The following is a 46,434-nucleotide window of genomic DNA, read 5'->3' on the forward strand; positions in this document are numbered from 1 at the left end:
TTTTCATTATAAGTCATGTGGGACTTTTTTTCTACATTCAAAAAGCCCTACAATCTCCTTGGTGGATTTACCCACTACAGAAATTATAGAGCCGAACAAAATATAATCTCATAAATACCCCGAATTTTATAGTCTCACTTTATTTTATGAAAAAATGCAAACGCTGTCAATATACAATTATTCAATCAAGTCAGCAAAATTTGCATGAACAAAATCAGCTAATTCTTGACTATCAATTCGGATAGAGCGACCTAGTTCACCAGCTGAAACAATCATTCGTCCGTACTCCAAAGCCTTCTGATCAATGTAGATTGGGAAGTTGTGTTTTTGACGGATCCCCACTGGATTATTAGCACCGTGGACGTAGCCAGTCGTTTTTTGAAGATCCTTCTGAGGAATCATGCTGACTTTTTTATTACCTGAAACCTTGGCAAGTTTTTTCTCTGAAAGATGCTCAGTAATGGGTACGATTCCAATTAGTGGACCTGTCTTATCACCGGTTAGGGCAAGGGTTTTGAAGATATGGCTGCGCTCAATATCGTCTGGAAGTTGTCCTTCAAGACCATTAAAATTGAGACTATCGTGTTCAATTTTTGCCTTATCAAGAATTTGATCGACCAATGTTTTTTTGACTTTTGTTTTTTTAGCCATATAGGCCTCCTTTATTTTTATGTGAATAGTGCTCTTATTATAGCATAAAATGATTGGCCAAGCTCCGCCATTTTCCTAAAGAAAGGGAGTAGTAGTGCAAAGAAAAAGCCTGAGGCAAGCTCAGACTTCTTACTTAGATGATTTTTTATCGACACTACCAAAGAGTTTCTCGTAGGTTTCCTTGGTATCCTTTGTGACAGCAATCTGGTTGAGGTCAAGGGCGCCATCAAAACCGTTGATGTAGCCTTGTGAGGTGTACTGATGGAGGTCATAATCCATGGTTGTTTCAGGGGCAGACTCATAGTAACCCGAGTCACTACCGTAAGTTGGAATCCAAACTGCATCAAAATTGTCGGTTGAGATTCCATGCTCCTCCATGAAATAGGTCCCGATGTAGATTCCTACTTTTTCGGCACCCAGGCGTTTGAGTTCTTTCAAGAAAGCCTGAACACCAGCATCCATGTCATCCATTGTTTTTTCTTCAACGTCTATCCAATAGTAAGTTGGGTTATAAGGTGAGGCGTTTTTATAGAAAATCTGAGCCTCTTCTTTCATCTCCTCGACAGAAGTTCCCATGGTATAGGCGTAAACAGCGACAGGTACATCACGTTTTTGGAATTCTTTGATATGGGTCTTAAACGATTTATCAACTCCGTTATTGCTTGCTGCGTTATTGTCTTCAGTAATTCCAGAACCACCGAAGACACGGACAATAGCGCCAGAAATATTCTGGGACAGAGTATCGTAATCGATTTCAGAAGGTAACTGCCATCCTGATAAATCGATAATCGGATTAAGAACAAAAGTTTCAGTCTCTGTTGAGGAGGACTCTTCAGTACTTGTCGATGTGGATGTCGCAACTGGGATTTCTTTCTTAGCGCTAGCCAGCTGTGCACTTGTAACACTATTGCCATAAATGTTAGCAATAATCAACAATAATCCAATCAAACTGAAAAAGACCAAAACAACAGGGGGTTTAATTCTTTTTCTCATTATCCTCCATTTTATCTTAAAAATGCAAAAAAATCAAAGGCTCTTGCTTAAAAAAGATGATATATAGTTTAAAACTATAACTTTTAATAAAAAATATATATTTTACAGCTATATCTTGTGGTGGTAGAATGATAGGCATATTAATTGATTGTTAAGGGAGTATAACATTATGACTAAAGTACAAGAACATTTTGATCACGTTGGGTCTTATCTTCGTCCAGCAGCTTTGAAAGAAGCGCGAGAAAAATTTGCAAACGGTGAATTGACGCAGGAAGAACTTTTGAAAGTTCAAGATGAATTGGTTAAAGACCTGGTTCACCATGAAGTTGAAAATGGCTTGAAGGTTGTTTCTGATGGTGAATTTGGACGTTCATGGTGGCATCTTGATTTCCTTTGGAACTTGATTGGTTTTGAGACATACTTGCAGGAAGACTCTTATAAATTCCACGGTGCAAAAACACGTACAACAAATATCCGTCTTAATGGTCAAGTGGCTGAAAATCCAGAACATCCATTCTACCGTGATTTTGAGTACCTCAAATCAATCACTCCAGAAGGCGTGACTCCTAAGGTAACGATTCCAAGCCCATCATTGGTTATTGACCGTGACCACCGTAGTGACCTTTATGCTGACTACTATGAAGATTGGACTGCCTTTCTTGATGGTCTTGCTCAGGCTTACCATGATACGATCCAGCACTTTTATGATTTGGGTGCTCGCTATGTTCAATTGGACGACACAACTTGGGCTTTCCTTCTTCACCAATTGGAAACGTTCAAAGATGAGCCTGAAAAACGTGCTAAATTTGAAAAATTGGCTGAGGATGATGTTTACGTTATCAACAAGGCCTTGGCAGGACTTCCAGAAGATTTGACTTTGGCAACACACATCTGTCGTGGTAACTTCAAATCGACTTACCTCTTTGAAGGTGGCTACCACACTATCGCTAAATACCTTGGACAGCTTAACTACGATATCTTCTTCCTTGAGTATGACGATAGCCGTTCAGGTGACTTCTCACCATTGACTGATATTTGGAATGGTCGTGATAATGTTGAGCTCGTGCTTGGTGTTATTACTTCTAAAGACCCTGCTCTTGAAGATGTCGATGCCGTTGTGGCACGTATCCAAGAAGCAGCAGAGCTTGTTCCTCTTAAAAACTTGGGTATTTCAACACAATGTGGCTTCGCTTCAACTGAAGAAGGTAATATCTTGACAGAAGAAGACGAATGGAAAAAACTTCAACTTATCAAAACAATCACTGATAAAGTTTGGGGATAATAGATAAAAAATCCGAGATTTCTCTCGGATTTTTGATTTCTAGTTATAAGTAAAAACTATAACTAACCATAGAAAATATATATTTTACAGCTATAGTAGTCGGTGTTAAAATGGAATCAATAAAAATCCTTAAGGAGACATTGAGATGACTAAAAAATATTTTGAACACGTTGGTTCTTTCCTTCGTCCACAAGAACTTCAAGATGCGCGTGCTGGATTTGAAGCTGGTAGTGTAACTGCTGAAGAACTTGCAAAAGTAGAAGATGCAGCAATCAAAGACTTGGTTGACAAACAAATCGCAGCTGGTCTTGAAAAAGTTACCGATGGTGAATTCCGTCGTGCTTACTGGCACCTTGATTTCTTCTGGGGATTCAATGGAATTGACCACGTTCAGGCAGCTGAAGGTTACCGTTTCCACGATGAAACAACCAAAGCTGACTCAGCTCTTATCGCAGGAAAAATCACTGGTGACAATCACCCATTTGTTGAAGCTTACAAATTCTTGAAAGCTACTGTTGATGCGACAGGTGCTGATGTTGAAGCAAAATACACAATTCCAGCACCATCACAATTCTATTTTGAATTGATTCGTGATGCTGAACACGTTGAAAAATTGAATGACATCTATCCAGATTTTGAAGAACTTCGTGCAGATATCAAAGCTGCCTACTTGAAAGTCATTGATGACTTGATTGCAGCTGGTCTTAAAACACTTCAAGTAGACGATTGTACTTGGGGAACACTTGTTGACAATAACTTCCTAGCAGGTTGGGGAGCTGCGACAGGCCGTACAGCACAAGAAGTCTTCGATGACTTGTCATCTGTTTTCTTGACACTCAACAACGATGTCTATGAAAATGTTCCAGAAGGTCTCTTGGTTAATACCCACGTTTGTCGCGGTAACTACCACTCAACATGGGCTTCATCAGGAGGCTACGATCCAGTAGCGAAAGATCTCTTTGGAAAAGAAGATGTTAAAGAATATTTCCTTGAGTTTGATAACGACCGTTCAGGTGGTTTTGAGCCATTGAAAGAAGTAACAGATGGTAAGGTTGCTGTTCTTGGTTTGATTACTTCAAAAGAAGCAACCTTGGAAGACAAGGATGCTGTCATCGCTCGTATCAAGGAAGCTCAAGAATTCTTGCCACTTGACCAACTTTGGATTTCGACACAATGTGGCTTCGCTTCAACTGAAGAAGGTAATATTTTGACAGAAGAAGACCAATGGAAGAAATTGGCCTTGGTTAAAGAAATCATTGACCAAGTTTGGGCAGACTAAGTCATTCATAAGCCATCCAATAAAATAAGATAGATAAGACACTAGAGGGCTTGCGCTCTCTAGTTTTTTTGCTTATAAGAGCTTGCTTTTGCTAGGCGATTACAGTAGACTAGAAAGTGTGAAAAAATAGGAGGAGATATGTCGCTAAAGATTATGACGCGCTGCGCTATTCTTGCAGCTCTCTGTATTGTCCTTAGACAAGCATTTGCCTTTTTACCTAATATTCAACCCATTACATCTATCTTTCTACTGATCAGTATTTTCTGGAGTTTGGAAGAAGGTATCCTAGTTGTGTCCTTGACCATGTTGATTTCATCATTTCTCTTGGGATTTGGACCTTGGGTATTTTATCAAATTATTAGCTTCAGTTTAGTATTGATGCTATGGTCTCAGGTGCTCGTTCCCTTGGCTAAAAGTTTTAGACTGAAAGATATAGGATTGGAGATAGTTCTAGCTATACTCGCTGCCAGTATGGGTATTATTTATGGCATACTTATTGATAGCATCTCTGCCTGGTTTTATCAGATGCCTTGGTGGACCTATGTTTTAGCGGGAATGCCTTATAATCTTGCACACGCCTTTTCGACTGCTATTTTTTTCCCAATCATAAAGACTATATTTAGGAGACTATATCATGAAAAAGATTTTTAGTTTAGCCCTTCTTTTTGTAACATCACTTGTTTTGGTCGCCTGCGGCAATGGCACAGCTACTGAGACAAGTAGTTCATCATCAAGCTCATCTAGTCAAGTTGCCAAAGAGAGCTTTACCTTAACCATCGAAGTAGACGGTAAGCAGACTGCTGAGGAAACGCTGGAATTTACAGAAGGACAAACCTTGATGGAAGTTCTTAAAGCAAACCATGAAGTTGAAGAAAAAGATGGTTTCATTACATCAATTGATGGTCAGGCACAGGATATAGCTGCAGGTAAATATTGGATGTTTGAAATCAATGGACAGATGGCTGACAAAGGAGCTAATGACATTGAAGTTCAAAAAGGCGACAAAGTCCGTTTCTATCTTGAAGCTTATCAACAATAAACCAAAAAACGCTTGGAATCCAAGCGTTTTTTGGTTGAAGAAAAAGTCTTTTTTCGATACTTTCCTTAAGTGATGTCGGACGTCAGCGACTTCCTACGGAATTCCATGACTAATATTTGAGCCTAGTGTCTCAAATATTCCGAGTGTCAGAAATGCTTTAAAATAGGCATTTCTGACACTTTCATCACGGCGGAAGCATCGGGTAAATGCCTAAGACAGTCTCCCAGACTGTCTTGATGAAAGCTGTGCTTTCTCTATCCCATACCTAAAACAGTCTCCCAGACTGTTTTAGCACTCCCGCTCACATGAAATCGGTTATTTATTTCAAATAAGCAGAGCTTTTGTATCCAATTCTGTTGAAAGTTATGTTTGTCTACATTCTGAACGCTTGGATTCCAAGCGTTTTTCTTATGCCATTTCTTCTGTGTAGGCGATGATTTGATCGACTGTGTCACTGAGGAAGGTGATGGTATCAAGGAGTGGTTTTTCTGTTGAAATATCTGCACCGATAATTTTAGCAGTTTCAAGTGGTGTTTTGCTGCCACCTGATTTGAGGAAGGTCAACCATTCTTCTGCACCATTTGGATTGTTTTTGAGGTTAAGGTAGCCCGCAGTTGAGATAACCAAACCTGCAGAGTAGGTATATGAATAAAGCCCCATATAGTAGTGTGCTTGACGCATCCAAGTGAGGGCGGCATCGTCATCAATTTCGACAGCGTCGCCCCAGAATTCTGTCAGGACTTCTTTCATAAAGCTGTTGAGCTGTTCAGCACCGAATGTTCCACCATTTTCAATAAGGTCATATACTTTGCGTTGGAAGGCAGCTTCCAGCAGGTGAGTGATGAAGTTGTGGAAGTAGGTGTCCGTTAGGCGGTGGGCTAGGGCAAAGCGTTTTTGACGAGGATCGTCAAACTGATTTTCCAAGTAATCGCTGAGCAGAAGCTCGTTAAAGGTAGATGGAGCTTCTACATAATAGGTTGACATGCCACGGTTGTAGATAGACTGATTGTTGTCTGAGAAGATAAACTGACCAGAGTGTCCGATCTCATGAATGAGGGTATAGACATCTGACATACGCCCAGTCCAACTCATGAGGACATAAGGGTGCACCTTGTAAGGGTCAGCAGCGTAGCCACCTGAATCCTTATTTTCATTGGCAGCAAAGTCAACCCAACGTTCAGTCTGATAGCGAGAAACTTCTTGACTGTATTCTTGACCAAGTGGTGCTACTGATTTCATAACCAAGTCATAGGCATCATCGATACTGACCTGTGGATTGAGTTCCTTGTCAATATCTAATTTCCAGTCTGCGAAGGTCATTTTTTCAAGGCCATTAACTTTGGCTACGTGTTTAAGATAGCATTGAGCAACTGGTCCAAATTCCTTCATAATCAAGTCAATTTGACGGTCAAACATGGAACGGTCAACTTCTTGTCCAGCAAGAAGATAGTCGTAAACACTATCAAAACCACGCATATCTGCGATCAGTTTTTCTTGTTTCACTTGAGCTAGATAGGCAGCGGCAGCGGCATTTTGATGCTTACGAAGCCCAGCTGAGAAAGAACGGAAAGATTTTTCACGAACTGCAGCGTCATCGTGATTTTGGTAGAAGTTTTCATAGCTGACAAAACTGTTTTTGTAGGCCTTGCCCTCTACCTCAAAATCATCCATGGCAAAGTCGCCAGCACGCATCTTTGTGTAGATATCATAAGGTGTCCCCATGACTTCACGAAGATTGGTTAGTGCCTTTTCAACATCAGCTGAGAGGAAGTATTTCTTTTGGATTTTAGCCTGACGAATGGCAGAGCTAAAGTCAGGGTTGCTTTCTAAAGCATCTAAAATCTCTTGAGGAGCATTTGTCAGAGCTGTGTCGAAAAAGCTGAGTGCAACAGCAGCCTTGGTAGCGAAGTCATCGCCAGCATTGGCAAGCTCTGCGAATTCTTCATTTGAGAAATCAGTTGTTTGGGGCATGAAAGCATAAGAATCAATATGGCTCTCTTGAATATAAATCTGCTCCAATTCATAAAGCGCAGCGGTGAAATCCTCTACTGTTTCTAAATGACCTTCATAAGTTTTTTGAAAGGCATAGACATCAGCCAGAGCTTTTTCAATGGCTAAGAGAAAGTCTTCGCGATCTTTATAAAGTGCGGTCAAATCCCAAAGTTCATTTTCAGGGAAGGAAGCACGTGGTTTTAGTTCCATAATAATCTCCTTTTTTGTCTTAGTTAGGTCTATTATATCAAATGGGGCTTGAAAAAATCAGAAAATTACTAAAATACTAGACAATTTCTTGGATAAAGGTTTATTTTTAAGGGAAAAAGAGTATAATGGAGGGTATAACATACAAAGACAGGAGTGGCTTTTGTGACTATCAAAAAACTAGAGAGTAACAGTAATAAAGATGTCATCGAAGAAGAAGTGTCAATTCTGACGACTCTTCTCGAAGAGACAACCCGCAACATGATCGGTGATGAGGCATTTAGTATTATCACTGACCTTACTGAGCTATCAGCTAAGCAGAATTATCAAGTTCTAGAAGAAAAAATTTCTCAATTGAGCAATGAAGAAATGGTTGTGATTTCACGTTATTTCTCCATCCTGCCGCTTTTGATTAATATTTCAGAAGACGTTGACCTTGCTTATGAAGTTAACTACCAAAATAATGTTGGTAAGGACTATCTTGGTAAATTGTCAACAACTATTGATGTGGTAGCAGGAAACGAAAATGCTGCTGAGATTCTTGAAAATATCAATGTTGTTCCCGTCTTGACTGCCCACCCAACGCAGGTGCAACGTAAGACCATGCTTGGCTTGACGAACGAGATTCATGTATTGCTTCGTAAATATCGAGACGTTAAACAAGGACTTGTTAATAAGGACAAGTGGCATGCAGATCTTCGTCGTCAGGTTGAGCTTATCATGCAAACTGACATTATTCGTGAGAAAAAACTCAAGGTTAAAAACGAGATTACCAATGTCACTGAGTATTACCACACATCGCTTATAAAAGCCATTACAAGTCTTGTGACTGAGTATAAAAAATTGGCTAGTGCCAAAGGTATTGAATTGACTAATCCAAAACCAATTACAATGGGAATGTGGATTGGTGGTGACCGTGATGGTAATCCATTTGTTACAGCGGAAACTCTTCGTCTATCATCAACAACTCAAGGTGAAGTTATTCTAAGTTACTATCTTGAGAAAATTGATAGTCTTTACGGCTCATTCTCAATGTCAAGTACTCTTGTTGATGCGACAGATGAGCTTAAAGCCTTGGCTAACTTGTCAACGGATACTTCTGAATTCCGTGAGAAAGAGCTTTACCGTAAGGCTCTCAACTACATTGAAACAAAGCTTGGTAACACTTTGACTTACATCACAGAAGATAAAAAAGTGGAACCTCGTTATGTTCGCGCCAACGATTTTAAGGCTGATCTTGAAGTCATCAAGGCATCACTTCTTGCAAACCGTGGTGATTCACTGCTTAATGGTGATTTTGCGGAGCTCTTGCAGGCGGTAGAAATCTTTGGTTTCTACTTGGCAAGTATCGATATGCGTCAGGATTCAAGCGTTCAAGAAGCCTGCGTCGCAGAATTGCTCAAAGCAGCTAATATTGAGTCAGATTATTCAAATCTATCTGAAGAAGATAAATGTCAAGTTCTCTTGAAACAGCTCTTGGAAGATCCTCGTATCCTTTCAGCAACTCATGTTGAAAAATCAGAAGAACTTCAAAAAGAATTGGCTATCTATCAAGCAGCTCGTGAGATGAAAGATAAGATGGGTGAGGAAATCATCAAACAACACATCATCTCTCACACAGAGACTGTTTCGGATATGCTTGAACTTGCCATCATGCTCAAAGAAGTTGGCTTGGTTGATAATGAAAAAGCGCGTGTTCAGATTGTTCCACTTTTTGAAACTATCGAAGACTTGGACAATGCTGCTGAAATCATGACAGCCTACCTTCAATTGCCAATCGTTCAAAAATGGATTGCAGCTAACAAAGGCTATCAAGAGATCATGTTGGGTTACTCAGACTCTAACAAGGACGGTGGTTACCTCTCATCAGGTTGGACCCTCTATAAAGCTCAAAATGAGTTGACTAAGATTGGTGAAGACCACGGTGTTAAGATTACCTTCTTCCACGGTCGTGGTGGTACTGTCGGTCGTGGTGGTGGCCCATCTTATGACGCTATTACTTCTCAACCATTCGGTTCAATCAAAGATCGCATCCGCTTGACAGAACAAGGGGAAGTTATCGGAAATAAATTTGGTAACAAAGATGCAGCCTATTACAATCTTGAAATGTTGATTTCGGCTACACTTGACCGTATGGTAACACGCATGATTGTTGATCCTAACAAGATTGATGGCTACCGAGCAATTATGGACGGTATCGTAGCAGATTCAAATGTTATCTACCGTGATTTAGTCTTTGGAAACCCTCATTTCTATGATTATTTCTTTGAAGCAAGTCCAATCAAAGAGGTTTCAAGTCTTAATATCGGTTCACGACCAGCTGCTCGTAAGACCATCACTGAAATTTCAGGACTTCGTGCCATTCCTTGGGTATTCTCATGGTCACAAAACCGTGTCATGTTCCCAGGTTGGTATGGTGTTGGCTCATCCTTCAAGAACTTTATTGATCAAGATGTGTCAAACCTTGCCAAACTTCAAAATATGTACCAAACATGGCCATTCTTCCGTTCACTCTTGTCAAACGTGGACATGGTCTTGTCTAAGTCAAATATGAACATCGCCTTCCAGTATGCTCAGATGGCTGAGTCAGAAGAAGTACGTGATGTCTTCTATACCATCCTTGATGAATGGCAATTGACTAAGAATGTCATCCTTTCAATTGAACAAAATGAAGAATTGCTAGAAGAACTTCCAACTTTGAAAGCAAGTTTGGATTATCGTTTACCATACTTCAACGTTTTGAACTATATCCAGATTGAATTGATTAAACGTCTGCGTCGAGGTGAAGTGACAGAGGATTACGAAAAACTCATCCACATCACCATCAACGGTATTGCAACTGGATTGCGTAACTCAGGCTAATCATATTGAGTAAGAACCCATAAATTGGGTTCTTGCTTTTTTTTAGCTAATAAAGATGGTATAATAGGGCGATTAGTCAAAATTTAAGGAAGTTTATCTCCTTAAATCACTTTTAAGACAAAGAAGATTATCATGAATTTAGAAAAAAAACACCTACTTAATTATTCCATCTTGATACCCTATCTGATTATGTCAGTGCTGGGTTTGATTGTGATCTACTCAACGACTAGCGCAAGTTTGATTCAATATGGTATGAACCCCTTTCGTTCTGTTATCAACCAAGGTCTCTTCTGGATAGTCAGTCTTGTAGCGATTGCTTTTATTTATAAGCTTCGCTTGGACTTTCTAAAGAAAGAAAAGTTACTAACTCTGGTGATATTCATAGAGATTATCCTTCTGATAATCGCCAAGTTCTTCACCCAGGAAGTCAATGGTGCCAATGGTTGGATTGTTCTGGGGCCTCTTAGTTTCCAGCCTGCTGAGTACCTCAAGGTTATCATCGTCTGGATGATGGCTCTGACCTTTTCTAAGTGGCAGGAAGATATCAAAACCTATGACTACCAAGCCATTTTAAGGGGGCATCTGTTCCCGAGAAAATTCAACGATTGGCGTGTTTATGCCATTATCTTGATTCTTCTGGTTGCAGCTCAGCCCGATTTGGGAAATGCCTCAATCATCGTATTGACTGCTATTACCATGTTCTTGGTTAGTGGAGTTGGTTACCGTTGGTTTTCAGCTGTGCTGACATTGATTGTTGGTGTGTCAGGAGCCTTTATTGGATTGACAGCATTAGTAGGGGTTGATAATATGGCCAAGGTGCCCGTCTTTGGTTATGTTGCCAAACGTTTCAGTGCCTACTTTAATCCATTTAAGGATTTGACGGACTCAGGTCACCAGCTAGCCAACTCTTACTATGCTATGAGTAATGGAGGTTGGTTTGGTCGAGGACTTGGAAATTCGATTGAAAAACTCGGCTACCTACCAGAATCAACAACAGACTTCGTTTTCTCAATTGTCATTGAAGAGTTAGGTTTGATCGGTGCGGTCTTTATATTAGCGCTTGTATTCTTCCTTATTCTACGAATCATGTTGGTTGGAATCAAGGCAAAAGATCCCTTTAATTCAATGATGGCGCTGGGTGTCGGAAGCATGATGCTCATGCAGGTTTTTGTTAATATCGGAGGAATTTCTGGTGTTATCCCTTCAACAGGGGTTACCTTCCCCTTCCTGTCACAAGGGGGAAATTCTCTCCTAGTTCTCTCAATCGCTATCGCATTTGTACTCAATATTGATGCCAATGAAAAACGAGAGGAAATTCTCAGAGAAGCACAAGTCTTAATGGATACAGATCAGGTCTAGGCAAAATGCCTAGCCTTTTCTTTTGTCAAAAAGTGTAACCAAATAAGGAGTAAATTCGTTATACTAGTGAAAAAGGGAGGTGATCAGGATAGAACTGGATTTATATGAAAAAGAATTAGTTGCCTATGCCGAGGAGATTAGCTTTTATCTGAAAAAATCAGGTGCTCAAAAAGAGATAGCACAGGATGTGAGTCAGGATATCTTGCTGCGCCTGCTAGAAAGCGATATCCTATGGAAATCTCTATAAATCCCCTCTTTTTTACAATATCAACCACGACTATTCAAAAGAAGGTCAATATCAGATTAGCCAGGACATCGACCTCCTCCCCCAGATGACAGATCAAGCAGTAGAAGTGGCAGTCACTTTTGATAAAGCTTACACGATTAAAGAAATAGCAGAGCTGGTACCAGATAATCTTATGATTAATTGGTATTGGATTGGAAGTAGCAGTAATTATGATACCGCAGAGCTAACAGCAGATGCTCAACTTGGTTTAACAGCCTATGATGGGACTGAACCAAGTCAGTCTGACCTCGAAACTTTCAAAGAAAATCTAAATTCAGCCCTTTCAAAAGGCTATCTTGACCGAACTTACGATAGAGATAGTGATATCTCACTGAACCTTGTTGATGATGCGAGAACCTACCTTGAAACCAGTGATAGTCAGGAAAAGATGACCTTCTCTGGCCTTATCTTGACTGGGCGAGCAGAAAACTTTAAATCGCTTCAAAATGCCAGTTGGATTTTCGGATCTAATCTCGGACAAAGCGTGATAATTCAACCATATCACACCTTAAGCAAATAAAGAAATCTTGAAAATCTGTGTAAAATGCTTGCAATTCTATGACAATTTGATAGAATAGTAGAGTAAAGTTAGACTGTATTGCCTACCGTCTATCTATAAAATATATTTTATTGGAGGCTTTTCCTAAAATGGCAAAAGAAAAATACGATCGTAGTAAACCACACGTTAACATTGGTACAATCGGACACGTTGACCACGGTAAAACTACCCTAACTGCAGCTATCACAACTGTACTTGCACGTCGTCTTCCATCAGCTGTTAACCAGCCAAAAGACTACGCTTCAATCGATGCTGCTCCAGAAGAACGCGAACGCGGTATCACAATCAACACTGCACACGTTGAGTACGAAACTGAAGCTCGCCACTATGCTCACATCGACGCCCCAGGACACGCGGACTACGTTAAAAACATGATCACTGGTGCCGCTCAAATGGACGGTGCTATCCTTGTAGTAGCTTCAACTGACGGACCAATGCCACAAACTCGTGAGCACATCCTTCTTTCACGTCAGGTTGGTGTTAAACACCTTATCGTCTTCATGAACAAAATCGACCTTGTTGACGATGAAGAATTGCTTGAATTGGTTGAAATGGAAATCCGTGACCTTCTTTCAGAATACGATTTCCCGGGTGATGACCTTCCAGTTATCCAAGGTTCAGCTCTTAAAGCTCTTGAAGGTGACACTCAATTTGAAGACATCATCATGGAATTGATGTCAACAGTTGACTCATACATTCCAGAACCAGAACGTGATACTGACAAACCTCTTCTTCTTCCAGTCGAAGACGTATTCTCAATCACAGGTCGTGGTACTGTTGCTTCAGGACGTATCGACCGTGGTACTGTTCGTGTCAACGACGAAATCGAAATCGTTGGTATCAAAGAAGAAATCACTAAAGCAGTTGTTACTGGTGTTGAAATGTTCCGTAAACAACTTGACGAAGGTCTTGCTGGTGATAACGTTGGTGTGCTTCTCCGTGGTGTACAACGTGATGAAATCGAACGTGGTCAAGTTATTGCTAAACCAGGTTCAATCAACCCACACACTAAATTCAAAGGTGAAGTTTACATCCTTTCTAAAGAAGAAGGTGGACGTCACACTCCATTCTTCAACAACTACCGTCCACAATTCTACTTCCGTACTACTGACGTAACAGGTTCTATCGAACTTCCAGCAGGTACAGAAATGGTTATGCCTGGTGATAACGTGACAATCGACGTTGAGTTGATCCACCCAATCGCCGTAGAACAAGGTACTACATTCTCAATCCGTGAGGGTGGACGTACTGTTGGTTCAGGTATCGTTTCAGAAATCGAAGCTTAAGAAATTAAGTTCCCAATAGCAATTATTCGTCAGACAATAATTGTAAAGAGTCTCGTAAGAGGCTCTTTTTGTTTGTGAAAATGATACTTTGTCTTTAAAAGCTAGTCAAAATATGATAGAATAAGATGTAAAATAAATTAAAGAAGAGGTATGTGAAATGTCACGTAAACCATTTATCGCTGGTAACTGGAAAATGAACAAAAATCCAGAAGAAGCAAAAGCATTCATCGAAGCAGTAGCTTCTAAATTACCATCATCAGAACTTGTTGAAGCAGGTATCGCTGCACCAGCACTTACTTTGTCAACAGTTCTTGAAGCAGCTAAAGGTTCAGAACTTAAAGTTGCTGCACAAAACAGCTACTTCGAAAACGAAGGTGCCTTCACTGGTGAAAACAGCCCTAAAGTTTTGGCTGAAATGGGTACAGACTACGTTGTTATCGGTCACTCAGAACGTCGTGACTACTTCCACGAAACTGACGAAGATATCAACAAAAAAGCAAAAGCAATCTTTGCTAACGGTTTGACTCCAATCATCTGTTGTGGTGAATCTCTTGAAACTTACGAAGCTGGTAAAGCAGTTGAATTCGTAGGTGCTCAAGTTTCAGCAGCTCTTGCAGGTTTGTCAGAAGAGCAAGTATCATCACTTGTTATCGCTTACGAACCAATCTGGGCTATCGGTACTGGTAAATCAGCTACTCAAGATGACGCACAAAACATGTGTAAAGCAGTTCGTGACGTTGTTGCAGCAGACTTCGGTCAAGCAGTTGCTGACAAAGTTCGTGTTCAATACGGTGGTTCAGTTAAACCTGAAAACGTTGCAGAATACATGGCTTGCCCAGACGTTGACGGTGCTCTTGTAGGTGGTGCTTCACTTGAAGCAGAAAGCTTCCTTGCATTGTTGGACTTCGTTAAATAATAAGAGACTAAGTCATTAAAGGATCGAGTTTTACTCGGTCTTTTTTGCTTTCAATTTTCTAACTTAATCATGGAATTTGAAAAAGAAGATACGAAAAAAAGTCTGGAGATTAATCCAGACTTTTTTCGTATCTTGCAAAAGCGTTGTTCTCTTTTAGTGGTTGCTTCGCAATTTTTTGCGCATATCATAGGCCCATGTTGAGAGTTTGTAGAGGACTTTGTTAACTGGGATGTTAAATTCTCCGATATACTCTTCAATCATTGGGTTGAAGTTTGATTTGAATTTTGTCAAGCCGTCATCAAGTGTTCCTTCAACACCACCCATATTTGCCCAGATGATGTCATCGTTAAAGGCATCTTCAAAGACTTTTGGATAGAGTGAGTATTGTGGATAGAATTTTTTAAATTCGTCATTCATACCAGCGTAGAGCATTTCCATAACATTTCCGAAACGAACTGACAGGATACCTGCGATAATAAGCTCGTCAGGGTATTTTTCAACAAATTCTTCAAATTCTGTAATGTACTTGCTGACAGAATTTTTTTGTTGAGTTAGTTTTGTTAGACGTTTCTTTTGATGTTCTTCAGTTTCAGAAAGGTCTTTTTCAATCTGAGCGAGTTGCTCTTTATATTCTTCCAAACGTTTTGACAAGTTAACTTTTGCCAAATGAAGGTAGGCATCATCACCATAGATTTCCATCATTTTTTTGAAGTAGTCATGGTTACGAAGGGCAACACCTTTACGACTTTCAGTCAAGGCAACGACATCAGCGAATGCTTGGACATCAGATAAATTACCACGGCTGGTTACAACGCCACGAGTATTGGCATCCTTCATCAGACGTTTGGTATGCTTAGGGAAGGTCGCAGTCATATCAGCTTGTGTGTAAACATTAGCCTGGAAACGTGGCTGGATACTTTGGGCGATTTCCATAGTACGACCAGTCCACTCAGCGCCATTTTCTTCGAGATTTTTGAGCTTAGCTAGTGTTTCAGTGATTTCTTCAGTCTCTTCACCGATGTGATACTGTTTCAATAGCAGAGCAGGGTCAAATTTAATGAAGAGGGCACGCTTAGTCTTACCAAACTTTTTGAGAGAAGAAATGACGAAAGCAACATCTTCAGCTTTGCTATAATCCATAATGGGACCACGTGGGATATAGAGCATGGTCATTCCGAGTGGCAGAGCTTTGATAAGGACAGAAGCAGAAGCGATGAGTTGACCATCCTTGTAAAATCCAAGACGTTCATTGCCCCAGTTATCTTTGACTTGTGCCCAGTCAGAGCTTTGCAAAAGGTTAGTTTGGTCGCTGGCCTTGGCAAAGTTATCGTGTTCTTCTTTAGAAATACCGACCTTGTAAGTGTATGTCATTAGTCTAATACCCACTCTCTAATGGCGTGTGCAACGCCGCTGTCATTGTTTGATTTTGTGATGTGTTTGGCAAGTGCTTTGACAGAAGGGACACCATTTTCCATAACGACTGGAGTTCCAACAACTTCAAGCATAGCACGGTCATTTTCCTCATCACCGATTGCCATAGTTTCATCCATAGTGATTCCTAGCTTATCTGCTAAGTGGATGATAGCATTGCCCTTGCTGACTTTCTTATCCATGATTTCAAGATAGAAAGGTTTTGATTTGACGATTGTGTACTTGTCGTAGAATTCTTGAGGAATGTTAGCGATAGCTTGGTCAAGAATCTCAGGCTCATCAATCATCATGATTTTGACGATTTCCTTATCGGCCATCTCTTCTGGTGTACGGTAGTAGATTGGCATATCAACCAGAGTTGCCTCGTGAACAGTGTATTTACCGATGTTACGGTTAGCCGTGTAGATACCTTCTTTTGTGATGGCGTGCATGTGAACATCTAGTTTACGGCTAAGAAATTCAATATCAAGGTAGTCAACATAGGTCAAGGTTTCTTTGACAATGTCCTGACCAGTTGCAGCGTCCTGTACAAGTCCACCATTGAAGGTGATAACATAGTCACCCTCTTGATTAAGATTGAGCTGGCTAAGTAGGCTCTGGACACCTGGGATGGGACGACCTGTGGCGATAACCACCTTGACACCAGCAGCTTTAGCGTCTTGAATGGCTTCAAAGACTTCTGAGGTAATCTGACGATCATCTGTAATCAGTGTGCCGTCAATATCAACGGCAACAAGTTTAATAGACATGAAATACTCCTTTAAATTCTTTCAGAGTTCCTAGTGATTTAGAAATCAGAACTGTCAAAATAAGGACAAGCTAGATTTTTTCATCACTCAAATAATCACTTTCTATTTTACTAAAAATAAGGCAACTTGTCATGATTGCCTTGTTAGTTTCTTAGATTAGCTGGTCATTTCGAATATGACTTTTGAAATTTCCTTTAGCTTCTTGGAATAAATCATCTTCAAGCAGCATATCCTTGGGAAAATAGAAGCGATGATCACCGTAGTTGCCACCTGATAGCGATTGGATGAGCGGTGAAAGGCTAGACAGTTCAGCCAGGCTGCCGTCTTTTTGCAGAATATCAATCTGAGTTTGCGGGTGACTGGTTTCGGGGCGGTAGCGATCATAAGGGAGATTAAAGTTAGAATGACAGCCTGTGTAGTAATTCGTATCGTAGCCGATGGCTTCAATATCTTTACTCAACTCTTGAATGAGCCCCTCCTGTCCTTCCTGGTAGGTAAAGGATTTGAAGAGTCGGCGGTTGATAAAAGCGTCAGCCAAATCGCTTAAAATATCATCATCCGAGAAAATCCAACTCTGGAAATAAGTATTTAAAACACCGTCATCCAGTTTGAGATAGTCAGTTAGATTGACCTTTTCTTCGAAAAAGGGGATAAGAGCAGGGCTATTGCTTGCAAAAAAGTTTTTCTGTTGCGGGTAGAGATATTTGGCGCGCTTGAGGAGATTTTGGAGAATGACCTCCATGGAGCGGCTGGCGGGGTGGAAATAAACCTGCATATACATCTGATAACGGCTGAGCAGGTAATCTTCAACGGCGTGCATACCTTGATAGGAGAAGCAGATGCCGTTTGCTTTTGGCTGCATGACACGTAAAATATGGCTGAGCTCAAAATTACCATAGTTGGTCCCAGTATAATAGGAATCTCTGAGGAGGTAGTCCATACGATCAACGTCAATTTGACTGGAAATAAGCTGGATGACCTGCTGGTTAGGATGGCTATGGTCAATCACACTAGCAACTTGACTAGGAAAATCAGGGGAAACCCGACTTAGAATGCTATTGATTTCAGTATTTTGGCTTGTTATAATAGATTGTGTAAGCGCTTCATGGTCTGTATCGAAAAGTAGCTCAAAGGTATGAGAATAAGCTCCGTGTCCAATATCGTGGAGCAGGGCACTAACCATGGTTAAGAGAGAATTTTTGCTATCCCAAATGTCTGCATAGGATTTTTCAAAACGCTCGATAATTGAGCGAGCAATATGATAGGCACCGAGTGAATGAGAGAAGCGGGTATGTTCAGCACCTGGGAAGACACAGTTGCTAGTTCCCAGTTGTTTAATACGGCGTAGTCTCTGAAATTCTCGACTATTGATTAGATCATAGATAATGTCATGGTCAACTTGAATGTAGCCATGAATGGGATCTCTGAAATATTTTGCTTCCATAAAGACCTCCTTTGGTATTTGAACCTATTATATCAAAAAGGCTTAGGACATTCTTAAGAGAGATAGAATTTTAAAAAATGGAGATTTTTTGGATACTTTGAGGACTTTTTACGAATAGATAAGTGAAGGAATATTACACATTGTTTTAGGATGTAAAGGAAGATGATGAAAAAGAATTATATTACGGCTTTTGATGGTCTGCGAGCAGTAGGAGTACTCGCAGTAATTGCTTACCACCTCTATCCTCAGACAGTTCAGGGCGGCTATCTAGGTGTGGTTTTGTTTTTTGTTCTATCTGGCTATCTGATTACAGATCTCTTATCACGTGAGTATAGAAAGAATCAGACTATTGATTTAAAAGGGTTTTATCTAAGACGTTTCAAGCGTTTGATGCCACTCTTAGTTACTGTATTTTTAGTGACAAGTCTTTATCTGACAGCATTTCAACCTAATATGCTCAATCAGATGAGAATGTCTTTTGTATCAGCCTTGCTTTCCTTTTATAATTGGTGGCAGATTGCTAAGGGCGGCAGCTATTTTGCAAATCTTATGGCAGAAGCACCATTTAAGCATGTCTATAGCCTAGCTATTGAGGCTCAATTTTATATGATTTGGCCTGTTATTCTTTTGCTAGCTTTTAAGTTGATTAAGCGACGCAGTCTTTTGATTTTCAGTCTTTTGCTGATAAGTATCCTTTCGGGTCTAGAAATGGCTCTGCTTTATCAACCTGGTCAGGATCCAACTCGAGTTTATTATGGGACAGATACACGCTTGTTCAGTCTACTAATTGGAGCTAGTGCTGCACTAGCTTTTCCAAGTCAAGATCAGAGGCTGGCTAAGTTAGTTAGGGCTAGACAAAAGGGCTTGAACAGACTTTTTCTGCTTGCTATGCTTTTAATGCTAGCTTCGCTCATTTATTTATCAGGTCAGTCAGATGTGATTTATCGTGGTGGTATGTTTAGCTTTAGTCTGCTTTCCGCACTCTTGATTGTACTCTCAACTCAGGCTAATCTCTACCTGACACGCTTTTTATCTAATCCCTTGTTTAGGTATCTAGGAGAGCGATCTTATGGACTCTACCTTTGGCAAATGCCAGTTTTTACTCTTTTTGAACTTAAATTTCCAGGAGCTACTGGGAGTTGGCTAGTCTTGCTAGAGTTGATTTTACTCTTAGGGTTAACAGAAATCTTTTATCGTTTGGTTGAAAAACCAGCTCGTTCTGTAAAATGGCAGAGCTTTAAAGAGAAAGGACGAGTATTTTTTGCAACGCCAGCAACGATTGGAAAAGCAGTTGGAATTTCAAGTTTTTACACTTTAGCTTTCATTGGAATTTTTGCCATGATAGGCATCTTCCAGGCACCAGACCTAAGCTACGCTCAAGAAACAATTGCAGCGCAGCTTAGTCAAAATCAGACTAAGGAAAAATTAGGGCAAGCTAGCATGTCTCAAGAGACGATTGAGACGCTTTCGCAACAATATGAGGTTTCTAGTCAGGTCTTCGTGCAGGAGGAGCCCATTGCGATTGTTGGTGATTCAATGATTGCGATGACTTATGATCATCTTCGTCAGGCATTTCCGACAGCTTATATCGATGGTATTATTGGTCGTTCTGGTGAGCACGGGGTTCCCATGTTAGAAGAAACTTTGGCACAGATTCCAGATGCTAAGAAGGTTGTCATTTCCTTGGGAATTAATACGGATGGTCCTGTCATTCTTAATCGTAATACTATTGATCAAATGATGTCAGTCTTGGCTGATAAAGAAGTTTATTGGATGACCATCAATTTAAGCCAGTCACAATATACTTGGACGGACCAGGTCAATGCAGAATTACAAGCTGCCAGTCAAACTTATGATAATTTCCATTTGATTGACTGGTATCAAGCAACGATTGGTCAGGAAAGTGCCTATTTAGCAGAGGATATGACCCATCCAAACCAAGCAGGACAAGTACTCTATACCAAGATGATTTTAGAAGCACTAGCGCAATAAGAAAGTAAGGAGGCTATTTGATAGCCTCTTTTTTAAATCTGATTTGCTTTTAATGATTGAAATTGCTACAATAATAGCAATGCTTTTCAAAGAGGTATATTATGAAAATTGACATTAATAATAAGATTCTGATGGATCAAGATACGGAACTCATTCGAGAAGTTCACGATTGTGAATGTGTTGAAAAGGGTGACTATACCTATCTGATTTATCAGAATGAAGAAAAAGAGAAGGTGGTTATCAAGTTCAATCAAGAGGAATTTGTGATGACACGTTTCTCTAAGCCCAAGTCTCAGATGCGTTTTTTACCTTTTGAGCAGGCTCTAGTTGCGATTCCGACACCGATGGGACTTCAGCATCTTGTGACGGATACAAGTCATTATTTGATTGATGTGGAAAATCAAGTCGTGGAATTGCATTATGCTTTAAAACAACCAGAATCTCAGCAAGTTTTTGCAAATTATCAGTTGAAAGTGAAGTGGTATTAAAATGGAAGAAACGAAACATGGTGGTATGGCTAGTGTTATTGCAGCACTTTTTGCAAATATTCTAGTCGCCATTTCAAAATTTATCGGTTATGCTCTCTCAGGCTCAACAGCCATGCTTAACGAATCTATTCACAGTATCGTTGACTGTGGTAACCAAATCTTACTCCTTGTTGGTGATAAACAGGCCAAGCAGGCCTCTAGTAAGCAGCACCCCTTTGGTCAGGCGCGTGCTAAGTATTTCTACTCAACTATTGTTGCAATGATGCTCTTCTTCGCTGGGGGTGCACTTGGTATCATGGAAGCAGTAGAAAAACTTTCCGAGGAAGGTCACGGCGTTGAGAATGCAGGAATCGTTATTGGAATCTTGATTTTTGGTATGATTGTTGAGAGCTTTAGTCTGCGTGTTGCCTTTAAGGAAATTGCAGAGCTAAACAGACAAAAACTCCCTCTCTTCAAATTCTTAAGAGAGAGTCGCCACAGTGAAATCTTGATTATCTTTGCTGAGGATACCTGTGCGGTTGTCGGTCTTGTTCTTGCACTTTTAGGTACTGTCCTGTCATTGGTGACTGGAAATGCCTTCTACGATGCTTTCTCAGGTCTGTTAATCGGTATCATGCTTTGTTTGGCAGCCCTTTTCCTTGCAAGAGAATTTTACAGTCTCTTGATTGGTGAAAGTGTAACTGAGGAAGATTTGACAATCATCAGCTCAGCCTTTGACCGTGAAGAAGTTAAACATTTGATTGATATTAAAACAATTCACTTGAGTGCAACGGATATCCTAGTTACTGCTAAGATTGAAATCAACTCACCTTATGTGGTTGATGGCTCTGCTATTATCAATAGTATCGAAAAAGATATTCGTTCAAAAATTCCAGACTACACCATCTATATCTATATTGAAACGGATACTTATATGGAGAATTATGAGCGCTAGAGCTTGAAAATTCTGTAAATTTCTTGTATGATAGTAAGTACATCAAGGGAGTAGCAGACGGTTTTTAACCGTGATATGGTCGTCAATACGAAATCTAGTGATTTCCGGCTTTATCTTAAACAGCGAGACTTGTTTTTAATTAAACAGGTCTCTTTTTCTATGCAAAAAGGGGCCAAAGAAAGGAAAAAAGGATGAAATCTTTTTATCAAAAGGAAACTGATGACGTCATCAAGGAATTAGGCTCGTCAGTTGATGGTTTGACCTCTAGCGAGGTGACTAAGCGTCAAGAGCAGTATGGTCTCAATGAGCTGCTAGAAGGGGAGCGTGCTAGCGCCTTCCAAATCTTCTTGGATCAGTTCAAGGATTTGATCGTTATCATCTTGATTATCGCAGCCCTTATCTCAGGGGCAACTGGAGATTTTGAATCTTCTATTGTTATCATTGTGGTCTTGATTATCAATGCCATCTTGGGAACAAGTCAAACGCTTAATGCACAGCGTTCTGTCGATAGTCTTAAACAGCTGTCTGTTCCAAAGGTTAAGGTTGTTCGTGATGGCGTTAAGCAAGAAATCGACTCAACTCATGTGACAGTCGGTGATATTGTTGACTTTGAAGCTGGTGATATGATTGCTGCTGACGCTCGTATCCTCGAAGCTAGCTCCCTCCAAGTTAATGAATCAGCCCTTACTGGTGAAAGCCATGCGGTTGACAAATTTGTAGATGTTGTCGCAGACGAAGTTGTGGTCGGTGACCAGACCAACATGGTCTTTACCTCATCTCAAGTAACGTACGGTAAAGGTCGTGCAGTTGTTACAAGTATTGGTCAGGAGACAGAAATCGGTAAAATTTCTGCCCTTCTCCAAGGTGCTTCAAGCGGTAAATCACCATTACAACGCTCTATCGATGACTTTTCTAAAAATCTTTCAATCGGAATCATCATTCTCTGTATCGTAGTCTTCGGTCTTAACTTTGCCGTTTCACATAATTTTGCTAGCGCAGCTATGTTTGCCATCGCCCTTGCCGTGGCAGCTGTACCAGAAGCCCTAGCCTCAATCATCACTATCGTTGAGTCTCTTGGGTCACAAAAGCTGGCGCAGGAAAATGCTATCATGAAAGACATCAACTCTGTTGAGACACTTGGTTCTGTTTCTATCATTGCATCTGATAAAACAGGTACCCTCACACAGAACAAGATGACTGTTAATGATGTTTACCTCAACGAAACGCTTATCAATCCTGATAAGATCGATCTTTCAGACCGTGCAGGGCAATTGCTCATGCACACCATGGTACTTGCTAACGATTCTTTCATCAATGAAGATCAAAAAGTTGGTGACCCAACTGAGATTGCCTTGATTGAACTTGGTCGCAAGTACGGTATTATCGAGCAAGAAGCGCGTGCTAACTACACTCGTATCTCTGAATTGCCATTTGACTCTGTCCGTAAGTTTATGTCAACACTTCAAGTCATTGAAGGTGAAAAACTCATGTTGACTAAAGGGGCGACTGATGAGCTTCTTAAACAGACCAGTCATATCTTGATCAATGGTCAAGTTCGTGAATTGACTCAAGAAGATACGGTTAATATTCTTGAGCAAAATAATGCCTTCGCAGAAGAAGGACTTCGTGTTCTTGGTTATGCCTACCGTACATTTGAAGGTGATGAGCTCAGCCTTGAAGACGAAAAAGGATTGACCTTTGTTGGTTTGACATCAATGATTGACCCACCTCGTGAGGAATCTAAAGACGCCGTTCATAAAGCGATTAAGGCTGGTATCAAGCCAATCATGATTACAGGTGACCACGTTGTTACTGCTCGCTCAATCGCTCGTAAGATTGGTATCTTTAGTGAAGGTGACATGGTTATCGACGGATTGACTTTGGAAGCCATGTCAGATGAAGAATTGGCGCGTGATCTTGAGAAAATTTCAGTCTATGCCCGTGTTGCACCAGAGCATAAGATTCGTATCGTGAATGCTTGGCAGGCTAAAGGTAAAATCGTTGGGATGTCAGGTGACGGTGTCAACGACGCGCCAGCCCTTAAACAAGCTGATATCGGTATTGCCATGGGTATTACAGGTTCTGAGGTTTCAAAAGACGCTTCTGATATGATCTTGACAGATGATAACTTTGCAACAATCGTTAAGGCTGTTACTATCGGACGTAACCTCTTTGCCAATATCAAGAATGCTATCAAGTACCTCTTGACTGGTAACTCATCAGCGATTATCGTGGTTATTTTGACAACTCTTATGGCTTTCTTTGATAGCAAGTTTGTCGTGCCATTCTTGGCTATTCAGTTGCTCTTTATCAACTTGGTGACAGACTCTCTTCCAGCCATTGCCATCGGTACTGAGGCTGGTACAGACGCTGTTCTTGATGAAGCTCCACGTGATCCTAAAGAACCAATCTTGACTAAAGCAACCTTCACATCAGTTGTGATTGAGGCTATTATCATTGCAGTTGCTGTTATGGCTGGTTATCTTCTTGGTATCCAAGCTGACCATGGTATTGAGGTTGTCGGTAAAGCAAGTTATGCAACAACTTACGCTTTCCTTATTCTCTGTCTTGGACGTCTCTTCCACGGATTTAGCTGTCGTAGCGAATTGCCGCTTTCAAAAATTGGTGTCTTTTCAAATAAAAACACGGTTTATGCTTTCCTAGTGGGAGTTGCCCTAATCGCCCTTATCATCTTTGTACCAGCAGTTAGCGGTATGTTTGGTGTTATGCCTCTTGATTTTGGTCAAATCTTGACTATTCTTGTTTTGGCATTCCTACCAACACTCCTTATTCAGTCAATTAAAATGATCCGTTATAGCGGTAAATAAAAAAGAAATCAGCAGAAAATTTTCTGCTGATTTTTTGTTTGCAATTTCATAATTCAAAAATAGTCATGCTATTTTTAAATTCTTCTTTTAGATGTTGTTTTTGATAGTCTTGGTAGTCTGGGAGTTTTTTGACCAGATTATAGCGTTTGCTGAGGTTCCAAGTGCCTGTGGGGTTGAGCTCAGGATGGTCAGAAACATAATTGATGGTCAAATCCCACTCTCTGACATAGCCTAGAGGTCTTGAGTGATAGCGGACAACATCTATTTCTCTTGTACCGTAGGAGCGATGCGCGTGACCGAAGACCACATCGGCAATCTTATGTTTGACGAAGACATCATGGAAGGCTTGGCTGCCCAAGAAAGCATTGAAAGGCTTAAAGGTCTTGTGGGTCATGGTAAAATCGCTGTGCGGCACAAAGTGCATGGCAACGATAGCTGGCTTATCTAGTTGAGCTAGGACTTTGTCCAGTTTCTTCAAGACTTTTTTCGTCATATCTGGGTCTGACAGACCACGGTTTAAACGTCGGTCAAACCAAAAACGATTTTTAAAGGCTAGATTCTCGGCTTCAGTCTTTTCAGTGCTAAAGGAATAGTCATACCAGCCTTGAAAGCTAACTAAATAACGATTACCTAGGTCAATGACTTGAAAATCCATATTTTGTATAGTTGTTTCATCTAAATCCAACATATCATGGTTGCCCAAGTTGTAAGTAACCTTGACCTGCTCTGCTATTTTTTCAATAAAAGGAAGCGAGGTTTGGTAGTGGTGGTTGGAGATGTCGCCTGCCAAGTGCAGGTGAGTGATGCCCTCTTCTTTGAGGAGATTTTTCAGGGTCTCCAGTTCAAAGTCGCCAAAGTGATTGAGGTCGATATGGAGATCGCTCATAATTGCCAATTTTGTCATAGTCCTATTTTAGCAAAAAGGTCTGGCTCTGTCTTGACTTTGTCATCTAGGCTTAACCCTTTAGACTTGCTCTCTTTACATTTTTCCATTAAGATAGAGGTTATGGATATCAAGGAAGAAATTAAGAGAATCGCAGCTGAGATTGGGATTTCCAAGATTGGATTTACGACGGCTGATGATTTTGATTATTTGGAGAAATCGCTGCGCGCCTCAGTTGAGGAAGGGCGTAGTACGGGTTTTGAGCATAAGGTTATCGAGGAGCGTATCAAGCCAAAGCTGAGCTTGGCATCCGCAAAGACTATCATTTCGATTGCCGTTGCCTACCCTAATAAATTGCCAGTGCAGCCACCTAAGACTGAGTTCAAGCGTGGTAAAATCACGCCAAACTCATGGGGTCTAGACTACCACTATGTCCTTCAAGATAAGCTCAAGCGTCTAGCCGAGGCTATTGAAGACTTGACTGATGATTTTGAGTACAAGGGCATGGTGGACACAGGCGCCTTGGTGGATACGGCAGTTGCTAGGCGAGCTGGTATTGGTTTTATTGGAAAGAATGGTCTGGTTATCTCAAAAGAGTTTGGTTCCTACATGTTCTTGGGCGAACTCATTACCAATCTGGAAATTGAACCTGACCAGCCTGTGGATTATGGCTGCGGTGATTGCAATCGTTGTGTTGAGGCTTGTCCGACATCCTGTCTTATCGGAGATGGAACCATGAATGCCAGACGTTGTCTGTCTTTCCAGACACAGGATAAGGGCATGATGGATATGGAGTTCCGTAAGAAAATCAAGACGGTCATCTATGGCTGTGACATCTGTCAGATTTGTTGTCCTTACAATAAAGGTATTGAAAATCCGTTGGCAACAGATATTGACCCTGAACTTGCTTGGCCTGAATTGATTCCCTTCCTTGAATTGTCTAACAGCAATTTCAAAGAGAAGTTTGGTATGATTGCAGGTTCTTGGCGTGGTAAAAATATCCTGCAACGCAATGCTATTATCGCGCTAGCTAATGCCCACGATAGAAGTGCCGTTGTCAAACTCATCGAAATCATCGATAAGAATAACAACCCTATTCATACAGCGACAGCCATCTGGGCGCTGGGTGAGATTGTCAAAAAACCCGATGAGGCCATGCTTGATTTTATGCGCAGCCTTTCTCCCAAAGACGAAGCTAGTCTGGAAGAGTTGGAATTGGTCCGTCAGAAATGGCAATTTTAAGGCATTTGTGATAAGATAATAGAGATAAATTTTGGAGGTAGTAACTCATGGAAGTGGCTGAAATTCGCCAAAAAATTGCTGAAAATCAAGAGAAACTAATCAGTTTCGGGAGGTCTCTTTGACTTAGATCGTTTGGAGGAGGAGATTGCTCTTCTTGAAAACCAAATGACTGAGCCAGATTTCTGGAACGATAACCTTGCGGCGCAGAAAGTATCGCAGGAGCTTAACGAACTCAAGTTGAAATATGAAACTTTCCACAACATGCAGGAGTTGTCTGATGAGACAGAGCTCTACTTGGAGATGTTGGAGGAAGATGACTCGGTTCAGGAGGAGTTGGAAGAATCGCTTGAAAAGTTGGACAAAATCATGTCTAGCTACGAGATGACCCTTCTTTTGTCTGAGCCTTATGACCATAACAATGCCATTTTGGAAATCCACCCAGGTTCTGGGGGTACTGAGGCCCAGGACTGGGCTGACATGCTTTACCGCATGTACACACGTTTTGGAAATGCCAAGGGCTACAAGGTTGAGACCTTGGACTATCAAGCAGGGGATGAGGCTGGTATCAAGTCTGTGACCCTCTCATTTGAAGGACCAAATGCCTACGGTTTCCTCAAGTCTGAAATGGGTGTTCACCGCTTGGTGCGTATCTCACCGTTTGACTCTGCTAAACGCCGTCACACATCTTTCACATCAGTTGAAGTCATGCCTGAATTGGATGATACCATTGAAGTGGAAATCCGTGATGACGACATCAAGATGGATACCTTCCGTTCAGGTGGTGCTGGTGGTCAGAACGTCAACAAGGTGTCAACTGGTGTTCGTTTGACTCACATTCCAACAGGAATCGTTGTTGCTTCGACAGTTGACCGTACTCAGTATGGTAACCGTGATCGTGCCATGAAGATGCTTCAAGCCAAACTCTATCAAATGGAGCAAGAGAAGAAGGCTGAAGAGGTTAATGCCCTCAAAGGTGACAAGAAAGAAATCACTTGGGGAAGTCAAATCCGTTCCTACGTCTTCACACCATACACTATGGTAAAAGACCACCGAACAGGCTTTGAAGTTGCCCAAGTTGATAAGATTATGGATGGTGACATCGAAGGTTTCATCGATGCCTACCTCAAATGGCGTATGGACTAGAATCATTCCTGTTGTTATTCAACCCAAGTCTGACAAGGGATTGCCGAACTGCAAAAAATTAAATCGCCACGAGAAATTAAGAATCTCATCATATGGGATGGGAGGTTAATTTTAGAAGCGGAGCTGTAGGCGTACGAAGTACGCCATCTCCGATAGTCTCCGCCGTGGTACTAAGAGCGACAAAGTCGCTTGGGAGTGAAACAATCCATTGGATTGTTTCGATGAAAGCTACGCTTTCTCTATTTCCCACCTCCAACAGTCTCCCAGACTTACGGCAAGTCTTCATTTTCAGTTGCCGACCTCAAATAGTCCACTGGACTATTTGAGCCCCCCACCTAAGGAGACTATCAAAAAACAATAATGGGAATAATTTAAAATTACAAGCAAAGGAAAATTATTTTATGGCTTTAATTGAAATGAGTGGTGTTTCTAAGAAATTTCACCGTTCGACAACTGCCTTGAGAGATATTTCGGTATCTGTTGATCAAGGTGAGTTTGTCTATATTGTCGGTCCTTCAGGGGCTGGTAAGTCAAGCTTCATCAAGCTTCTCTACTGTGAAGAAAAGATTTCTTCTGGTAGTCTTCATGTTGGAGAGTTTAACTTGGCTAAGATGAAAAAACGTCAGGTGCCAATGCTGCGCCGTTCTATCGGAGTTGTCTTCCAAGACTATAAATTGCTTCCTAAGAAGACTGTTTTTGAAAATGTAGCTTTCGCTATGGAAGTTATTGGTGAAAAACGTCGTAACATTAAGAAACGTGTTGAAGAAGTTCTCGACTTGGTTGGTCTTAAACATAAGGCACGTTCTTTCCCAAATCAATTGTCTGGTGGTGAGCAACAACGTGTGGCAATCGCGCGAGCTATTGTTAACAATCCAAAACTTTTGATTGCTGACGAACCAACTGGTAACTTGGACCCTGAGATTTCTATGGAAATCATGCAGGTGCTTGAGCGCATCAATCTGCAAGGGACGACAGTTCTGATGGCGACCCACAACAGTCAGATTGTTAATACGCTGCGCCACCGAGTGATTGCCATTGAAGATGGTCGCTTGGTGCGTGATGAAGAGGAAGGAGAATACGGTTACAATGATTAGAAATTTTTTCCGTCATTTGGCGAATTCCTTTAAAAATCTTTTCCGAAATGGATGGATGACGATTGCTGCCATTTCAATGGTGACAGTGACGCTTACCTTGGTTGGTATCTTCGCTGCTGGGCTTCTCAATATCGAACGAATCGCTTCAGGTGTTGAAAATAATATTCAGATCAATGTCTACTTGGATCCAAGTTCTCAGGATAATTCTGAGACAACGACTGATCCAGCTGGTCAGACCATTGCAAATACTTCCTACCACAGCATCTACAATCAAATTCAAGCCCTTGATGGCGTTGATTCCATTACTTTCTCAAGTAAGGATGATCAATTGGCTCAACTTCAGGAGACAATGGGTGAAGATTGGAAGCTCTTTGATGGTGATTCAAACCCACTTTCAGATGCCTACATTGTTAAGACAAAAACTCCTGACGATGTGAAGTCAGTTGCTGAAGCTATTCAATCAATTCAAGGTGTTGATTCAGTTGAATACGGTGGAACAAGCAGTGAAAACATCATGGCTCTCGCTTCGAAAATTCGTCTCTGGGGTCTTGTTGGAACAGGTATTCTGGTATTAGTTGCGATCTTCTTGATCTCAAATACAATTCGTATGACAATCTTCTCACGTAGCCGTGATATCGAAATCATGCGTCTTGTTGGTGCTAAGAATTCTTACATCCGTGGACCATTCTTCTATGAAGGTGCCTGGGTTGGTTTGATTGGAGCAATTGTTCCTGCGGTAATCATCTATTTCGGTTATCACTGGGTTTACGATAACTACAATCCATCACTTCTGACAGAAGGCTTGTCACTCTATGACATCAATGTCTTCTTGCCAGCTATGATTGGTGCTATGGCACTTGTTGGTATTGTGATCGGTTCATTGGGTTCAATTCTTTCAATGCGCCGCTTCTTAAAAATCTAAAATAAAGCAAAACCAGAAGTTCGACTCGAACTTCTGGTTTTTTAGTTATTAGGATCTACTGCTTTTTGATAGCTAAGATAGAAGAGGTAGAGGGTTAGGCAGGTCAGGATAGGACTGACTAGTGGAGGTGTTGTTTGGATATCTGTAAGCGGTGAATCCCAGAGGAAGTGCAGAAGAACTGGACTAAGTCCAAGGGCTAGGTCAGCAAGTTTCTTTTGCTTTTTAAAGAGATAAAGATTACTTGTAAGGATAGCAGTATAGGTCCAGTGGGATGCAAATGCACCAGAGATACGAATGAGAGCCTGTTGAATAATGGGATCTTTTCCTTCTAAGGCAGTATTGGTGATGTAAGAGATATCTTCACTGACCTGAAAACCAAGACCAACAAAGGCACCGATAAAGAGAACTTGTAGGATTGATTTAGGTTTCAAGAGGTAGATGAGACTAAAGCTGGCTAGGGCTTTGAGAGTCTCTTCGATAAAGGGTGCCGTCAGGGCAGCCTCCCAGCTAGCGTGAGTTTTTTTAGAAAGAATAAGTGCCCAAAATTCGCTGAAAATACTGTTGCCATAGGCTGCCATACAACCGATTAGACAGCTCCCGAAAATCAAACTGAGCGCTAGCGTTTTTCTAGACTGCTTCGGTCCATAAGTTTTGGTAAGGTAGTAGGCTGGAATGAGATAGAGGGCCAGTAGACCTACTGCAAGAAGACTGTAGAGACCAATTTGCTCAGAAGTGACTGCTGAATAGAAATCACTGCTGTCATTTTCGAGACCAATACAAACGCCCAAAAGTAGGAGCAGAATGAGTAGTTTTTGTTTCATAAATCTGATTAGGAATCCTTTTCTGTATTATTTGTGATAAAGCTAATGATGGCTGCAACAATTTGTTCTTCTTGCTCACTTTGACTGATTGTTGCCTTTCCGTCACCATCTTGTTGACCATAGGTGCCAAAGCCGCTATGATTGCCACCTTGAATGGTGACATAAGTACTTAAATTGGAATTGATACGACTTTTGGCTGCTTCAAAATTTTTCCAGTTGAGCACCTTGTCCTGACTGGCTGTGATGGAAAGAACTGGAAGATCCAATTTTGAAAGGTCGGTTTTTTGATCAGGGTAGGAGGCAAGTAAAATCAGCCCCTTTATCTGGCTTGAATCCTCAACTTGCCAAGAAGCAACAACGCCACCTAGGGAATGCCCAGCCAGAAAGACTGTACTTAGCTTTTCCTTTTCGATGAGTTTTTGAGCGGACTTGCTTTGCAAAAGAGGGAGGTTGGCTGGAGACGTGATGAGGTAGACGTTGATTCCAGACTGACTCAACTGCTCTACCATTGGCGCATAAGCCGCCTCTTCCACCAAGGCACCTTGATAAAAAATGACACTGGCCTTGGGGTTTTCGGCCTCAAACAAGAGGTAGTTGTCCTTTGAAATAGCTGTCTTGACTAGACTTTCTGCCTGTGAGCTAGCCTGGTAGGTTTTGGAAAATAGCAGAGCTGTGAAGCCCAGAAAAATCAGTCCTAGCAGGCTAAGACTGATCAGTAGATACTTGTATCTCTTTTTCATCTGAAGAAGGGGTTAACGTTTTTTTCGTGGGAGATGGTTGTGTCAGTTCCATGTCCAGGGTAGACCTTGTAGTGATTTGGAAGGGTGAAGAGCTTTTCCTTGATGGAAGTAATCAGCTGATCGTAGTTTCCTGTCGGCAAATCCCAACGACCGATTGCTTCTCTAAAGAGGGCATCTCCAGTTATGACAAACTCTTCTTGATCAAAGATAATGGAAACTCCACCGATAGAGTGACCCGGAGTCTCGACAACTCTGAATTGGAATCCAGCTAGATCATATTGCTCGTCGAATTGGAAATGATGTTCGGCAGGTGACGCGATGACATCCTCCATATCACTGTGACGGTCAAGCCCAGAAAGATTGTCGATAGGAGATCCCAACCAATCTGCCTCCTTGGCAGAGACATAGACTGGTGGCTGATTGAAGTGCTGACGAACTGCCTCAAGGCTCATAATGTGGTCATAGTGAGTATGAGTTAGGAGAATAGCAGCGACTGGCTTTTGGAAACTTGTCAGCTGATCCAAGATTTCTTGAGTGTTGCTACCAGGATCAATGACGATTACCGCCTGATCGTTGATAAGATAGTATGTATTTTCGCGCGCAGCGCTATTGAGTGTTTTTTGAATATCCATGTCAATAGTTTATCAAAAAAAGTGACATTTATCACTTATTTTTAAAATAACCTCTAAATCGTTGACAGCGTTTTCTCTGGGAGTATAATGGAGGCATAAGAAAGAAGGACCTCGTGCCCTTTGTCGTACAAAAGGAGGATTTCTTATGTCTACAACTAAAGTTGCTATTGTTACAGGTGCTGGTCAAGGGATTGGCTTTGCTATTGCAAAACGTCTTCACGCTGACGGTTTCAAAATCGGTATCCTAGACTATAATAAAGAAACTGCGGAAAAAGCGGTGCAGGCTCTGTCAGCAGAGGATGCCTTTGCAGTCGTAGCTGATGTTTCCAAACAAGATCAGGTTAAGGCTGCCTTTGAAGCTGTTGTGGAGCACTTCGGTGATTTGACTGTCGTTGTTAATAATGCAGGTGTGGCACCAACAACGCCACTAGATACTATCACTGAGGAACAGTTCCAACGAACATTTGCCATCAATGTTGGTGGTGTTATCTGGGGTGCCCAAGCAGCGCAAGCTATTTTCAAAAAACTAGGTCATGGCGGAAAAATTATCAATGCGACTTCACAAGCAGGTGTGGTCGGAAATCCTAATCTGACAGTTTATGGTGGTACGAAATTTGCTGTTCGTGGGATTACGCAGACTTTGGCGCGTGATTTGGCTGACCAAGGTATCACAGTCAATGCTTACGCACCTGGTATCGTTAAAACACCAATGATGTATGATATCGCTCATGAGGTTGGGAAAAATGCTGGTAAGGATGATGAATGGGGTATGCAAACTTTTGCTAAAGACATCACTTTGAAACGTCTTTCAGAACCTGAAGATGTGGCCAATGCCGTTGCCTTCCTTGCCGGTCCAGATTCAAATTACATCACTGGTCAAACCATTATCGTCGATGGTGGTATGCAGTTCCACTAAGACTATTGAAATCGAGCTGGAGTCAAATCTAGCTCTTTTTTATGGAATTGATAGAATTGGTTTTATTTTCTGAAAATTCTGTAGAAATTTCAGCGGAAATGTGCTAGAATAAAGAAAAAAGCTTGATTTGAGGTGTTGGTATGACTAGACCACTTAATTTTGTAATGATTTCACCGCATTTCCCTGCCAACTTTGAGACCTTTGCTCATCGTTTGCATGAAAATGGGATTCATACCTTGGGGATCGCTGATGCGCCCTATGACCAGTTGTCAGAAGGGCTGCGCAGCCATTTGACAGAGTACTATCGTGTCGATAATATGGAGGACTATGATCAGGTTTATCGTGCTGTGGCTTATTTTGCCCACAAGTACGGGCGCATTGATCGTATCGAGTCTCACAATGAATACTGGCTGGAGTTGGATGCTAAGCTGCGCACGGATTTTAATGTCTTTGGTTACAAAAATGAGGACATGCTAGCTATCAAGACCAAGCGCCAAATGAAGGAAATTTTCCGTCAAACTGGTCTTAAGGTTGCTGCTGGTGAGGTATTCCACACAGATGAAGAAGCCTGCAAGTTGGCACAGGAACTCAAGTTCCCTGTTATCATCAAGCCAAATTCAGGTGTAGGCGCCTCAGATACTTATAAAATCAAGTCGTCAGACGAACTTGAAGACTTCTTTACTTATAAAACTGAGGGTGTTGAGTACATCATGGAAGAGTTTATCGATGGTGACATCGTGACCTTCGATGGTTTGACTGACCATGAAGGCAATATCGTCTTCTACTCAAGTTTGGAATACTCAGAGGCTGTTCTTGATACAGTGGAAAAAGATGGCGATATGTTCTACTATGTGCCACGTGAGATTTCTCCTAAGTTGGTTGAACTAGGGAAAAAATGTGTCCAAGCCTTCAATGTTAAAGAACGTTTCTTCCATTTTGAATTTTTCCGTGTTAAAGCGACTAAAGAGCTTATGGCCTTGGAAGTTAACTGTCGTCCGCCAGGTGGTCTAACTATCGATATGTGGGACTACGCTAACGATTTTGATGTCTTCAATGAGTATGCGCATATCGTTAAGGACAACGAATTCCATGCGGAAATCACTCATCCTTACAATGTGGTCTACATTTCTCGTAAGGCTAATCAGAATTATGCCAATAGTCTCGACAGTGTTCAGGAGAGATTTGGAGACAAGATTATCTCTATTCAGTCTGTTCCAGGTGTCTTTGCCAAAATCATGGGTGAACACGGTGTCTTGGCACGTACCGAAACCATGGAAGAGCTTCGTGAACTTGTTCAATTCACACAGGCTAAGCAATAAAATTGTAAAAGTTAAGGAAAATTAGGTAGGTAATCATGTTTTTTGAAAGAAGAAGTCACTGGTCGGGAGAACTCAGCCGTGAGATGCACTTTAATGTTTATGGACATGCTGGAAAGCCTGTTGTCGTCTTTCCGTCATCAGGCGGTAGCCAGAACGAATATGGTGATTTTGGTATGGTGGAAGCCTGTCAAGATTTTGTAGATAGGGGACTTGTTCGCTTCTATACACCTGATTCTTTTGATAAGGAATCTTGGCTAGCTGAAGGCAAGTCAGGTCACGACATGGCTTTGGCTCACGAAGCTTATGATCGTTATATCATCAATGAGTTTGTGCCTTTGATTCGTTACGAGGCAAACTGGCAGGGTGGGCTTATGGCAACTGGTTGTTCTATGGGAGCCTTCCATACGGTCAATTTTGCCCTGCGTCATCCAGATGTCTTTGATGTGGCAGTAGCTCTTTCAGGTGTCTACGATGCCCGTTTCTTTACAGGTGATTTCTATAATGACGATGTCATCTATTACAATTCACCGATTGATAGCCTCTGGAATCAAGACGATCCTTGGTTCTTGGATCACTATCGTCGCAATCGCTTTATCGTTGCGGTTGGTCAGGGTGCTTGGGAAGGTCCGCATATTGCTGATACTAAGCGTCTTGAGGAAGCTTTTGCTGCCAAGTCAATCTCAGGCTGGTTTGATTACTGGGGTGGCGATGTGGCTCACGACTGGGAATGGTGGCGTGTTCAAATGCCATACTTCCTAGGTGAGCTCGAGGCAGAAGGCCGACTTAAATAAAGTTACCATCAGTGTCAGTGGGGTTAGCTTAATCTTCATACCCTTTTATAAGTTAGCTTCTACTGATTTTATTGATATTTTTGTTTTTATAGCTGAAAAGGCTGGGAGTTTCCCAGCCTTTAGCTTATTCTTTTAAGGTCATTTGTAAAAATTCGAGGAAGTGGTCTGCCCAGTATTTTTCATGGTGGATTTCATTAGCCATGATACGCAAGCGGATCTTGTCCATGTCGTGACCAGTGCGCAGCAGTGATTGGTAGTAGTGGAGGCTGCAATCAATGTAGGCTTGGTTCATATTGGGTGCGAACTGTTCATCAACTTCATCGCCTTCTTTTGTCCCAACTTGAATGTAGACCAAACTATCTGGGTTGATAGGATGATTGTCGCAAAAACGTAGGAAGTCACGTTCACTGAACCAAGAAGCTAGTGAGAAGACGCCGAGATTGCCGAAAACTTGAGGATAGGCAGCTCCCATATAGGCAGTGATAATGCCTCCCATAGAAGAACCAGCTAGGAGTGTGTGCTCACGATCGGGTTTGGTGCGATAGGTTTTATCGATGAAGGGTTTGACAACATTGACAACCCAGTCTCCGTAGGCCATGCCATCTCCACCGACGCTAGCGGTTTCAGGTGTTGACCCCACATCAGTCATCCAAGGGGCATATTCATTGAGGCGATTGTCTTCAGCATTGTCAATACCGACAACGATGACTTTAGGTAGGTCTTTGTTGTTTTTGATCGTTGGAATGATTTTCCAAGAGTAGCCAGAGAAAGATTCCTTGCTGTAAAAGACATTCTGGCCATCATGCATGTAAAGGACAGGATAGCTAGCCCATTCTTCTTTTTGGTAGTCTTTAGGAAGCAGGACACGAATGCGGCGTTCTTCATTATAGTAGGGCACGGTCAAATAGTGCTCATCCATCTCTAGATAGTAGTTGTTGAGTTTGGTAGCTTTCATAGTCTCCTCGCTTGGTCTTTTTGCTTATTATAGCATAGTTTTGGACAATAGCAGAGCTTGATAGACAAAGTTTTTGAGACTTTTTGCTATCATAGTAAGGTGACCAGTTGGAAAGGAGAAAATCATGACAAATTATCCAGAAAAAGTTACCCAAGGTGCGCTTTTAATTGATGTCAGAAGTGCTGACGAATACGCTCAGGGACACTTTGAAGGAAGTATCAATATCCCACACTTGGAAATGTTTGAAGCAGAGCTTCCTCAAGATAAAAATCAAACCATTCTACTTCATTGTAAGATGGGACCGAGAGCAGACCTGGCTAAGGAAATTCTAGCTCATCGAGGCTACCATCAGGTGGAGAATCTAGGTGGCTTGGAAGATATGGAAGCACTTGGTTTTCAATATCAAGAATGAATATATAAATCCTAAAATTGTGTAAGCTTTTACATCTTGATGTGATCAGGATGTAAGGGCTTTTTAATTTTGTTTTAGCAAATACGGGAAAAAGATATATTTAACTAAAGGTTGATATTTTTATTTGAATGAATAATCAGAAAATTTTAAATTTTAGATTGACTTATTGTGAAATATTGATATAAAAGGGTTTGTTTGAAGTTTCTAAGGTTTCTTAAATGCAATTTTTTTGATTATTTTGATTGTACAAAGTATAATTTCATGTTAAAATAGGAGAATGAAGATTCTAGAATAAGAAAATTCAAAATTCTAATGATAAGGACGGATTGCATATGGGTAGAAAAAGATTTGACCAAAATTTCGTTGAATCTTCTCGAAAAACTCGAGTAAAAATGCATAAATCTGGTAAGCATTGGGTGAGAACCCTCATGTCCCAGGTTGGTTTAATTCGTTTCATCAAAGGTGCGTCTGTGGAGCGTAGCCTTAAGGTGAACGACGTGACAGCAATGACAGATCGTCATTCGTCAACAATTACCCTCTTGAAGGGTGCGATAGCAGCGGGTGCAGTAGTAGGTGCCGGAGCTGTAACAAATCACGAAGTCTTTGCGGAGGAAGATACAGCGGTAACGACTGAGTTGCCAAGTACGACAACTGCCCTTGCTCAGACTGATACTGTTACAATGACCACTGAGTCTTCTACGACAAGTGCGCAGCCTTCTGCCGAGGCAGTGACGACTGAAGAGGTTGTAGATACGGCTTCTATTGAGGCAAGTAGCAGTTTGTCAACATCAGAGTCTGAGTCTACTTCGTTTTCAGCTAGCCAGTCACTCTCGACATCTGAATCAATCTCTAGTTCAGAGTCTATCAGTAACTCAGAATCTGTAAGCCAGTCAGAGTCAGTCAGTGAGTCAGTTTCTGAATCAATCTCTGAGTCTGTGTCAGAATCAGTTTCAGAATCTGAGTCAACATCAGCTGCAAGTACGGCTTCAAGCAGTCAAGCAACTTCTGCGACAACTAGTAGTGTTGCCAGCACAGACTCAGCAACAAGTGCAGCTGATGCATCGAGTTCAGCGGATAGTCAGTCAGCCCGTGAGGAATTGACTGATGCTGTTTCTGTTTTGGAAGATGCGATTGCGGATGCAGAGGCGCGTGGTGTTGATACCAGTGCAGAAGTTCAAGTTTTGGCTAACGCCCAAGCACTCCTTGCAGATGACTCAGCAACTGCCCTCAGCTTGTCAGCTATGGCGGTAACTGTTGTGGATAAGGCTTCTGAACTTGATGAGAAGCAGGCAAGTAAAGTCAGTGCGGTAACTACTTTATCAGCAAGTGGTACCAATGGTCGTGCAGCTTCATTGAGCTCAAGCGTTACTTCAATGACTACTCGTCAATTTGTTCAAAATTATGGTAATGGAACAAATACGGCTGAGGGGCTTTTGACTGTTGAAGACGGTTATACTGCACAGTTGAATTATATTAAGTTTGGATCAAAATATTTTCAAACGATTTCTGATGCTGTAACCTATTTTTCAAGTAACTTATCATCATCAGGAAATGTTGAATTTAACTTCACTATTATTGATAATTCAACAGGTGAAGGTAATGTTCTTACAGATGGTCAGGTTGAGATTGTTACTGCTCGCCAACCGATTACTGCTTCGAGTGCTATTACAGTAACAGCAACTGATATTACTGTAACAAGCGCAGAGCATAATAATGCATCAAGTGTTTCTAACTTCACAGGAAATGATTCCTTAACAGCAACTGGTACTGGTACAGCAGGGGAAACTTATACTATAACCCGTACAACAATTGGTAGCAACTATAAGGCGAATCAACAGATTACTACTGGTGGAACACAAACTATTCGTAGTACTGGTAGTTTGTCAACGACAGTAACAGCTGATTCAAACGGTACTTGGACTTGGACAACTACCGGTATGAATATCGGTGATGTTTTCACTGTTACCTCAAATACAGATAGTTCTGTAACAACAACCTTTACAGTTATTGATAAGCTCGCTCCAGGTATCTATCACTACAATACTTCGACAGGTTCTTACTTTGATACTAGTCAGAAGGACTATGTTTTCGATTTGAATCAATCTGTCAGCGAGGACACTGTTCACTCTGGTGGTAAATCTTATGAGAACTGGTCTATCTATGCTAAGGATAATGATATTGTTGGTTCGTCAACTCTTACTCTTACTTCTGGTAAATCAGCTGGCGCTACGGTGACTGATTCAACAGATAGTAATGGATTGACTGTTTCAACGGTTACCTTGGCAGGTGGTGGAACGCTGACAACTCAGAACCAGCCTCGTGTTACAGAAGCCTCACGTATTGCCCTCTCAGGAACAGCAACCAAACCAGGTTACTGGGAAGGAACTTACACAGTTACAGATGTTTCAGGAAATACATCATCTCAAACTTGGACAGTGACGGTTAATCCAACCAACGGAAGCAACTCAACAAATGTTGCCAACTGGTCATCTCTAACAAGTACTGAGAAAGAGTCTCTTGAAAAAGAAGTTCGTCGTGCAAATAATATTACGGGCGACAGCGATTATACTGTAACCTATGTAAGTAATACATCAACAACAGCGACTTACACGATTACTCATAACGGTAAAACGTGGACAGTAACGACTCCGATTACGCAGTCAACTTATACTATCAGTGGTAAAGCTTGGAATGATATCAATAAGGACGGTCTGCAGAATTCTGGTGAATCAAACTTGTCTGCTGTTACGGTCTATTTGACAGGTACGACAGAGGATGGGATTGATATTGGAACTCGTATGACAACAACAGGAGCAGATGGTTCTTACAGCTTTGCTGATGTTGTTCCAGGGCACTACACTGTCTCTGTGCAATCGTCCAATTACAGAGTTGTTGATGCAACAAATATCGGAACAGATGATACGATTGATAACGATTTTTCAGCAACAAATCAATCTGTATCTATCCATGTTGACAATGCCAACTTAACTCATGTTGATGCTGGTATGTATGACAGTGTTTCTGAAAGCCAGTCACAGTCTCAATCAGAGTCAGAATCAATCAGTCAATCAGAATCAACAAGCAAATCTGAGTCACTTAGCCAATCAGAGTCAGAATCAGTAAGCCAATCTGAATCTATATCAAATTCTGAATCGATCTCTAACTCAATTTCAGAATCTATCAGTGAGTCTGTTTACGAATCAGTGTCTGAGTCAATCTCAGAATCAACATCTGAGTCAGTAAGTGAGTCAATCTCAGAATCAACATCAGAGTCAGTGAGTGAATCAATTTCTGAGTCAGTCTCAGAGTCAGTAAGCGAATCAATTTCTGAATCAACATCAGAATCAGTGAGTGAATCAATTTCTGAATCAGTCTCAGAATCAGTGAGCGAATCAATTTCTGAATCAGTCTCAGAATCAGTAAGCGAATCAATTTCAGAATCGGTATCAGAATCAGTAAGTGAATCAATTTCAGAATCAGTATCAGAGTCATTAAGCGAATCAATCTCTGAGTCAGTCTCAGAATCAGTGAGCGAGTCAATCTCTGAGTCAGTATCAGAATCAGTGAGCGAATCAATTTCTGAATCAACATCAGAATCAGTGAGCGAATCAATCTCTGAGTCAGTATCAGAATCAGTGAGCGAATCAATTTCTGAATCAACATCAGAGTCAGTAAGCGAGTCAATTTCTGAATCAGTCTCAGAGTCAGTGAGCGAGTCAATTTCTGAATCAGTATCAGAGTCAGTAAGTGAATCAATTTCTGAGTCAGTATCAGAGTCAGTAAGTGAATCAATTTCAGAATCAGTATCTGAATCATTAAGCGAATCAATCTCTGAGTCAGTATCCGAGTCAGTTTCAGAATCCATCTCTGAATCAGTATCAGAGTCAGTATCAGAATCAGTAAGTGAATCAATTTCAGAGTCAGTTTCTGAATCAATCTCTGAATCAGTCTCAGAATCAGTAAGTGAGTCAATTTCTGAGTCAGTATCAGAATCAGTGAGCGAATCAATTTCTGAGTCATTAAGCGAATCAGTCTCAGAATCAGTTTCTGAATCCATCTCTGAATCAGTATCCGAGTCAGTGAGCGAGTCAGTGTCTGAATCAGTATCAGAATCAGTAAGCGAATCAGTATCTGAATCAGTCTCAGAATCAATTTCTGAGTCAGTATCAGAATCAGTGTCTGAGTCAGTATCTGAATCAACATCAGAATCAGTAAGCGAATCAATTTCTGAATCAATTTCTGAGTCAGTATCAGAGTCATTAAGCGAATCAGTCTCAGAGTCATTAAGCGAATCAGTCTCAGAGTCAGTTTCTGAATCAGTCTCAGAATCAGTAAGCGAGTCAATTTCAGAGTCAGTTTCTGAGTCAATCTCTGAATCATTAAGCGAATCGGTATCAGAGTCAGTGTCTGAATCTATCTCTGAATCATTAAGCGAATCGGTATCAGAGTCAGTCTCAGAATCAATTTCTGAGTCAGTATCAGAGTCAGTGAGCGAATCAATCTCTGAGTCAGTATCAGAATCAGTGAGCGAATCAATTTCAGAATCAACATCAGAATCAGTGTCTGAGTCAGTATCCGAGTCAGTAAGTGAATCAATTTCTGAATCAACATCAGAATCAGTAAGCGAATCAATCTCTGAATCAACATCAGAATCAGTGTCTGAGTCAATCTCTGAGTCAGTATCAGAATCAGTGAGCGAGTCAATTTCTGAATCAGTATCAGAGTCAGTAAGTGAATCAATTTCAGAATCAGTATCAGAGTCAGTAAGCGAATCAATCTCTGAATCAGTATCTGAGTCAGTAAGTGAATCAATTTCAGAGTCAATCTCTGAGTCAACATCAGAATCAGTGAGCGAATCAATTTCTGAATCAGTAAGTGAATCAATTTCTGAATCAACATCAGAATCAGTAAGCGAATCAATTTCTGAATCAATCTCTGAGTCATTAAGCGAATCAATCTCTGAATCAACATCAGAATCAGTGTCTGAGTCAATCTCTGAATCAGTATCAGAATCATTAAGCGAATCAATTTCTGAGTCAGTATCAGAATCAGTGTCTGAATCAACATCAGAATCAGTGTCTGAGTCAATCTCTGAGTCAGTTTCAGAATCAGTAAGCGAATCAGTGTCTGAGTCAGTTTCAGAATCGGTAAGCGAATCAGTCTCTGAATCAATCTCTGAATCAATCTCTGAATCACTCTCTGAGTCAGTATCCGAGTCAGTATCAGAATCACTCTCTGAGTCAATTTCTGAATCAACATCAGAATCAGTGTCTGAGTCAATCTCTGAATCAGTATCAGAATCATTAAGCGAATCAATTTCAGAGTCAGTATCAGAATCAGTGTCTGAATCAACATCAGAATCAGTGTCTGAGTCAATCTCTGAGTCAGTTTCAGAATCAGTAAGCGAATCAGTGTCTGAGTCAGTTTCAGAATCGGTAAGCGAATCAGTCTCTGAATCAATCTCTGAATCAATCTCTGAATCACTCTCTGAGTCAGTATCCGAGTCAGTATCAGAATCACTCTCTGAGTCAATTTCTGAATCAACATCAGAGTCAGTAAGCGAGTCAATTTCTGAATCAGTATCAGAATCAGTAAGCGAATCAATTTCAGAATCAGTGAGCGAATCAATTTCAGAATCAACATCAGAATCAGTGTCTGAGTCAATTTCTGAATCAACATCAGAGTCAGTCTCAGAATCAATTTCAGAATCAGTATCCGAGTCAGTTTCAGAATCAATTTCAGAATCAGTAAGTGAATCAATCTCAGAGTCAGTATCCGAGTCAGTATCTGAATCATTAAGCGAATCAATTTCTGAATCAACATCAGAATCAGTAAGTGAATCAATTTCTGAATCAACATCAGAATCAGTAAGTGAATCAATTTCTGAGTCAGTATCCGAGTCAGTGAGCGAATCAATCTCTGAGTCAATTTCTGAATCAGTAAGTGAATCAATTTCAGAATCAGTATCAGAATCGGTAAGTGAGTCAATCTCTGAATCAGTCTCAGAATCAGTGAGCGAATCAATTTCAGAATCAACATCAGAATCAGTGTCTGAATCAATCTCTGAGTCAGTATCAGAATCCATCTCTGAATCAGTAAGTGAATCAATTTCTGAATCAGTCTCAGAATCAGTAAGTGAGTCAATTTCTGAATCAGTCTCAGAGTCAGTAAGCGAGTCAATTTCTGAATCAGTATCAGAGTCAGCGAGCGAGTCAATTTCTGAATCAGTATCAGAGTCAGTCTCAGAATCAATTTCAGAATCAGTATCCGAGTCAGTTTCAGAATCAATTTCAGAATCAGTAAGTGAATCAATCTCAGAGTCAGTATCCGAGTCAGTATCAGAGTCAGTATCTGAATCATTAAGCGAATCAGTTTCAGAATCAGTATCAGAATCAATCTCTGAATCAACATCAGAATCAGTGAGCGAATCAATTTCTGAATCAACATCAGAATCAGTAAGTGAATCAATTTCTGAGTCAGTATCCGAGTCAGTGAGCGAATCAATTTCTGAATCAACATCAGAATCAGTGTCTGAGTCAATTTCTGAATCAACATCAGAATCAGTGAGCGAATCAATCTCTGAATCAGTATCAGAATCAGTAAGCGAATCAATTTCAGAGTCAGTAAGTGAATCAATTTCTGAGTCAACATCAGAATCAGTAAGTGAATCAATCTCAGAGTCAGTCTCAGAATCATTAAGTGAGTCAATTTCAGAATCATTAAGCGAATCCATCTCTGAGTCAGTATCCGAGTCATTAAGCGAATCAATTTCTGAGTCAATATCAGAATCAGTGAGCGAATCAATTTCTGAATCAACATCAGAGTCAGTAAGTGAATCCATCTCTGAATCAACATCAGAATCAGTGAGTGAATCGATTTCTGAGTCAATTTCTGAATCAGTGTCAGAATCAATCTCTGAATCAGTATCAGAGTCATTGAGCGAATCAATTTCCGAGTCAGTATCAGAGTCAGTATCAGAGTCAGTTTCTGAATCCATCTCTGAGTCAGTGTCTGAATCAGTGTCAGAATCAATTTCTGAGTCAGTGTCAGAATCAGTGAGCGAGTCAATTTCTGAATCAGTATCAGAATCAGTGAGCGAGTCAATCTCTGAATCAGTATCCGAGTCAGTGAGCGAGTCAATTTCTGAATCAGTCTCAGAGTCAGTAAGTGAATCAATTTCTGAGTCAGTATCAGAGTCAGTAAGCGAGTCAATTTCTGAATCAGTATCAGAGTCAGCGAGCGAGTCAATTTCTGAATCAGTATCAGAGTCAGTAAGTGAATCAATTTCAGAGTCAGTATCAGAGTCAGTGAGCGAATCAATCTCTGAGTCAGTATCAGAATCATTGAGCGAATCAATTTCAGAATCAGTATCTGAATCAACATCAGAATCATTGAGCGAATCAATTTCTGAGTCAGTATCAGAATCAGTAAGCGAATCAATCTCTGAGTCAGTGAGCGAATCAATCTCTGAATCAACATCAGAATCAGTGTCTGAGTCAATCTCTGAATCAGTTTCTGAATCATTAAGCGAATCAGTTTCTGAATCATTAAGCGAATCAATTTCAGAATCAGTATCTGAATCAATCAGCGAATCAATTTCAGAATCAATCTCTGAGTCAGTAAGCGAATCAGTGTCTGAGTCAATCTCTGAATCAGTATCAGAATCAGTAAGCGAATCAATTTCTGAGTCAGTATCAGAATCAGTAAGCGAATCAATCTCTGAATCAGTATCAGAGTCAGTGAGCGAATCAATTTCTGAATCAACATCAGAATCAGTGTCTGAGTCAATTTCTGAATCAACATCAGAATCAGTGAGCGAATCAATCTCTGAATCAACATCAGAGTCAGTGAGTGAATCAATTTCTGAGTCAGTATCAGAATCAGTAAGCGAGTCAATCTCTGAATCAACATCAGAATCAGTGAGCGAGTCAATCTCTGAGTCAGTATCAGAATCAGTATCAGAGTCAATCTCAGAATCAGTATCAGAGTCAGTAAGTGAATCAATTTCTGAGTCAGTATCAGAGTCAGTGAGCGAATCAGTCTCAGAATCAGTAAGCGAATCAGTGAGCGAATCAATTTCTGAATCAGTATCAGAGTCCTTAAGCGAATCAATCTCAGAATCCTTAAGCGAATCCATTTCTGAGTCAATATCAGAGTCCTTAAGCGAATCACTCTCTGAGTCAACATCAGAGTCATTGAGCGAATCAATTTCTGAATCAGTATCTGAGTCAACATCAGAATCAGTGAGCGAGTCAATTTCTGAGTCAACATCAGAATCAGTGAGCGAGTCAATTTCTGAGTCAGTATCAGAGTCCTTAAGCGAATCAATCTCAGAATCCTTAAGCGAATCCATTTCTGAGTCAATATCAGAGTCCTTAAGCGAATCACTCTCTGAGTCAACATCAGAGTCATTGAGCGAATCAATTTCTGAATCAGTATCTGAGTCAACATCAGAATCAGTGAGCGAGTCAATTTCTGAGTCAACATCAGAATCAGTGAGCGAGTCAATTTCTGAGTCAGTATCTGAATCAATCTCTGAATCAGTGAGCGAGTCAATTTCTGAATCAATTTCTGAGTCAGTAAGTGAATCAGTGTCTGAGTCAATCTCAGAGTCAATTTCTGAATCAACATCAGAATCAGTGTCCGAGTCAGTTTCAGAATCAGTCTCAGAATCAGTCTCTGAGTCAGTCTCTGAGTCAGTCTCAGAGTCAGTGTCTGAATCAATCTCAGAATCAGTAAGCGAATCACTCTCTGAGTCAACATCTGAATCAGTAAGCGAGTCAATCTCTGAGTCAACATCAGAATCAGTGAGCGAATCAATCTCTGAGTCATTATCAGAATCATTAAGCGAATCAATCTCTGAATCAGTATCAGAATCAGTGAGCGAATCAATTTCTGAGTCAGTCTCAGAGTCATTAAGCGAATCAATCTCTGAGTCAGTCTCAGAATCAGTGAGCGAATCAATCTCTGAATCAACATCAGAATCATTAAGCGAATCAATTTCTGAATCAATCTCTGAATCAACATCAGAATCAGTGTCTGAGTCAACATCAGAATCAGTGAGCGAATCAATCTCTGAGTCAGTATCAGAATCAGTGAGCGAATCAATTTCTGAATCAACATCAGAGTCAGTGAGCGAGTCAATTTCTGAATCAGTATCAGAATCAGTGAGCGAGTCAATCTCTGAATCAGTATCAGAATCGGTGAGCGAGTCAATCTCTGAATCAGTATTAGAATCATTAAGCGAGTCAATCTCTGAGTCAGTGTCTGAATCAGTAAGTGAATCAATTTCTGAATCAACATCAGAGTCAGTAAGCGAATCAATCTCTGAGTCATTATCAGAATCATTAAGCGAGTCAATCTCTGAGTCAACATCAGAATCAGTGAGCGAATCAGTGTCTGAATCAATCTCAGAGTCAGTGTCTGAGTCAACCTCAGAGTCGGTAAGTGAATCAATTTCAGAGTCATTAAGCGAGTCAATTTCAGAATCAGTCTCAGAATCATTGAGCGAGTCAATTTCTGAATCAGTATCAGAGTCAGTAAGCGAGTCAATTTCTGAGTCAGTCTCAGAATCAGTGAGCGAATCAATTTCAGAGTCAGTAAGTGAATCAATCTCAGGTTCACATACTCAATCTGAATCACACAGCGATTCAAGCTATCATGTGTCAACATCTGCATCAGCAAACGGTAAGAGCCAAGCTAAACTTCCAAGCACAGGTGAGGAAGATTCAAGCATAGCAGGTTACCTTGGAGCAGGATTGCTCTTTGCCAGCCTCTTTGCTCGTAAACGTAAAAAAGATGATGGTGAAGAAGATTCCCTTTAATTAATAGAAGGAAATCAGCCAATCTAAAAACCTGACCATGCTGCAGGTCAAATGATAAAAGAAAGAAGGGCTCTTTGTCAACTGTAGTGGGTTGACTAAATAATTAAGCACGAGAGAGAATCAAATTGGTTCTCTCTTTTGTTGCGTTCAAAGCGAGAAGAAT

General features: G+C 40.9%; 35 protein-coding genes and 2 pseudogenes. 24 read left to right on the top strand and 13 right to left on the bottom strand.

All coding sequences use genetic code 11. The features are described 5' to 3' along the window. Positions 1-177 precede the first annotated feature (177 nt). Positions 178-651 carry an aminoacyl-tRNA deacylase gene (locus JOC28_RS04185; RefSeq protein ID WP_205009388.1) on the bottom strand — a complete coding sequence of 158 codons (474 nt, stop codon included), beginning with the start codon at positions 649-651 and terminating at the stop codon, positions 178-180. 129 nt (positions 652-780) lie between these two features. Then, positions 781-1,644 (bottom strand): glycoside hydrolase family 25 protein, encoded by an 864-nt coding sequence (locus JOC28_RS04190; RefSeq protein ID WP_205009389.1) that lies wholly within the window; start codon positions 1,642-1,644, stop codon positions 781-783. Between the two features lie 169 nt (positions 1,645-1,813). On the opposite strand from JOC28_RS04190, the gene JOC28_RS04195 reads away from it, so the two are divergent. The 4 genes from JOC28_RS04195 (at position 1,814) to JOC28_RS04210 (ending at position 5,244) form a co-directional block, all read left to right on the top strand. After that, the gene (locus JOC28_RS04195) at positions 1,814-2,926 is read left to right on the top strand and encodes a vitamin B12 independent methionine synthase (protein ID WP_205009390.1); all 1,113 of its coding nucleotides are present in this window, start codon (positions 1,814-1,816) and stop codon (positions 2,924-2,926) included. A gap of 145 nt (positions 2,927-3,071) precedes the next feature. Next, the gene (locus JOC28_RS04200) at positions 3,072-4,205 is read left to right on the top strand and encodes a 5-methyltetrahydropteroyltriglutamate--homocysteine S-methyltransferase (RefSeq protein WP_205009391.1); all 1,134 of its coding nucleotides are present in this window, start codon (positions 3,072-3,074) and stop codon (positions 4,203-4,205) included. A 138-nt stretch (positions 4,206-4,343) separates the two neighbouring features. Continuing rightward, positions 4,344-4,856 carry an ECF transporter S component gene (locus tag JOC28_RS04205; RefSeq protein ID WP_239548878.1) on the top strand — a complete coding sequence of 171 codons (513 nt, stop codon included), beginning with the start codon at positions 4,344-4,346 and terminating at the stop codon, positions 4,854-4,856. After that, positions 4,840-5,244: a DUF4430 domain-containing protein gene (locus JOC28_RS04210; RefSeq protein ID WP_205009392.1), complete on the top strand. Its 405-nt coding sequence runs from the start codon at positions 4,840-4,842 to the stop codon at positions 5,242-5,244. Before JOC28_RS04205 ends, JOC28_RS04210 begins: the two co-directional genes overlap by 17 nt. Positions 5,245-5,652: 408 nt before the next feature. Here the strand turns inward: JOC28_RS04210 and pepF are convergent, their stop codons facing one another. Next, the gene (pepF, locus tag JOC28_RS04215; RefSeq protein WP_205009393.1) at positions 5,653-7,446 is read right to left on the bottom strand and encodes an oligoendopeptidase F; all 1,794 of its coding nucleotides are present in this window, start codon (positions 7,444-7,446) and stop codon (positions 5,653-5,655) included. Between the two features lie 162 nt (positions 7,447-7,608). Here pepF and ppc point away from each other — a divergent pair, with 162 nt between their 5' ends. The 6 genes and pseudogenes from ppc (at position 7,609) to tpiA (ending at position 14,711) form a co-directional block, all read left to right on the top strand. Beyond that, a complete protein-coding gene (gene ppc / locus JOC28_RS04220) occupies positions 7,609-10,305 on the top strand; it encodes a phosphoenolpyruvate carboxylase (protein ID WP_205009394.1) in 2,697 nt (898 codons plus the stop codon). 132 nt (positions 10,306-10,437) lie between these two features. Beyond that, positions 10,438-11,664, top strand: coding sequence for a cell division peptidoglycan polymerase FtsW (gene ftsW / locus JOC28_RS04225; RefSeq protein WP_205009395.1), 1,227 nt, complete (start codon positions 10,438-10,440; stop codon positions 11,662-11,664). Positions 11,665-11,743: 79 nt separating this feature from the next. After that, positions 11,744-11,896 (top strand): annotated as a pseudogene (locus tag JOC28_RS04230) (RNA polymerase subunit sigma-70); the annotation flags it as partial. A gap of 100 nt (positions 11,897-11,996) precedes the next feature. After that, entirely contained in the window at positions 11,997-12,470 is a 474-nt protein-coding gene (locus tag JOC28_RS04235) for an anti sigma factor C-terminal domain-containing protein (RefSeq protein ID WP_205009397.1), read from the top strand. 128 nt (positions 12,471-12,598) lie between these two features. Further along, positions 12,599-13,795, top strand: coding sequence for an elongation factor Tu (gene tuf, locus JOC28_RS04240; RefSeq protein ID WP_205009398.1), 1,197 nt, complete (start codon positions 12,599-12,601; stop codon positions 13,793-13,795). A gap of 157 nt (positions 13,796-13,952) precedes the next feature. Next, on the top strand, positions 13,953-14,711 hold the full coding sequence (tpiA, locus tag JOC28_RS04245; RefSeq protein ID WP_205009399.1) for a triose-phosphate isomerase: 759 nt from the start codon (positions 13,953-13,955) through the stop codon (positions 14,709-14,711). 153 nt (positions 14,712-14,864) lie between these two features. Here the strand turns inward: tpiA and JOC28_RS04250 are convergent, their stop codons facing one another. The 3 genes from JOC28_RS04250 to JOC28_RS04260 all read right to left on the bottom strand — a co-directional run bounded on the left by JOC28_RS04250 (position 14,865) and on the right by JOC28_RS04260 (position 18,335). After that, on the bottom strand, positions 14,865-16,082 hold the full coding sequence (locus tag JOC28_RS04250) for an aminoacyltransferase (RefSeq protein WP_205009400.1): 1,218 nt from the start codon (positions 16,080-16,082) through the stop codon (positions 14,865-14,867). Then, positions 16,082-16,891 carry a sugar-phosphatase gene (gene yidA, locus JOC28_RS04255; RefSeq protein WP_205009401.1) on the bottom strand — a complete coding sequence of 270 codons (810 nt, stop codon included), beginning with the start codon at positions 16,889-16,891 and terminating at the stop codon, positions 16,082-16,084. The genes JOC28_RS04250 and yidA overlap by 1 nt, the downstream gene beginning before the upstream one ends. 151 nt (positions 16,892-17,042) lie before the next feature. Further along, positions 17,043-18,335: an HD domain-containing protein gene (locus JOC28_RS04260; protein WP_205009402.1), complete on the bottom strand. Its 1,293-nt coding sequence runs from the start codon at positions 18,333-18,335 to the stop codon at positions 17,043-17,045. A 162-nt stretch (positions 18,336-18,497) separates the two neighbouring features. Between JOC28_RS04260 and JOC28_RS04265 the strand changes: the two genes are divergently transcribed. The 4 genes from JOC28_RS04265 to JOC28_RS04280 all read left to right on the top strand — a co-directional run bounded on the left by JOC28_RS04265 (position 18,498) and on the right by JOC28_RS04280 (position 24,577). Beyond that, positions 18,498-20,327 carry an acyltransferase family protein gene (locus JOC28_RS04265; RefSeq protein ID WP_205009403.1) on the top strand — a complete coding sequence of 610 codons (1,830 nt, stop codon included), beginning with the start codon at positions 18,498-18,500 and terminating at the stop codon, positions 20,325-20,327. A 101-nt stretch (positions 20,328-20,428) separates the two neighbouring features. Beyond that, positions 20,429-20,815 (top strand): YwiB family protein, encoded by a 387-nt coding sequence (locus tag JOC28_RS04270; protein WP_205009404.1) that lies wholly within the window; start codon positions 20,429-20,431, stop codon positions 20,813-20,815. A gap of 1 nt (position 20,816) precedes the next feature. Further along, the gene (locus JOC28_RS04275) at positions 20,817-21,749 is read left to right on the top strand and encodes a cation diffusion facilitator family transporter (RefSeq protein WP_205009405.1); all 933 of its coding nucleotides are present in this window, start codon (positions 20,817-20,819) and stop codon (positions 21,747-21,749) included. Positions 21,750-21,940: 191 nt separating this feature from the next. Then, the gene (locus tag JOC28_RS04280) at positions 21,941-24,577 is read left to right on the top strand and encodes a cation-translocating P-type ATPase (protein ID WP_205009406.1); all 2,637 of its coding nucleotides are present in this window, start codon (positions 21,941-21,943) and stop codon (positions 24,575-24,577) included. Positions 24,578-24,623: 46 nt separating this feature from the next. On the opposite strand, the gene JOC28_RS04285 is transcribed toward JOC28_RS04280, so the two are convergent. After that, positions 24,624-25,481, bottom strand: a complete 858-nt coding sequence (locus JOC28_RS04285) for a metallophosphoesterase (protein ID WP_205009407.1) — start codon at positions 25,479-25,481, stop codon at positions 24,624-24,626. A gap of 102 nt (positions 25,482-25,583) precedes the next feature. On the opposite strand from JOC28_RS04285, the gene queG reads away from it, so the two are divergent. Together queG and prfB are read left to right on the top strand one after the other, a co-directional pair. Continuing rightward, a complete protein-coding gene (queG, locus tag JOC28_RS04290) occupies positions 25,584-26,702 on the top strand; it encodes a tRNA epoxyqueuosine(34) reductase QueG (protein WP_205009408.1) in 1,119 nt (372 codons plus the stop codon). 47 nt (positions 26,703-26,749) lie between these two features. Then, a protein-coding gene (gene prfB / locus JOC28_RS04295; RefSeq protein WP_205009409.1) for a peptide chain release factor 2 occupies positions 26,750-27,845 on the top strand; the annotation gives its coding sequence in 2 pieces (ribosomal slippage) (positions 26,750-26,821 and positions 26,823-27,845; 1,095 coding nt in all). Between the two features lie 88 nt (positions 27,846-27,933). Here the strand turns inward: prfB and JOC28_RS04300 are convergent. Beyond that, a complete protein-coding gene (locus JOC28_RS04300) occupies positions 27,934-28,095 on the bottom strand; it encodes a hypothetical protein (protein ID WP_205009410.1) in 162 nt (53 codons plus the stop codon). A gap of 151 nt (positions 28,096-28,246) precedes the next feature. Between JOC28_RS04300 and ftsE the strand changes: the two genes are divergently transcribed. Together ftsE and ftsX are read left to right on the top strand one after the other, a co-directional pair. Continuing rightward, the gene (ftsE, locus tag JOC28_RS04305; RefSeq protein WP_205009411.1) at positions 28,247-28,939 is read left to right on the top strand and encodes a cell division ATP-binding protein FtsE; all 693 of its coding nucleotides are present in this window, start codon (positions 28,247-28,249) and stop codon (positions 28,937-28,939) included. Further along, complete coding sequence (gene ftsX / locus JOC28_RS04310) at positions 28,932-29,861, top strand: permease-like cell division protein FtsX (protein ID WP_205009412.1); 930 nt, start codon at positions 28,932-28,934, stop codon at positions 29,859-29,861. Before ftsE ends, ftsX begins: the two co-directional genes overlap by 8 nt. 41 nt (positions 29,862-29,902) lie before the next feature. On the opposite strand, the gene JOC28_RS04315 is transcribed toward ftsX, so the two are convergent. The 3 genes from JOC28_RS04315 to JOC28_RS04325 are packed head-to-tail and all read right to left on the bottom strand — an operon-like array spanning position 29,903 to position 32,054. Continuing rightward, positions 29,903-30,682, bottom strand: a complete 780-nt coding sequence (locus JOC28_RS04315; protein WP_205009413.1) for a PrsW family intramembrane metalloprotease — start codon at positions 30,680-30,682, stop codon at positions 29,903-29,905. Between the two features lie 8 nt (positions 30,683-30,690). Next, positions 30,691-31,422, bottom strand: coding sequence for an alpha/beta hydrolase (locus JOC28_RS04320; RefSeq protein WP_205009414.1), 732 nt, complete (start codon positions 31,420-31,422; stop codon positions 30,691-30,693). Beyond that, positions 31,419-32,054, bottom strand: coding sequence for an MBL fold metallo-hydrolase (locus JOC28_RS04325; protein ID WP_205009415.1), 636 nt, complete (start codon positions 32,052-32,054; stop codon positions 31,419-31,421). The genes JOC28_RS04320 and JOC28_RS04325 overlap by 4 nt, the downstream gene beginning before the upstream one ends. A 145-nt stretch (positions 32,055-32,199) precedes the next feature. On the opposite strand from JOC28_RS04325, the gene JOC28_RS04330 reads away from it, so the two are divergent. From JOC28_RS04330 to JOC28_RS04340, 3 genes are all read left to right on the top strand, one after another. Next, positions 32,200-32,970 (top strand): (S)-acetoin forming diacetyl reductase, encoded by a 771-nt coding sequence (locus JOC28_RS04330; protein WP_205009416.1) that lies wholly within the window; start codon positions 32,200-32,202, stop codon positions 32,968-32,970. A gap of 140 nt (positions 32,971-33,110) precedes the next feature. Beyond that, a complete protein-coding gene (locus JOC28_RS04335; RefSeq protein WP_205009417.1) occupies positions 33,111-34,289 on the top strand; it encodes an ATP-grasp domain-containing protein in 1,179 nt (392 codons plus the stop codon). 35 nt (positions 34,290-34,324) lie between these two features. Next, a complete protein-coding gene (locus tag JOC28_RS04340; protein ID WP_205009418.1) occupies positions 34,325-35,080 on the top strand; it encodes an esterase family protein in 756 nt (251 codons plus the stop codon). A gap of 124 nt (positions 35,081-35,204) precedes the next feature. Here JOC28_RS04340 and JOC28_RS04345 read toward each other — a convergent pair whose 3' ends face one another. Beyond that, positions 35,205-36,035, bottom strand: coding sequence for an alpha/beta hydrolase (locus JOC28_RS04345; RefSeq protein ID WP_205009419.1), 831 nt, complete (start codon positions 36,033-36,035; stop codon positions 35,205-35,207). Positions 36,036-36,159: 124 nt separating this feature from the next. Between JOC28_RS04345 and JOC28_RS04350 the strand changes: the two genes are divergently transcribed. Together JOC28_RS04350 and JOC28_RS04355 are read left to right on the top strand one after the other, a co-directional pair. Continuing rightward, positions 36,160-36,447 carry a rhodanese-like domain-containing protein gene (locus tag JOC28_RS04350; protein ID WP_205009420.1) on the top strand — a complete coding sequence of 96 codons (288 nt, stop codon included), beginning with the start codon at positions 36,160-36,162 and terminating at the stop codon, positions 36,445-36,447. Positions 36,448-36,779: 332 nt separating this feature from the next. After that, positions 36,780-39,440: pseudogene (locus JOC28_RS04355) on the top strand (accessory Sec-dependent serine-rich glycoprotein adhesin); the annotation flags it as partial. A gap of 200 nt (positions 39,441-39,640) precedes the next feature. On the opposite strand, the gene JOC28_RS10935 reads toward JOC28_RS04355, so the two are convergent. Then, on the bottom strand, positions 39,641-44,800 hold the full coding sequence (locus tag JOC28_RS10935; protein WP_386700228.1) for a clumping factor B: 5,160 nt from the start codon (positions 44,798-44,800) through the stop codon (positions 39,641-39,643). Here JOC28_RS10935 and JOC28_RS10940 point away from each other — a divergent pair. Beyond that, positions 44,691-46,271, top strand: a complete 1,581-nt coding sequence (locus JOC28_RS10940; RefSeq protein WP_386700231.1) for an LPXTG cell wall anchor domain-containing protein — start codon at positions 44,691-44,693, stop codon at positions 46,269-46,271. The genes JOC28_RS10935 and JOC28_RS10940 overlap by 110 nt on opposite strands. Positions 46,272-46,434 lie beyond the last annotated feature (163 nt).

The organism is Streptococcus loxodontisalivarius, from assembly GCF_016908645.1.
Classification (GTDB): domain Bacteria; phylum Bacillota; class Bacilli; order Lactobacillales; family Streptococcaceae; genus Streptococcus; species Streptococcus loxodontisalivarius.

Coding starts and splice junctions, on each gene's coding strand:
- JOC28_RS04340 (WP_205009418.1), top strand. CDS start 34,325: ATGTTTTTTGAAAGAAGAAGTCACTGGTCGGGAGAACTCAGCCGTGAG.
- JOC28_RS04315 (WP_205009413.1), bottom strand. CDS start 30,682: ATGAAACAAAAACTACTCATTCTGCTCCTACTTTTGGGCGTTTGTATT.
- JOC28_RS04265 (WP_205009403.1), top strand. CDS start 18,498: ATGATGAAAAAGAATTATATTACGGCTTTTGATGGTCTGCGAGCAGTA.
- JOC28_RS04205 (WP_239548878.1), top strand. CDS start 4,344: ATGTCGCTAAAGATTATGACGCGCTGCGCTATTCTTGCAGCTCTCTGT.
- JOC28_RS04280 (WP_205009406.1), top strand. CDS start 21,941: ATGAAATCTTTTTATCAAAAGGAAACTGATGACGTCATCAAGGAATTA.
- JOC28_RS04190 (WP_205009389.1), bottom strand. CDS start 1,644: ATGAGAAAAAGAATTAAACCCCCTGTTGTTTTGGTCTTTTTCAGTTTG.
- JOC28_RS10935 (WP_386700228.1), bottom strand. CDS start 44,800: ATGGATTCGCTTAAGGATTCTGAGATTGATTCGCTTAAGGACTCTGAT.
- JOC28_RS04345 (WP_205009419.1), bottom strand. CDS start 36,035: ATGAAAGCTACCAAACTCAACAACTACTATCTAGAGATGGATGAGCAC.
- tpiA (WP_205009399.1), top strand. CDS start 13,953: ATGTCACGTAAACCATTTATCGCTGGTAACTGGAAAATGAACAAAAAT.
- JOC28_RS04285 (WP_205009407.1), bottom strand. CDS start 25,481: ATGACAAAATTGGCAATTATGAGCGATCTCCATATCGACCTCAATCAC.
- JOC28_RS04250 (WP_205009400.1), bottom strand. CDS start 16,082: ATGACATACACTTACAAGGTCGGTATTTCTAAAGAAGAACACGATAAC.
- tuf (WP_205009398.1), top strand. CDS start 12,599: ATGGCAAAAGAAAAATACGATCGTAGTAAACCACACGTTAACATTGGT.
- JOC28_RS04325 (WP_205009415.1), bottom strand. CDS start 32,054: ATGGATATTCAAAAAACACTCAATAGCGCTGCGCGCGAAAATACATAC.
- JOC28_RS04330 (WP_205009416.1), top strand. CDS start 32,200: ATGTCTACAACTAAAGTTGCTATTGTTACAGGTGCTGGTCAAGGGATT.
- JOC28_RS04335 (WP_205009417.1), top strand. CDS start 33,111: ATGACTAGACCACTTAATTTTGTAATGATTTCACCGCATTTCCCTGCC.
- queG (WP_205009408.1), top strand. CDS start 25,584: ATGGATATCAAGGAAGAAATTAAGAGAATCGCAGCTGAGATTGGGATT.
- JOC28_RS04195 (WP_205009390.1), top strand. CDS start 1,814: ATGACTAAAGTACAAGAACATTTTGATCACGTTGGGTCTTATCTTCGT.
- JOC28_RS04275 (WP_205009405.1), top strand. CDS start 20,817: ATGGAAGAAACGAAACATGGTGGTATGGCTAGTGTTATTGCAGCACTT.
- ftsX (WP_205009412.1), top strand. CDS start 28,932: ATGATTAGAAATTTTTTCCGTCATTTGGCGAATTCCTTTAAAAATCTT.
- JOC28_RS04235 (WP_205009397.1), top strand. CDS start 11,997: ATGACAGATCAAGCAGTAGAAGTGGCAGTCACTTTTGATAAAGCTTAC.
- JOC28_RS04320 (WP_205009414.1), bottom strand. CDS start 31,422: ATGAAAAAGAGATACAAGTATCTACTGATCAGTCTTAGCCTGCTAGGA.
- JOC28_RS04210 (WP_205009392.1), top strand. CDS start 4,840: ATGAAAAAGATTTTTAGTTTAGCCCTTCTTTTTGTAACATCACTTGTT.
- JOC28_RS04350 (WP_205009420.1), top strand. CDS start 36,160: ATGACAAATTATCCAGAAAAAGTTACCCAAGGTGCGCTTTTAATTGAT.
- JOC28_RS04200 (WP_205009391.1), top strand. CDS start 3,072: ATGACTAAAAAATATTTTGAACACGTTGGTTCTTTCCTTCGTCCACAA.
- pepF (WP_205009393.1), bottom strand. CDS start 7,446: ATGGAACTAAAACCACGTGCTTCCTTCCCTGAAAATGAACTTTGGGAT.
- JOC28_RS04270 (WP_205009404.1), top strand. CDS start 20,429: ATGAAAATTGACATTAATAATAAGATTCTGATGGATCAAGATACGGAA.
- yidA (WP_205009401.1), bottom strand. CDS start 16,891: ATGTCTATTAAACTTGTTGCCGTTGATATTGACGGCACACTGATTACA.
- ftsE (WP_205009411.1), top strand. CDS start 28,247: ATGGCTTTAATTGAAATGAGTGGTGTTTCTAAGAAATTTCACCGTTCG.
- ftsW (WP_205009395.1), top strand. CDS start 10,438: ATGAATTTAGAAAAAAAACACCTACTTAATTATTCCATCTTGATACCC.
- JOC28_RS04185 (WP_205009388.1), bottom strand. CDS start 651: ATGGCTAAAAAAACAAAAGTCAAAAAAACATTGGTCGATCAAATTCTT.
- JOC28_RS04260 (WP_205009402.1), bottom strand. CDS start 18,335: ATGGAAGCAAAATATTTCAGAGATCCCATTCATGGCTACATTCAAGTT.